We start from the raw sequence: 57,671 nt of genomic DNA, 5'->3' as shown, positions 1-57,671 counted from the left end.
GTGGTCGGGTTCAGCCCGGCCGCCGTCACGGACGCGGCCTGGGTGAACCCGGCCGGCACCGTCCCGGTGACCGTCGAGTTGGTCGACAGCACGAGCACCAGGCCGTCACCGGGCCGCACCGACTCCGGCACGGGGACCGTCGCCTGGGTCACCACCCGAGCGGCGGTGCCGGCGCTGCCGCGCAGGCCGATGCCCTCGGCTGCCGGCGGCGGGGCGGCCGCGACCGGCACCGTGGAGGTGACGCTCGCGGTCGCGCCGTCGTCGTCGGTGACGGTCAGGGTGACCACGAAGTCACCGGCTGCCGTGTACGAGTGCTCCGGCTTCGGGCCGGTGGCGGTCTGCCGGTCACCGAAGTCCCACGCGTACGACACGACCGTGCCGTCGGCGTCGGTGGAGGCGGTCCCGTCGAAGGAGCAGACCAGCTCGGCGCACGAGGAGGTGATCACCGCCTCGGGTGCCGCGTTGGCCGGCGGGGCCGTCCCGTCGCCGCCGGTCGTCCCGTCGCCGCCGGTCGTGCCGTCCCCGCCCGTCGTGCCGTCCCCGCCGGTCGGCTCGTCACCGCCGGTCGGCGCGTCGGCCGGGGCCAGGAGCAGGGTGGCCACCGTCGCCTGGGCGCTGCCCGCGGGCACCGTGGCGGTCAGCCCACCCACCGGCCCGGCCGGCATCGCCGCACCCGAGTCGGCCAGCAGCGTGGCGACGTCACCCCGGCCGGCGCCCGGACGGCTGTCCCGCACCGTCACCCCGGCCGGCGCGGTCCAGCTGCGCGCGGCTCCCTGCTTGTCCGACCAGACCGACACCACCCAGCTGCGGGCCGCGGCGTCGACCGACGGCGTGGTGTGCGCGGTGCCGCCCAGGTCGACCCGGCCGGTCACCGAGACCACCGGGTCGGTGGCGGACGTGCCCGAGTAGGCCGACAGCTGCAGCGTGGCCTTGGCGTAGGCGCTCAGCCGCACCGTCACCCGGCTGCTCGCGTCGGCGGCCGTGGCCACCTTGGAGTAGACGCGGGTGGTCAGCTGCCCGGCGGCCTGGGTGTCCTCGAGCGTCCAGCCCGCCGGGGTGGTGGCCGCCACGGCCGCGTTCTGCGACAGCACGAGCACCAGCGCGTCCCCGGCCTGCACCTCGCTCGGCACGGTGACCACCGGCAGGGTGGTCGCCGACGTGGTCGCCCGCGTGGCGCTGCCGCGGAAGGCGATCCCGGTGGCGTCGGCCGGCGGGGCGACGACCGTCACGTCGAGCGTGTACTGCGCCGTCGCGCCGTCGTCGTCGGTGACCGTCAGCCGCACCGTCCGGGCGCCGGCCGCCGCGTAGACCCGGCTCGCGATGGCGCCGGTGGCGACGGTGCCGTCCCCGAAGTCCCAGGAGTAGGAGGCCACGCGCCCGTCGGGGTCGGTGGAGCCCCGGCCGTCGAGGGTGCAGACGAGGTCCAGGCAGGACGCCGCGGCGGTGGCCACCGGCGCCTGGTTGGGCGGTGCACCGAGGAACACCGCCCGGGCCCGCCAGTCGCGGCCGTCCCGCGCCGGGCCGCTGACCAGGGTCGCGGTGCCGCTGGGCGCGCCGCCGACGAAGGCCGTGCGGCGCAGGTCACCGGTGCGGACGTTGGCGACGTAGAGCACGTCCCCGGAGAGGATCAGCCCGCCGGTGTCGGCGAACCCGGAGGCGGCCGCGACGTACTCGGCCTCGGACACCACGCCGCTGTCGACGGAGAAGTACCGGTAGAACAGCTGCGTCGACCCCGAGCGGGTGTAGTAGAGCCGCCCGTCGCGGTAGGCCATCGCCGTCACGGTGGACAGCTGGCTGTGGAAGGTCGGCACGACCCCGCGGTAGGAGACGTACGTGCCGTCGGGCCGGCGCGTGTTGATCGTGCTCCAGTAGGGGTCGTTGTACGGGTCGACCTGCGTGGCCGGGCCGAACGTCTTCCCGTCGGAGCTGCGCTTGAACAGGACGTACCTGCCGGCGCTGTCGGGGTAGCCGTAGTAGACCGTCGAGCCGACGCGGAAGGCCCCCCGCGCCCTGCTCCAGGCGGTGCCCGAGGTCAGGCTGACCGTGTCCGGCCCCGCCGTGGTGCCGTCGAAGGACCGGCTGCGGACGTCGTCGACGTTCACCCCGGGCGAGCTGCTGGTCCGACCCGCCAGGACGACCCCCGACGGGAGCTCCCCGGTCTCCTCGGCGGGCAGCACCGAGCCGCCGGCGAGGGGGAAGAAGCCCAGCCGTGGGCGCTTGTGGGTGTAGTTGCCGAAGTACTCGGTGTCCATGCCCACGTAGAGGCCGGACGGCGTCGCCAGCAGCGCCTCGACGCCGAAGCCCCGCGGGTTGCGGCCGGGGTTCCAGGCCAGCGGCAGGCCGGTCCGCGGGTCGAGGGCGGCGATGCCCGGCCGCGGCACCGCGCCGGGCCCGGCGGCGTCGACGCCTCGCGGGTTGTTCAGCCACCGCTGGTGGCCCCCGACGTAGACGGCCGCGTCCGTGACGGCGACCGAGAGCAGCGTGTCCCCGCCGGTGTAGGCCACCCAGGCCGGCCGCACGTCGTCCCCGCTGGCGGCCGTCTCCCACCGGGTGGCGGTGTCGCACAGGGTGTTGGGGGTGGACCCGCCGCCGGTGTTGACGACGGTGAAGAACGAGCCGTCGGGGGAGAACTGGACGTCCCGCACGTAGGAGTCGAACTTGTCCGGGACGCAGATCGGCTCGAAGACGCGGGTCCGCCAGGCGGGGTCGACCTCGGCGCCGCCCGGCTGGAGCAGGATCGACACCACCTGGTCGCGCAGGAGGCCGTCTGCGCGCTTGAAGTTGCCGAGGGCGACCAGCCGGGACCCGTCGGGCGAGATGTCGAGGGCCTTCACGCCGACCGAGCCGCGGGCCGTGCCCGTGGGCCACGAGTGGTTGATGGTGACGTCGACGCCCAGGTACTCGTCGAGGGCGCCGGTGGTGGCGTCCAGCGTCGCCAGCCCCCCGTGGGGGGTGGTGTCCATGGTGTTGAAGAAGCCGCCGACGAACAGCCGGCCCCCCGAGAGCGCGAGCGCGTTGACCGCGCCGTTGCCGGCGGGCGCACGGAACGCGGTCGGCTGCCCGGTGGCCAGGGAGACCTGCGCGACGTTGCGGGCCTTCTGCCCGTTGACGGTGCGGAACGAGCCACCCAGGTAGACCGTGCCGTCCGCCCCGGCGGCGAGGGCGCGGACCACGCCGTCCACCTGGGGGGCGAAGGACCGGTCGAGGACCCCGGTGGCCGCGTGGAAGGCGAACACGTACGGCTGCGCCCACTCCGCACCACCCACGGCGTCCCGCACCCGGGTGAACGACCCCGCGACCACGATGCGGTCGCCCACCTGCTCGAAGTCGAGCACGGTGTTGTCGAGCACCTGCGGTGTGGTGGTCGACGGCACCGCCGCCACCACGGCCCCCTGCGACTGCGCCGCCGATGCCGTGCCCGTGCCCTGCACGAGGGAGGCGAGCACGGCGCTGACCACGACCGCGCACGCCAGCCTCAAGAACCTGACCATGTCCCCCGTACGTCCCTCCGCGAGGAGGGGCTCCCCCGTGTCGTCGAGCCCCCAGTTCGACGCGAGAGTCACAGAGAGTGGTCGTCGCGGTCCATGCTCGCGTGTCGTAACCGCTCGATCGGGTGGGAGCCGACGCCGTGGCCGCCCGACCGTCACGGTGTGTCACCGCGGAGCCGCGGGGTCCTCCCGGCACGGGCGGGATCGCCGCCCCCGGAACCCCGGGCGTCAGGCCGGGCAGCCGCCGGCCGCCACCTCGCGCCAGGCCGCGAGGGAGGCCGCGTCCCGCATGCGCCAGTCACCGTTCGGGCCGCTGCCCTGCCAGTAGAGCCAGACGTCGATGCGGGGGTGGCGGGCGATCCAGGCGGCGTCCCGACGGATGGCCGCCGCCCTCGCCCGCTCCAGCTCCGGCCGTGTCGTCTCCCCCGGCCGGACGGCGTACTGCCCGTACTCGACGATCAGCAGGGGGAGGTCGGTCGGCGCCATCTGCTCGTACCAGTGCAGGAACGACGGGTCGGCGGTCATGGGTTCGGGCCGGATGCCGTACCAGTCCAGGCCGACGAAGTCCGCGGCGTCGGCCCCGGGCCACCAGGACGCCGGGTCCCCGACGTAGTGGTCGGGCTGCGCCGGGTCCCACCAGTACGCCATGTACACCGGTCCCCAGCGGATGGTGGGGTTGGCCGCCTTGACGACGGAGTACAGGTGGCGGTGCAGCGCCACGAAGTCGGCGGCCGCCATGTCGTTCTCGGGCTCGTGGACGGCGGTGGCGTGCACGCCGGTCCCGGGCACGCTGCGCGCCCAGGCGGCGACCCGGTCGTCGTAGCGACCCTCCGCCGCGCCGCGGACGTCACCCCCCGGTGGCTTCCAGGAGACGAAGGACCGCACGCCCGCCGCCCGGTCCCCGGCGGCGGCCGAGGTGGCGAAGGACGCGGGCAACTGCCCGTCGAAGCTGCGGCGCACGGTCAGCGGGCCCATCAGCCGACCGGCGTCCCGGAACGCGCGCTGCGGGTCGCCTCCCTCGGGCGGCGCGACGTAGGCGCCGACGGCCAGGCAGTCCTCGGCGGGGGCGGGCCGCTGGGCGCTCACTGCACTCCCACCCGGCAGGAGGGCGAGGAGGAGCGCCACCAGCAGCGACAGCCGACGGCGTCCCGCGCTGCCCAGAGCCGCCACCCCCTCCGTGCCCGCCCGGCTCGTCCGTCGTCCGGGCCGCAGCAGGCTAGCCGCCGCCGGGCCGGAGCCGGCCGGCCGCGACCGGTCCCGCCCCGTACGGGTGAGGGCGAGGCCAGGAGCAGGTGGGACCCGCGGCCGCCGTCCGTAGGGTCGGCCGGCACCCGACACCGTCGGGTGGAGATCCCGGGGGAACGCATGGACCTGCAGTTCACGCTCATCGTGGCCGGCTTGCTGATCGGCGTCGTCGTCGGCATGACGGGGATGGGGGGCGGCGCGCTGATGACGCCGGTGCTCGTCCTCTTCTTCAACGTGCCGCCCGTGGCGGCGGTGTCCAGCGACCTCGTCGTGTCCGCCGTCATGAAGCCGGTGGGGGCCGGCGTCCACCTGAGGCGGGGCACCGTGGACCTGCGGCTGGTGGGCCTGCTCTGCCTCGGCTCGGTGCCGGCGGCGTTCTGCGGGGTCCTGGTCATCCGGGCGCTCGGGTCGTCGGCGGCCGTCCAGGACGGGACGAAGACAGCGCTCGGGATCGCCCTCCTCCTGGCCGCGATCGGGCTCATCGTGCGCGCCTACCAGGCGCTGGTGGCGCGCGGCCGGCGCGCCGCCGAGCGGGCGACCCGGCGGGCCGGGGAGGTGGTCGCCCCGCCGACGGAACCGCTCGCGGGCCCGCTGCGGCTGCGCCCGGTCCCCACCGTGCTGGTGGGCGTGGTCGGTGGCCTGGTGGTGGGCATGACGTCGGTGGGGTCCGGCTCGCTGATCATCATCGCCCTGCTGGTGCTCTACCCCCGCCTGTCCGCGGCCGGCCTGGTCGGCACGGACCTGGTGCAGGCCGTGCCGCTGGTGGCGTCCGCGGCGCTGGGTCACCTCTTGTTCGGCGACTTCCGCCTGGACCTCACCGCCTCGCTCCTGGTGGGCTGCCTGCCGGGGGTGTACCTGGGCGCGCGGCTGTCCTCCCGGGCTCCGGGCGGCCTGGTCCGCCGGGCGCTGGCCCTGGTCCTGCTCGCCTCGGGGCTCAAGCTGCTCGAGCTCCCGGACCTGGCGATGGTGGGCACGCTCGGGACGGTGGTGGTGATCGGCCCGCTGCTGTGGATGCTCGCCCGGAACCGGCACGGCCTGCCCGCCCGCGCCCGCATCCTGGCCCAGGCCCGGGAGCGGCGGCGCGCGGACTCCTCGGGCGCGGTGGGTGTCCCCTCCCGGTCGACACCGGTGACGGCGGCACCCCGCGGCTGACCTGGGGCTTCCCGCCCCCGGCGACAGGGGCTACGGTTCCGGGCGGCCGGCGCGGACCGTCGCCCCGGACCCCCCGGGGCCCGCACGGCCACCGCTGCGTCCCGGTCGTGCCACCCGGCACGCCCGGGAGCCGGTGACCAGCACCGTCCGGTGGTGGCCGTCCGGCCGGGGTACCGCACCCTCGACGCGCTCTGGGCTCCTTCCCGGCCTCGGCCCGACCCGTACCCGGGCAGCGGTCCTGGATGAAGGAGTCCTCCTCGATGCCTCCGGCGCGTCCCCGCCCGCCCGCCGCCGTCCCCCGGCTCCTCCGGGCCCATCCCCGACGGCGGGTGCTGTCCGCGGGAACGGCGCTCGCCACGACCCTGGGCGTGCTGCTGTGCGGTGCCCCGTCCGCCTCCGCCGCGACCCCCATCCACCTCGGCGCGGTGGGCCAGGTGGCAGAACTGTCCCGCCAGATCGGCGCCCCGCTGGCCGTGCACTCCTACTCCTGGTTCCACAAGCCCGTGCCCGAGGGGCGGATGATCAGCGTCCGCGCCGAGGCTCCCTGGCGCGAGGTGGCCGCGGCCGGCCCCGGGTCGCCGCTGCACGCCGACATGGTCCGCTGGGCGCGGACGCTCCGGGACCGGCCGGGGCCGGTCCTGGTCGCCTACCACCACGAGCCCGAGGCCCGCGCCAGCAGCGGCTACGGAGACGCCGACCAGTTCGTCGCCGCGTTCCGCCGCGTCGTCGACGTCTTCCGGGCGGAGGGGGTCACCAACGTCCGGTTCACCTGGCAGATGACGGCCTCCGCGTTCACCGCCCCGCCGGGGGACCGGCGCTCCGCCGCGGCCTGGTACCCGGGCGACGCCTGGGTCGACGACGTGGGCGCCGACGCCTACAACTGGGCCGAGTGCGGCGAGGGCCGCGGGCGCTGGGTCGAGCTGAGCACGCTGATCGACCCGGTGCTGGCGTTCGCGCGGGCGCACGGCAAGCAGGCCTCGTTGCCCGAGTTCGGCGCCGACCCCGACCCCCGGCGCGGGCAGTGGCTGGCCAACGCGCACGCGTACCTGGTGGCCAACAGGGACGTGGTGTCGGCCGCCTTCTACTTCAACCGCGGTCCGACCAACCCCGCCAACCAGGACTGCTCCTGGACGCTGACCCAGCGCGCCGAGTTTGACGCCTACGGCGCCATGGCCCGCGACCTGACCCACTTCACCGCCTGACACCCCTCCCCCCGCGGGCCCCCGACCGGCCGGTCGGGGGCCCGCGCCGTCCCGCGCGCGGCCTCGCGTCGGGACGGCTCCGTCCTCCCCCGTCCGGGTGGCGCCACCTGCCCGCAGGGTGCCCCTGCCCGGTCCGTGGGTGCTGCACTCACCCCTGCCGGGCCCGCTCGAGCGCGGGCCTGCGCACGAGCCGCCGCGCCGCGAGATGACGGCGGCGGCCACGAGCGAGGGGGAACGGGACCTGATGCCGAGCGAGAACGCCGCCGGTGCGATGCACCTGAGCGACTACGCGGTGATGCTGCGCCGACAGTGGGCGGTCGTGGCGGCCCTCACCGTCCTCGGGGCCCTGCTCGCCGGTGGCTACCTCCTCGTCGCCCCGCGCTCGTACACGTCGCACACCAACGTCCTGGTCACCGCGACCACGCCCGGCGCCGACACGTCGAGCCGCCAGTCGGGGATCAACCTGGACACCGAGGCCCAGCTGGTGATCGCGACACAGACCGTCACCACCGCCGCCGACCTGCTCGACCTGCCGGCCGAGGAGGTGGCCGACCTCGCCGACCGGGTGACCGTCACCGTCCCGCCGAACACCGAGATCCTCACCATCTCGTTCGTGGCCCCCACCGCCCAGGGAGCCCAGGAGGGTGCCGAGGCCTTCGCCCGCGCCTACCTGGAGACCCGGCGGTCCGCCGCGGCGGAGGGCCAGGAGACGGACGTCCAGGCGCTGCAGGCGCGGATCGACGCCCTGACCGCCGAGCTGCAGGAGGTCGTGTCGGCCGGCGCGGCGCTGCCGGCCGACAGCCCGCAGCGGGCACGCACCGACGAGCGCGTCGCCGCCCTGAACACGCAGCTGGCCGACCTGGGCAGCCAGCAGCGCCAGGTGCGGGCCACCCCGATCACCCCCGGCCGGGTGATCACCCAGGCGGCGCTGCCGCTGTCGCCGAGCAGCCCCGACCTGCCGCTGACCGTCGTCGCCGGCACGCTCCTCGGCCTGCTGTCCGGCCTCGGCATCGGCGCGCTGCGCCACCGCGCCGACGACCGGATCCGCACGGCCGAGGACCTGCGGCGGCGCACCGGCGTCCCGACCGCCGCGGTGCTCCCCGGGGAGCTGCGCGAGGCCGAGGTGGTGCTGGCGCCCCCGGTGGGCGCCGACGGCCGGGCCTACGTCCGGCTGCGCAACCTGGTGACCGCCGGCCTGGAGCGCTCTGCCCGCCGGGTGGTCCTGGTCGCCGGCGTGCGCGGGGGCGGCGCCACCGTCGCGGCCAACCTCGCGGCCTCCCTCGCCCGGGGCGGCGAGGACGTCGTCCTGGTCTGCGCCGACGTCCACGGCACCACGGCCGGCGACCTGCTCGGCGACTCCCCGTCGACCGGCCTGGTCGACGTGCTGGCCGGGCGGCAGGAGCTCGACGCCGTGCTGCGGCCGCTGCCCGGGCTGCCCGCGGTGCGGGTGCTCGGCCCCGGCGGCGACCCCCACCGCGTGGAGCCCCTGCTGCAGGCCCGCCGACTGCGCGTCCTGGTCGACCGCCTCCTGGGGACGGCGTCGGTCGTCGTCATCGCGGCGCCGGCCACGACGCAGAGCCTCGAGGCCCAGACCCTGGCTCCGGTCGCCGAGGCCGCCCTCCTGGTCGTCGAGCCGGAGGTCACCGTCACGCGCGAGGTGACCGATGCGCTCGACTGTCTCGAGGCCGTGCACCGGCCGGTCCTGGGCGCCGTGCTCACCGGGCGCGCCGCCCGCGGCGGGGCTCGCCGGGCGCGGCAGGCCGCAGCTCCGGAGCGCGGCGCCCGGGCGGACGGGCGCGTGCCCGCCGGGGCCGGCCGGGCCGCGGCCCCCGCACGGCCGGGCCCGCGCGACTCCGCCCTGCGATGAGCCCCGCCGCACTGGCGGAGGCCGCGGCCGCGGGGGGGACCGCGGCCCTCGTCCCCGGGTCGGCACCGCGACGCCGCCGACCCGGCTGGCCGCTGTCCGCGCTGCTGCTGCTCTACCCGCTGTGGTGGGCCCTGGGGCTGGGCACGCTGATCGTCTTCGTGCTCGCCGTCCCGATGGCCGTGCACCTGTGGCGGCGGCGGCCGGTGCTCGTCCCCCCGGGCTTCGGCCTGTGGCTGCTGTTCCTGCTGTGGGTCGCCACGAGCACGGTGATGCTGGGCGTCAACCCGCCGGGGACCCTGCCCGGGGCGGCCTACGAGCGGGTCGTCTCGGTCGCGTTCAACCTCGCGGGCTACCTGGTGGTCGCCGTCGCGCTGCTGTACGCCGGCAACCTGACCGAGGAGGAGCACCCCCGCGCCCGGCTGGTCCGCGAGCTCGGGTTCCTCTTCGCGGTCGTGGTCGCCGGCGGCCTGCTCGGCACCTTCGCCCCGACCTTCGAGTTCACCTCGCCGGTGGAGTGGGTCCTGCCGCGGGCCGCGGCGGAGAACCCCTTCGTCCAGAACCTCGTGCACCCCACCGCCGCCCAGCTGCAGCAGGTGCTCGGCTACGTGTCCGGCCGCCCGGCCGCGCCCTTCGGCTACACCAACATCTGGGGCTACGTCTTCACCCTGCTGCTCGGCTTCTTCGCGGTCAGCTGGCTGGCCCGCCCCGGCGTCCGCCGGCTCGCCGGGCTGGCCGTCCTGGCCCTGGGGGTCGTGCCGGTCGTGTACTCCCTCAACCGGGGCGTGTGGATCGGGCTCGGCGTGACCGTGCTGGTCACCGTCGCCTGGCTAGCGCGCAACGGCCACCTGGCCGGTCTCGTCGCACTCCTCGTGGGGCTGGCGGTGGCGGCCGTCCTGGTGGTCGCCTCGCCACTGACCGGCGTGGTGGCCGGGCGGCTGGACAACCCGCACAGCGACGGGATCCGGGCGTTCACCATCGAGCGGACCCTCGAGGTGACCGAGCACTCCCCGGTGCTGGGGTTCGGCTCCACCCGGCGGGCGCTGGGGAGCAGCAACTCCATCGCCGTCGGCCGGAACGCGGAGTGCGGCAACTGCGGGAACGCCACGCTGGGCAGCACCGGCCAGCTGTGGCTGCTGCTCATCGCGCAGGGCGTCGTGGGGGCGGCGCTGTACGTCGGCTTCCACCTGCGGGTCCTGTGGGCGTTCCGCCGCGACCGCAGCGCCGTCGGGTGGGCCGCGACGCTGGCGGTCGTGCTGCCGCTGCTCTACATGTTCCTGTACAACGCGCTGGTCGTGCCGTTGCTGGTCACCTTCCTCGGCATCGCCCTGCTGTGGCGCAACGACCAGGTCCGCCGGGCCGCCGGCACACCTGCACCGCAGGCCGCGGGCGCCGCGCGGACGGAGGGCGGTCGGTGACCGACGACCGGGTCGCCCTGCTGGGCGACGTCGCCGCCACCCTGTGGCCGGCGCCGCACGAGGTCTCCGTGGAGCGGGCGGCCCGCGGTCGGCCGACCCTCGGCGAGGAGTTCCTGCTGCTGCCCAGTCGCAGCCGCCCGCGCCTGCTGGCCCCCGTCGGACGGCGGGCGGCGGCCGCGGCGGTCCGCCAGCACGGGCAGGGCGGACCCGCGCGGGTCCGGCTGGCCGCGTCCGCGCTGGCCCTCGGCCTCCGGGTCGGCCTGGCGCCGCTGGTGGCCCGCGACCGCCTGCTCGTCCGGACGCCCGCCTCCGCGTCCGCCGGGGAGTCGCTGCCGGCGTACCTGGGCGAGGTCCTGGGCTGCGACCTGACCGTCGGCATGGCGATCACCCCGCCGCGGGCCAACCGCAAGCCGGTGCTGCAGTTGCTCGACCCCGACGGGCGGACCCTGGCCTACGCCAAGCTGGCGGTCGACGACCTCACCGACGCGCTGGTGCGCACGGAGGCGGCCGCCCTCGACGAGCTGGCCGGCGCCGACACCCGGGTCGTCCACGTGCCCGGCGTACTCCACCTCGGCACCTGGCGGGGACGGTCCCTGCTGGTCCAGTCGGCCCTGCCGGTGGAGTCCGGCCGCCGCCCGCTCACCGCCGCACGGCTGGTCGAGGCCGTGGGCGAGGTCGCCGCGATCGGCCGTCGGGACGGCGTCCCGCTGGCCCGTTCGGCCTTCCGGCAGGAGCTCACCGCCCGGCTGCACCGGCTGCCGCCGGGCGGAGCGGCGGCGCGCCTGGCCGAGGTGGTGCGGCGGCTGGACGGCGGAACGGGTGACGTGCGGCTGTCGGTCGGCGCCGCGCACGGCGACTGGACGCCGTGGAACACCGCCGCCGTGGCGGACCGGCTGCTGGTGTGGGACTGGGAGCGGTTCCGGCACGGGATCCCGGTCGGCTTCGACCTGCTCCACCACGGCCTGCAGACCGACCTGGTCCCGCGCGGCGGCGACCCGGCGACCTCGGCCCGGCGGATGATCGCGGAGGCCGCCGGGCGGCTGCGACCGCTCGGGGTGCCGGCGCGTGCCGCGCTGGTCACCGCGCTGCTGTACGGCGTCGACCTCGCCGTGCGCTACCTGACCGACCGCCAGCAGGAGGCCGGTGCACGACTCGGGGACGTCGGCGCGTGGCTGGTGCCCGCGCTGAGCGACGGCGTCTCGCTTCTGGAGGGGGAATACGCATGACCAACCCGTTGCGACGCTCGGTCACCGCCCAGCGCACGGCTCGGGCGGTCGCCCGGACCGCCGGCCGGCTGACCAGCAGCGCCCGCATGACGCCGGGCTTCCTCATCATCGGGGGGCAGCGGTGCGGGACCACGTCGATGTACCGCACCCTGCGCCAGCACCCGGCCGTCCTGCCCCCGGTGCTGCACAAGGGCGTGCACTACTTCGACACCGCGTACTCCCGGGGCATGGGCTGGTACCGCGGCCACTTCCCGCTGGAGGCGACCGCCGCCCGGGTCGCGCGGCGGACGGGGATCCGGCCGGTCACCTTCGAGTCCAGCCCCTACTACATGTTCCACCCGCTGGCCGCTGAGCGGATCGCGCGCGACCTGCCGGGGGTGAAGGTCGTCGTGTTGCTGCGCGACCCGGTGGAGCGGGCCTACTCCGCCCATGCCCACGAGCTGGCGCGCGGCTTCGAGACCGAGGACTTCGCGACGGCGCTGGCGCTGGAGGAGTCGCGGCTGGCCGGCGAGGCGGAGCGGATCGCGGCCGACCCGGACTACACCAGCCACAGCCACCAGCACCACGGCTACCTGCAGCGCGGCCACTACGCCGAGCACCTGGAGCGGCTCGAGGCGGTCTTCGGCCGCGAGCGGATGCACGTGGTGGACAGCCACCGGTTCTTCACCGAGCCGGAGGGGGTCTACGACGGTGTGCTGCAGTTCCTGGGCCTGCCGCACGCCGGCTACCCCGTCTTCGAGCGGCACAACGCCCGGCCGCGCTCGCCCATGCCCGAGGACCTGCGGGCCCGGCTGGAGGAGCACTTCGCCGCGCACGACGAGCGGCTCGCGGCCTGGCTGGGCGGGCCGGTCAGCTGGGGTGGGCGTGACCTCTCCGCTCGCTGAGGCGCCGCCGGCGCAGGGGTCCCCGGCCTCCGGGGCGGTACCCGCCGAGCGCCACGGGCTGGCCGGCCTCGCCCGCCGGAGCCTGCTCAGCCTGGCCGGCTCCGCCGTGTCGGCGGTGGCCGGTGTGCTGCTGGTGGTGGCGGTCACCCGTGTCCTCCCGAAGGACGTCGCGGGGACGTTCTTCACGCTGACGTCGCTGTTCCTCCTCGCCGAGGTCGTCGCCCGCCTCGGCACCGGTACCGGCCTCGTGTGGGCGGTGTCCCGGGCCCGGGCGCTCGGGGCACCGGAGCGGGTCCCGGACCTGCTGCGGGTGGCCCTGACCCCGGTCGTGGCGCTCAGCGTGGTCCTGGCCCTCGGGTTGTCCCTGGCCGCGGAGCCGCTGGCCCGCCTGCTCGGCACGGGGTCCCCCGGCTCGGCCGTCGACGCGGTCCGCGTGCTGGCCCTGCTGCTGCCGCTGACGACGGTCTCGGACACCCTGGTCGCCGGCACCCGCGGCTACGGCACGATCCTGCCCACCGTGGCCCTCGACCGGGTGGGCCGGCCGACGCTGCAGCTGGCCGCCGTCACGGTCGCGGCGGCGGCCGGCGGCTCGGTGGCGGCCCTGACGACCGCCTGGGCGGCCCCCTGGGTGGTGTCGGCCGTGTTCGCCGGCTGGTGGTTGGCGCGGCTGCACCGGCGCACCGCTCCGGCCGCGCTCCCGGCCGGGGCCCGGCCGTGGCGGGAGTTCTGGTCCTTCACCGCGCCCCGGGCCCTCACCAGCGTGGTCCAGCTCGCCCTGCAGCGGCTGGACATCGTGCTGCTGAGCGTGCTGGCGGGGCCCGCGGAGGCGGCCGTCTACACGGCCGCCACGCGGTTCCTGGTGGCCGGCCAGTTCGCCAACCAGGCGATCGCCGGCGTCGTGGAGCCCCGCCTGGGCCGGCTGCTCACCCTCGGCGACCGGGCGTCGGCCGCCGCCGTGTACCGGACGGCGACGGGCTGGCTGGTGCTGCTGTGCTGGCCGCTCTACCTGCTGGTCGCCGCCCACGCCGACGGTTTCCTCGACCTGTTCGGCAGCGGCTACGACGCCGGGGTGTCCGTGATCGTGGTGCTCGCCGGCACGATGCTGGTGGCCTCGGCCGTCGGCACCGTCGACGTGGTGCTGCTCATGGCCGGCCGCACCCGCTGGAACCTGGGCAACTCGCTGACCGCGCTGGTCGTCAACGTCGTGGTCGACGTGCTGCTCATCCCGCCCCTGGGGCTACTCGGGGCCGCCATCGGCTGGGCGGCGGCCATCCTGGTCAACAACCTGCTCCCGCTGGCGCAGGTGTGGCACGGCCTGCGGCTGCACCCGTTCGGCGCCGGCACCGGAGTCGCGGTGGCCCTGTCCACCGCCTGCTTCGGGCTGCTCCCGCTGCTCGCCCGCGCGGCCCCCGGCGGCGGAGCGACCACGGCCGCGGCCACGGCCCTGGGCGTCGTGCTCTTCGCCGCCGGCTGCTGGCGGTGGCGCGCCGTGCTCGCCCTCGACGCCCTGCGCGGGCAGCGGCCCGCCCGCCGCGGCCTGCCCACCCCGACCCCGTGCGACCCAGGAAGGTGACTCCCGTGGACCACCCGTCCCCCGCTCCCCGTCCCGCCTCCGGCGGCCTGCTGGTGACCGGTCTGCCGCGCAGCGGCACGAGCTGGGTCGGCAAGATGCTCGAGGCCTCCGGCGAGGTGGTGTACGTCAACGAGCCGCTGAACCCGCGCCACCCGCCCGGGCACTCCCCGGGCGTCCTCGACGCCCCGGTGACCCACCGCTTCGAGTACATCAGCGCCGAGGACGACGACCCGTGGCGCCGGGCGTTCACCGACACGCTCGCGCTGCGCTACCGGCTGGGAGCCGAGCTGCGCCGCAACCGGTCGGCCTACGACCTGGCGCGGGCGGCCAAGTACGGCACCTCCTTCACGCTCGGGCGGCTGCGCGGCCGGCGGGCGATGCTCGACGATCCGTTCGCCGTCTTCTCCACCGGCTGGCTGGTCGAGGAGATGGGGTGCCAGGCCGTCGTGCTGGTGCGCGACCCGGTGGCCTTCGTCGGCAGCTGGCGGGCCCTGGGCTGGCGGATCCACTTCCACGAGCTGCTCGAGCAGCCCCGGCTGGTGCGCGACCACCTGGCTCCCTACGTCGACCGGATGCGGGCGCTGGTCGGCTCACCGGACTGGCTGGCCCGCAGCGCGCTGCTGTGGGAGGCCACCTACGACGTCGTCGACCGGGCCTTCGCCGACCTGCCGGGTGTGCGGTTGGTCAGCTACGAGTCCCTGGTGGCGGACCCGGCAGCGGGGTTCGCCGACCTGTACGGGTCGCTCGGCCTGACCTGGTCCGACCGGGCCGCCGGCCGGGTGCGGGCGGCCACCACGGAGAAGGCCGGTGCGGCCGACGGGGCGATGCGCTGGTCGCTGCGCGGGGGGCTGTCCCGCACCGCCTACCGGCCGATGGGCGCGACGACGGCGCTGTCGACCTACCGGCAGCGGCTGTCGGAGGCCGAGGTGGCCCGGGTGCGGGAGCTCACCGCCCCCGTGGCGGCCCGGATTGCGGCGCGGGTCGAGCCGGCCTCGACGCGCGCGGCCGGGTGAGCGTCGTGCACCCTCACCCGTTGGGGGTGACGCAGGGTCACCGAGCGGCTCCGAGCTGGGATCCTCGGGAGGTGACCGTCGCTCCTGCGCACGACTCCGCCCGACCTCCCGGGCGGGCCGTCGCGGCGCCGTCCGTGGCACCCGCCGCCGACGGCCGGCCGCGCGTGCTGTTCCTCGGCGGCCTGGGCCGCAGCGGCACCACCGTCCTGGAGCGCGCCCTGGGCGAGCTCCCCGGTACCTGCGCGGTCGGGGAGCTGGTGCACCTCTGGCAGCGCGGGGTCCTCGAGGACGAGACGTGCGGCTGCGGGGAGCCGTTCGGTCACTGTCCCTTCTGGACCGAGGTCGGGGCCCGCGCGTTCGGCGGCTGGACCCCCGAGCTGGCCGAGCGGATGCTGCACCTGCGGACCCGGGTCGACCGGATCCGCTTCGTGCCGCAGCTGGTCGCCCCCTGGTCGCTGGGCCGCCGCCGCGCCGAGCTCGACGAGTACGTGACCGCCTTCGTCCGGCTGTACCGGGCGATCGCCGCGACGACCGGCGGCGCCGTCGTCATCGACTCCAGCAAGCACTCCTCCCTGGCCCTCTGCCTGCGCACGTCGCCGGACGTCGACCTGCGCGTCCTGCACGTCGTCCGCGACAGCCGGGGGGTGGCCTACTCCTGGACCAAGGACGTGCGCCGCCCCGAGGCGACGACCGGCGAGGACCGGATGACCCGCTACTCCCCCGCCCGGTCGGCGGTGCTCTGGGCCGGCCACAACCTCTGCCTGGCACTGCTGGGCTGGCTCGGCACCGCCCGTCGCCTGTTGCGCTACGAGGACTTCGTGGCCGAGCCCCGCACGGTGCTCGGCCGGATCGCCGGCTTCGCCGGGCTCGACCTGGCCGACGGCGGCCTGGACTTCGTGACCGACGGCGGAGTGCAGCTCGGGTCCTCGCACACCGTCTCGGGCAACCCGGTCCGGTTCTCCACCGGCCCGCTGCGGCTGCGCCGGGACGACGTGTGGCGCGAGCGGCTGCCCCGGCGCCGCCGCCTGCTGGTGTCGCTGCTGACGCTGCCGCTGCTCGCCCGCTACGGATACCTCCGCCGCCCGAAGGAGCAGGCCCGGTCATGACCCCGCCCGTCCCCCTCCCCCGGCCCACCGTCGGTGTGGTGGTGCCGACCCACGACCGCCCCGAGTTGCTGCGGCAGACCCTGCGGGCCGTGCTCGCGCAGGACGTCGAGGCCGGCCTCGACGTGGTCGTCGTCCACGACCGCGCGACCCCCGACCGGTCGCTGGAGGAGCTGGGCAGCGGGGACCGCCGGGTGCGGGTGGTGGCCAACGACCGCACGCCGGGGCTGGCCGGCGCGCGCAACACCGGCGTCCTCGCGCTGGACACCGAGTGGGTGGCCTTCTGCGACGACGACGACGTCTGGACCCCCGGCAAGCTGCGGGCCCAGCTCGACCGGGCCGCTCGGCACCCCGAGGCCGACGTCGTCACCACGGCGATCTGCGTCGTCTACGACGACACCGTCGAGGTCCCCCGCCTGGCCGGCACGGACCGGGTGCGGCACGCGGACCTGCTCCGCAGCCGCATGGCGATGCTGCACAGCTCGACCCTCCTGCTGCGCCGGTCGGCGCTGCTGGGCCGTCTCGGACTGGTCGACGAGGGGATCCCCGGCAGCCAGAACGAGGACTGGGACCTGTTGCTGCGCGCCGCGGAGCTGGCCCCCATCGAGCACGTCGACGAGCCCCTGGTGCGGGTGCGGTGGGGCCGGACGTCGTTCTTCTCCCGCCGGTGGGAGACCCTGGTGGCGTCCCTGGAGTACATGCTCCAGCGCCACCCCGGCATCGCCGGCGACGACCGCGGCGCCGCCCGGGTGTTCGGCCAGCTGGCGTTCGGTAGCGCCGCCCTCGGCCGGCGCGGCGCGGCGAGCCGCTGGGCCGGCCGGGCGGTGCGCCGCCGCTGGTGCGAGCCGCGCGCCTTCATCGCGCTGGCCGTCGCCGCCCACCTCGTCGGACCCGAGCGGGTCCTGTCCACGCTCAACCGGCGCGGCCGGGGCATCTGACCCTCGGGTGCCCGTGGGTGCCCGCTGCGTCCCGGTGCCGGTTCCTCGGCGGAGCCCGGCCCGCGGTGGGACGCGCGCCGCTCGGCGTCAGGCGGCCAGGCGGTAGTCCGCCGGCGTCACGAGCCGGCGGGTGCGCGCCGCGGCCGCGCTGACCAGCGCCGCTGCGTCCAGGTCCGCGACCTCGCGGTGCACGGCCAGTCCTCGGGCGGCCAGCTCGCGGGCGATCTCCACCTGGTGGTCGTCGGTGTGCTCGCCGAACGACCGACGGCGGGGCAGCAGCAGCGGGCAGCGCCCGGTCTCCAGCGCGGTGAGCGCCGAGCCGACGCCGGCGTGGGTGACCACGAGGTCCGCCTCCCGCTGCGCCGCCCGCAGCTCGCTGGGCGGCAGGAGCGCCCGGCCGGGGACACCGGCGACGGCCAGGTCCTCCGCCGAGGCCTGCCAGAGGACCTCGGCGTCCGGGGCGCACACGTCCGCCAGCCGTGCCTTCACCGCGCGCAGGGCCCGCGCGAAGCTGTAGCCGGCCTGGGTGCCGAGGGTGACGACGACGCGGCGCAACCCGCCGGCGGGGACGCCGACGGGGTCGGCCGGCTCGAAGCCGTCGAACACCGAGCCGTGGAAGGCCCAGGCGCCGTCGGCCCAGCTGCGGTGCGAGGCGTACACGCGCGTGCCCGGGACCAGCGCGCACAGGCGCCCGCTCAGGCTGGGGCCGGAGATCCGCGCCGCGCTCTCGACGTAGTGCATCGGCACCCGGGCGTGGTGGGCGGCCAGCGCGAAGGGGACGGCGATCGCCGCGCCGGTCGAGACCACCATGTCCACCGACTGCTCGCGCAGGAGCCGGGCCGCGGCCGGCAGGAGGCGGACGGCGGACCGCCAGTCCTTGGGTGCCACGGGGGGCAGCCAGGTGACGTGCTCGTCGGCCAGCAGGTCGCGGGACTGGGCGGACTCGGCCGTCACCCAGAGTCCGTCGCCGACCCGCGGTACGAGCCGGTCACGCAGGCGGATCAGTTCCTCCAGGTGCCCTCCCGTGGAGGCGACGAACAGCACCGTCCCGGCGGCGTCCCCACCCTGTGCCATGACTCCTCCGTCACCACGCTCCGTGTCCGGCGGTCGCCAGGTGCGGCGCACGTGCCGGCGAGGATCTCTTCGTTCACCTGGACTGTCGCGGACCGTGGTGCTCGCGCGACATCGCTGAGCGTCATCACTCACCCCATCGAGGGGGAGCTCGTCACCCGTCCCGGCCCGTGCGTCGCGCGCGGGGTCGGCCGGGGGACGGTCAGTAGGCCCCGGACTTGCTGAGGACGGCGCGCGCGGTCTTGGCGAGGATCAGCAGGTCCATCGCCAGCGACCAGTTCTCGACGTAGCGCAGGTCCAGGCGCACCGACTCCTCCCAGGACAGGTCGGAACGGCCGGAGATCTGCCACAGACCGGTGAGACCGGGCTTGACCAGCAGCCGGCGGCTCACCGAGGTGTCGTACCGGGCGACCTCGCCGGGCAGCGGCGGCCGCGGGCCCACCAGCGACATCGAGCCGCCGAGGACGTTGAACAGCTGCGGCAGCTCGTCCAGCGACAGCCGGCGCAGCACCCGGCCGACCGGGGTGACCCGCGGGTCCACGCGCATCTTGAACAGCAGGCCGTCGGAGATGTTGTGCGCCAGCAGGGCACCGACCTGGCGGTCGGCGTCGACGACCATGCTGCGGAACTTCAGCATCGTGAAGGCCCGCCCGTTCACGCCCACCCGCTCCTGGCGGTAGAGCACCGGGCCGGGGCTGGTGAGCTTGACGGCGGCGGCGATGCCCAGCAGGACAGGGGCGATCAGCAGCACCATCAGCGCGGCCACCACCTTGTCCATGCCGCCCTTGACGACGCGCTGCCAGCCCTGGAAGCGCGGCTGCTCCACCGACAGCAGCGGCAGCCCCTCGAACGGGCGGATGTGCAGCCGCGGGCCGGCGACCTCGACGAGGCCGGGCGCCACGAGCAGCTCGATGCCGGTGCCCTCCAGCTGCCAGGACAGCGAGCGCAGGTACTGCGCGGCGGTCTCGCTGGCCGAGGTGACCGCGATCGTGTCGGCGCCGAGGCGGCCGGCCAGGGTCAGGACGTCGTCCAGCCCACCGACGGGGACGCCGGCGGCGCCGGCCACCCGGTCGCGGTCGTCGGGGGTGACACAGGCGGCGACGACCTCGAGGCCGGCGAACGGCTCGCGCCGCAGCCGGTCGACCAGCTCGAGCGCGGCGGTACCGCGGCCCACGACGACGACCCGCTTGGTGCAGCGGCCCTGGACGCGTAGGCCGCGCAGCGCGCGGCGGGCGGCGAACCGGCCCAGCAGCGTGCCCAGGGTCAGCGCGGGGACGGCCCCGACGACCAGGGCCCGGCTGAGGTCCAGCTCGGCGGCGTAGGAGGCGAAGCCGGCGACGGCGAGCAGCAGGAAGCCGGCCCTGCCGACGGCGCGGTACTCGTCGCTGCCGGTGCCGAAGACCCGCTCGGCGTGCGCGCCGGTGGCGTGCAGCAGGACCGGCCAGACGACGACCAGGCCGACGCTCGCCCAGAACAGCGAGGTGGTCGGCGAGGCACCCGGGTGGGTGCCGAGCACGCACACCCCGGCCACCGCGGCGGCCACGGCCTCGAAGGCGGTGAGGGCTCGCGAGTACCGGCCGGCCCAGGGCGTCCGGCCGGCCTGAAGCCGGGGCCGGCGCGCGGTGGACGGCGGTGCGGCGACAGCGCGGGACGCCGTCCCGAGACGGACGGCAGAGTGGTCGAGCAGCACGGTTCCCCCCGGACACGCGTGACAACGTGTAGTCGGTGTCACTCGTGCTGGGGCGATGACCCGCCTGTCACCAGGCAGTTCGCCCAGGCGGAGCGCCCGACGTCGAAACGACGATCACGGCGGGTCACGAGCGGGGTCAATGCGCGGGGGACGCGTTCACCCGTTGGGGACGGCGGCTCACCCGGCCGGGGCCGCGGTCAGGTGCGGGGGTGGACCACGTTCTGCGCCGCCTCGAGGCCCCGCGTGAGGAGCTCCTCGGTCGCGTCGGCGGCCTCGGCGAGCAGGAGGTCGAGCTCCTTGCGCTCGGTGGCGGAGAAGTCCTTAAGCACGAAGTCGGCCGCGTCCTGGCGGCCGGGCGGGCGGCCGATGCCGACGCGCACCCGCAGGTAGTCCGTGGTGCCGGTGGCCCGGGAGATCGACCGCAGGCCGTTGTGGCCGCCCTCGCCACCGCCGCGCTTGAGCCGCACGCTCGCGAAGGGGATGTCGAGCTCGTCGTGCAGCACCACGAGGTCGGTGGGCGCGATCGAGTGGTAGTCCAGCAGGCCGCGGACCGGGCCGCCGGACTCGTTCATGTAGGACGTCGGCCGGGCCAGCACGACTCGGCGGCCGGCCAGGCGTCCCTCGCCGATGAGCGTCCGCGCCCGCTTCCCCTTGCCGGGGGACAGCTTCACCCCGGCGCGGGCGGCCAGCTCGTCGAGCACCATCGCGCCGACGTTGTGCCGGTTGCCGGCGTAGGACGGACCGGGGTTGCCCAGCCCGACGATGAGGAAGGGCCCCTCGGACGGAGACGCGCCGGGGGCGCCGGCGGTGCCGGCGCCCCCGGAGGTCACGGAACCGGTGCTCAGGGCTGGACGCCGGTGTTCTCGCCGGCGTCGGCCGGGACGGCGCCCTCGATCTCGGAGGTGGCCTCCTCGACGGGCGCCGCAGACTCCTCGCGCTCGATGCCGGCCTCGGCCTCGGCCTCGGCGAGCTCGGCCTCGAGGGCCTCGGCCGTGGGCGCGGCCATGACGTGGACGACCAGCGCCTCGGGGTCGGTGAGCAGGGTCGCGCCACGCGGGAGGGAGAGCTGGGCGGCGGTCACGCCGTGGCCGGCCTCGCGGCCGGTGATGTCGACCTCGATCGTCTCGGGGAGGTGCGTGGCCTCGGCCTGGATCGAGACGGTGTTCAGCTCGATGCTGACCAGGGTCTCGGCGGCGGCGTCGCCGACCACGTGCACCGGCACGTCGACGTGGACCTGCTCGCCACGGCGCACGATCAGCAGGTCGACGTGCTCGTGGACGCGGGTCAGCGGGTCGCGCTGCACGGACTTGGTGAGCGCCAGCTGCTCCTTGCCGTCGAGGACGACGGTGAGCAGGACGTTGCTGCCGCCGTTGCGCAGCGCCGCAGCGAACTCGCGCGCCGGCAGGGACAGGTGCACGACGTCCTGGCCGTGCCCGTAGAGGACGGCGGGGACGCGGCCGGCCCGGCGGGTGCGGCGGGCGCTGCCCTTGCCGAACTCGGTACGGGCCTCGGCGACGAGGCGGAAGTCAGCCACGGTGGTGTGCTCCTCAGGGGGTGGATCCGGATCGGGTGGCCGGCACACGGCGCGGCACGCCCGCGGAGGGGCTCTACCCCTGTCAGGAGCGTGGCACGTCGATCACGGAGCACGGACGGACCGTCTCCCTCGCCGGGCAACCAGCCCAGGGTACCGCAGTCCCGACGACTGCCCCCAAGGGATGAGGACGGGTGATGCTGCGGCGGGCGGTCGCCCAGGATCGGGACACCGCTCCCGAACGGAAGACACATGAACCCAGCCAGCGACCACGACACCGCCCGCGCCTTGGCCACCTCGGCCGGCGACGTGCTGCTCGGCGTCCGAGCCGGCCACTTCCCCGACCCGACCGCGCTCAAGGACGCCGGGGACGCCGGATCCCACCAGTTCCTGCTCGACCGGCTGGCCGAGCTGCGGCCGGGCGACGCAGTGCTGTCGGAGGAGGGCACCGACGACACCGCGCGGCTGTCCGCCGACCGGGTGTGGATCGTCGACCCGTTGGACGGCACCCGGGAGTTCTCCGAGCCCGGCCGCGTCGACTGGGCCGTGCACGTGGCGCTGTGGGAGCGGGGTGAGCTGACGGCCGGAGCCGTCGCACTGCCCGCCGAGGGGCTCACGCTGGGCACCGTCGCGCCGCCGCCGGTGCCCGGGCGCGTCGAGGGCCCGCTGCGACTGGCGGTCAGCCGCAGCCGCCCCCCGGCGCTGGTGCAGGACCTCGCTGCGGCGTCCGGGGCCGAGCTGGTGCCCATGGGCTCGGCGGGCGTCAAGGCGATGGCCGTGCTGCGCGGCCTGGCGGACGCCTACGTGCACGGCGGCGGCCAGTACGAGTGGGACTCCGCGGCACCGGTCGCCGTCGCCCGCGCCGCCGGGCTGCACACGAGCCGGCTGGACGGCTCGCCGCTGACCTACAACCAGGCCGACCCCTACCTGCCCGACCTGCTGATCTGCCGGCCCGAGCTGGCCGAGCGGCTGCTCGACGCCCTCGCGGGGCTGGTGCCGGCGCGGACCGACGGGAGGACCCACGCATGACGACGTCGCTCTACGAGCTCAGCCACCTCGACGCGCTCGAGGCCGAGGCCGTGCACGTGTTCCGGGAGGTCGCCGCGGAGTTCGAGCGCCCGGTGCTGCTCTTCTCCGGCGGCAAGGACTCGATCGTGATGCTGCACCTCGCCGAGAAGGCGTTCTGGCCGGGCCGCATCCCGTTCCCGGTCATGCACGTCGACACCGGGCACAACTTCCCCGAGGTCATCGAGTACCGCGACCGGCGGGTCACCGAGACGGGCGTGCAGCTGCTCGTGGCCTCGGTGCAGGAGTCGATCGACCAGGGACGGGTGCGTGAGCAGAAGGGCCCCCGGGCCAGCCGCAACCCGCTGCAGACGGTGACCCTGCTCGACGCCATCGAGCAGCACGGCTTCGACGCCGCCTTCGGCGGGGCCCGCCGCGACGAGGAGAAGGCCCGCGCCAAGGAGCGGGTGTTCTCCTTCCGCGACGAGTTCGGCCAGTGGGACCCGAAGAACCAGCGCCCCGAGCTGTGGGCGCTGTACAACGGCCGGCACCACCGCGGCGAGCACATCCGGGTCTTCCCGCTGTCCAACTGGACCGAGCTCGACATCTGGCAGTACATCGGCCGCGAGGGCATCGAGCTGCCGTCGATCTACTTCGTCCACCGCCGACGTCTCGTGCTGCGCGACGGCATGCTGCTGTGGCCGAACGAGCACGTGCCGCTGCTCGAGGGCGAGGAGACGTTCGAGGCCACGGTGCGCTACCGCACCGTCGGCGACGTCACCTGCACCGGCGCGGTGGAGTCCGCCGCACGCACGGTCGACGACATCGTCGAGGAGGTCGCCGCCACCCGGATCACCGAGCGCGGTGCCACCCGCGCCGACGACCGGGCCAGTGAGGCCGCGATGGAGGACCGGAAGCGGGAGGGGTACTTCTGATGGAGATGCTGCGGTTCGCCACCGCCGGTTCGGTGGACGACGGCAAGAGCACGCTGATCGGCCGGCTGCTGCACGACACCAAGTCGATCTTCAGCGACCAGCTGGAGGCAGTGGAGCGCACCAGCGCCCAGCGCGGCAACGAGTACCTCGACCTGGCGCTGCTCACCGACGGCCTGCGCGCCGAGCGGGAGCAGGGCATCACCATCGACGTCGCCTACCGCTACTTCGCGACGCCCAAGCGGAAGTTCATCGTCGCCGACACCCCGGGACACATCCAGTACACCCGGAACATGGTCACCGGCGCCTCGACCGCGAACGCCGCGCTGATCCTCGTCGACGCGCGCAAGGGTCTGGTCGAGCAGAGTCGCCGGCACGCCTTCCTCGCGTCGCTGCTGCGGGTCCCGCACCTGGTCCTGTGCGTCAACAAGATGGACCTCGTCGACTACGACGAGGGAGTGTTCGAGGCGATCGCCACCGAGTTCCGGCACTTCGCGGCCAAGCTCGACGTCGGCGACCTCACCGCCATCCCGGTGTCGGCGCTGGCCGGCGACAACGTCGTGACCCGCTCGGCCAACACGCCCTGGTACGAGGGGGGCTCGCTGCTGCACCACCTCGAGGAGCTGCACATCGCCTCCGACCGGAACCTCATCGACGCGCGGTTCCCGGTGCAGTACGTCATCCGGCCGAACACCTCGGCGCACCACGACTACCGCGGCTACGCTGGGCAGGTCGCCGGCGGCGTGCTCAAGCCGGGGGACGACGTCGTCGTCCTGCCGTCGGGGCTGCCGTCCCGGATCGCCGCCATCGAGACCAGGGACGGCGAGGTCGCCGAGGCGTTCCCGCCCATGTCGGTCACCGTCCGGCTCGAGGACGACATCGACGTCTCTCGCGGCGACATGATCTGCCGGCCCCACAACCAGCCCGCCGTCTCCCAGGACGTCGAGGCGATGGTCGCCTGGCTGCACGAGGACGCCATGCGACCGGGCGGCAAGTACGCGATCAAGCACACCACGCGCACGGCGCGGGCCATGGTCAAGGACCTGCGCTACCGGCTGGACGTGAACACCCTGCACCGCGACGAGGACGCCAGGACCCTGGCGCTCAACGAGATCGGCCGGCTGCGGCTGCGGGTCACCGCACCGCTGTTCACCGACCCCTACCGGGTCAACCGGACCACGGGCAGCTTCATCCTCGTCGACGAGTCCACGAACGCCACCGTCGGCGCCGGGATGGTCCTCTAGCAGCCTCCTGCTGCCACGGCCCCGTCCCGGGGCCGCCCCGAGCCCTGACGGCCCCTTGCAGGGTCCCGCCGCGAGCCTGCGAGTGGCGGGGGGCAAGGGGGTCCTCAGAGGGGAGGACGGGTCCTCCGACCTGCAGAGGGCCGCCCTGGCCCCACTGCTCAGGGACTCGGGGCGGGAGCCTGGAGGGGGCCGGCGAGCACCGCGTCGAGCACCAGGCGGGCGCAGGCGTCGACGTCCTTGCCCGTGGTGTCGATGGTGACCTCGGCGTCGGTGGGCGCCTCGTACGGATCGCTGATCCCGGTGAACGCCGGGATCTCGCCGGCGCGCGCCTTGGCGTAGAGGCCCTTGCGGTCGCGTGCCTCGCACTCGGCCAGGGGGGTGGCCACGTGCACCAGCACGAAGCCGCCCCGGCCCGCCTGGGCCTCGACCTCGTGCCGTACGTCGGCGCGGACGGCGGCGTACGGGGCGATCGGCGCGCATACGGCGATGCCACCGTGCTTGGCGATCTGCGCGGCCACCCAGCCGATCCGCCGCACGTTGGTGTCGCGGTCGGCCTGGGAGAAGCCCAGGCCGGCCGACAGGTGGTGTCGGACCTCGTCCCCGTCGAGGAGCGTCACGCTGCGGCCGGCCTCCAGCAGGAGCTCCACCACGCGCGCGGCGATCGTCGACTTGCCCGCGCCCGAGAGCCCGGTGAAGAACAGGACGCCGCCGCCGGTGCGGGCCGGTTCGGGATCGACGCGGCTGCCGAGCAGCGTCGCGCCGTACGCCTCGGCCAGCTCGGCCCAGCCGACCTCCGGCTGCGCTGCGGTCACCGGCACGGGCACTATCTCGACCGCCCGGCCGGTGGCGCGGACCCGGGCCCACGCGGCGGCGGTGGTGGAGATCGTCGCCGTGTCCGCGGGCGCCCCCGCCACGGGCAGCAGCGCGAGGACCTGCGCGGGCAGCTCCGCGACGTCCGTCGGAGGTCGTCCGACCCAGGCGGTGGGGACGGCCCACCCCCGCTCCGCGAGCCGCTGCGCCACGGTCCCCGGCGACTGCCAGCGGGGGATCTCGACCACGGTGGGGCCACGCTCGCCCGGCCGGCCCACGAGCACTCCCTGTGCGTCCTCCCAGTCCCCGGACTGCGGGAGCTCGGGCACCGTCGGGCTCAGTCCGAAGTGGTAGCGGGCCACCGCGGCGACCTGGACGTCGGTGAGTCTGGAGCGAGCGGACACGCCCGCCATCCTGACAGGGCTCCGGGCGGGGGCGGCGCCGTCCACGCGGAGCCGGCACCTCGCGCCCGGCCGCTCACCCGCCGGGGTGAGCGCGCGTTGACCCGTCCCGGAGCGGCACGCAGGCTTCCGTCGTCGCCCGACGTCCACGGCGACACGGAACAGGGAGGCACGTCCATGGTGGTGGGGGCGCTGGCCGGGCACGCCGCCGCGGCCTACGTCCGGCGGACGTGGGCGCCGGGGATCGTCGTCGCCGCGCCCGGCCGGACGGCGGTCACGCTGCTCCTGGTCACCGAGTGGCTCGACGAGCTCAGCGTCCACCTGTCGTGGCCGGAGTGCGCCGCTGATGCGCACCGGGAGCTCCGGGAGGCCCACCACCTCGCCGACGCCGCCGGGAGGACGTGTCCCGTGGTGGCCTCGACGGTGCAACCGCTGGCCGGCCGCATGAACGAGGTCACGTTCTTCGACACCAGCGGGGTCTCGGGCCCCCAGACGCTCGCCCTGCGCCTGCGTTCCCGGCTCGCCGAGCCGGTCCTCCTGCCCTTCGGCGGCTGACGCTCAGCTCGCGCCGCCGAAGAGGCTCGTCACCGAGCCGTCCTCGAAGACCTCCTTGATCGCCCGTGCCAGCAGCGGGGCGATGGACAGGACGGTGAGCTTGTCGAACTGGCGGGCCGGCTCGATGGGCAGCGTGTTGGTCACGATGACCTCGCTGATGCGGCTGTTCTTCAGCCGGTCGACCGCCGGGCCGGAGAGGACGCCGTGGGTGGCGCAGACGATGACGTCGGCGGCGCCGGCGTCGAACAGCGTCTCGGCGGCCTTCACGATCGTGCCGCCGGTGTCGATCATGTCGTCGACCAGGACGCACGCCCGGCCCTCCACCGCGCCGACGACGCGGTTGGCGACGACCTCGTTGGGCTTCATCGGGTCGCGGGTCTTGTGGATGAAGGCCAGCGGGACGCCACCGAGCTTGTCGCTCCACCGCTCGGAGACGCGCACCCGCCCGGAGTCCGGCGACACGACGGTGATGTCCCGGTCGCCCCAGCGCTCCTTGACGTGGTCGACGAGCAGGTCGAGCGCGAAGAGGTGGTCGACCGGGCCGTCGAAGAAGCCCTGGATCTGCGCGGTGTGCAGGTCGACGGTCATCAGCCGGTCGGCGCCGGCGGTCTTGAACATGTCGGCGACCAGGCGGGCGGAGATGGGCTCGCGGCCGCGGTGCTTCTTGTCCTGCCGGGCGTAGGGGAAGAACGGGGCCACGACGGTGATCCGCTTGGCCGATGCACGCTTGGCGGCGTCGACCATGAGCAGCTGCTCCATGAGCCAGGTGTTGATGGGCGCGGTGTGGCTCTGGACGATGAACGCGTCGCAGCCGCGGACCGACTCCTCGAAGCGGACGAAGAGCTCACCGTTGGCGAACTCGTAGGACGCGGTGGGGGTCGGCGTCACGCCGAGGTGCCCGGCGATCTCCTCGGTCAGCTCGGGGTAGGCCCGGCCGGAGAAGAGCATCAGGCTCTTGCTGGTGGTCTGCCGGATCGCGCTCATCGGCTCGTCTACCCCTGCTCGTCGCGTTGGTCGGGCGACCGGCGGGCTCTACTCGGACGCCTCTGCGCGAGTGTCGGCCGCCGCCTCGGCCCCTGCATCCCCGGCCGCCTCCGCGGCCTTCGCGGCAGCCGTCCCGGGACGGCGCCGCCGTACCCAGCCTGCCACATTCCGCTGGCGTGCCCGCGCGACGCCCATCGCCCCCGGGGGGACGTCGTTGGTGATCACCGAGCCGGCCGCGGTGTAGGCGCCGTCCCCCACGGTGACCGGCGCCACGAGCATGGTGTCCGAGCCGATGCGCACGTGGTCGCCGACCCGCGTGTGGTGCTTCTCGACGCCGTCGTAGTTCACGAACACCGTCGCCGCGCCGATGTTGGCGCCCCGCCCGATCGTGGCGTCGCCGACGTAGGAGAGGTGCGGCACCTTGGAGTCCTCGCCGACCTGCACGTTCTTGGTCTCGACGAAGGCGCCGACCTTCGCGCCGGCGGCCAGCCGGGTGCCCGGCCGCAGATAGCTGAACGGGCCGACGGTGGCGCCGGGGCCGACGACCGCGCCGAGGACGTGCGAGCGCACCACGCTGGCGCCCTCCTCCACGGTGGTGTCGACCAGGGTGGTGTCCGGTCCGACCACGGCGCCGGTCGCGACCGACGTCGTCCCCCGGAGGTGGACGCCGGGCTCGAGCAGCGCGTCCGCCGCGACGGTGACGGTGACGTCGACCCAGGTGGTGGCCGGGTCCACGACGGTGACGCCGGCGCGCATCAGGTCGTCGAGCACGCGGTCGTTGAGGGTGCGGCGGCGGGCGGCGAGCTCGCGGCGGTCGTTGCAGCCGAGCACGTCGACCGGGTCCTCGGCCGGGGCGCCGCCGACCCGGGCGCCCTCGGCGACCAGCAGGCCGAGGACGTCGGTGAGGTACTGCTCGCCCTGGTCGTTGTCCTCGCCCAGGGAACCCAGCGCCCGGCGCAGCGCGGCGGCCTCGCCGACGTAGACGCCGGCGTTGATCTCGCGGATGGCGCGCTGCTCGGGGGTGGCGTCGCGCTGCTCGACGATGGCCGTCACCGCGCCGTCGGCGTCCCGCACGATCCGGCCCAGGCCGGTGGGGTCGTCGACCTCGGCGGTCAGCACGGTGAGCACGTTGCCCGCGGCACGGTGCGCGTCGACCAGCGCCGTCACCGTCTCGGGGCGCAGCAGCGGGGCGTCGCCGTTGACCAGCAGCACGGGGCCCTCGAGGTCGGGGACGGCGGCCAGCGCCACCACCGCGGCGTGACCGGACCCACGCTGCTCCTCCTGCACCACCGGCCGGGCGTCGGGGGCGACCTGAGCCAGGTGCTCCTCCACGGCCTCCCGGCCGGCACCGACCACCACGAGGGTGTGCCGCGGGGCCAGCGGCGCGGTCGCGGCCAGGACGTGGCCGAGCATGCTGCGCCCGCCGAGGGCGTGCAGCACCTTGGGCGTCGACGACCTCATCCGGGTGCCCTGCCCGGCGGCGAGGACGACGACGGCGGCGATCCCGCCCTCGGGGGCGGCACCGGACGGCTGCGGAACGGACACGGATCTCCTCGGCCTCGACGTCGACGCCTGCTGGGGGACTCGGACTCGAACCGAGACTTCCCGGCTCCAAAGGCCGGCGGGCTGCCGATTACCCCATCCCCCATCGCGGGCGGCGTGGACGCCGGACCGGCGCCCGACGAGAGCCTAGGCGTCCACCCCGGCCGGGCCCCGACCCCCGCGCCAGGGCTCGACCGACGGGGCTCCCCACGGTGACGTAGCTCACGGCCCCGCAAGGGTACGACGGCCTCGCCGGACCGCACCCGCGACCTGGGGGCCGCCCGTCCCTCCCGCCGGCACGACGGATCTCCGAGGCGGCCAGCGGGCCGAGGGGCCGGAGCGGAGCGCTCAGCCGACCAGCCGCGCGCCCGGCACCGGTCCGTGCACCGCCCGGACGGTGCGGTAGACCCCCTCCCCCGCCAGCGCGGCGGCCAGCCGGACGGCGGAGTCCTCGTCCTCGGCGAGCGCGGCCACCGTCGGGCCCGACCCGCTGACCAGCGCCCCGGCGGCCCCGGCCGAGGTCGCCGCGCGCAGCGCCCGCCGCAGGTCCGGCCGCAGCGAGAGGGCGGAGGGCTGCAGGTCGTTGCTGAGCGCGGCGGCCAGCGCGGGGACCGGCCCGCTGCGCAGCGCCGCGATCACCGGGTCGGGCGAGGGCAGCTCCCCGCCGTCGGGCACCCGGCCTGCGGCCCGCAGCCGGTCCAGCTCGGCGTAGACCGCCGGCGTGGACAGCCCCTCCCCGGCGATGCCGAGCACCCAGTCCCAGCGGCGGCGGGCCAGCACCGGCGACAGCTGCTCCCCCCGGCCGGAGCCCAGGGCCACCCCGCCGAGCAGGCTGAACGGGACGTCGCTGCCCAGGCGCGCGGCCAGCGCGGTCAGCTCACCGCGGGTGGCGCGGGTACCCCACAGCGCGTCGAGGGCGACCAGCGCCGCGGCGGCGTCCGCGCTGCCCCCGGCCAGCCCCGCGGCGGCCGGGATGGACTTGTCGATGCGGATGGCGGCGTCGGCGGGCACCCCGGCGTGCTCGGCCAGCAGCTCGGCGGCCCGCCAGACGAGGTTGCGGCGGTCGGTCGGGACGGCGTCGGCACCGCTGCCCGCCGTCCCCTCGCCGGTGACGGTGAGGGAGAGCCCGTCGCCGGGCCGCACGGTCACCGTGTCGAACAGCGAGACGGCCAGGTAGACCGTACGCAGCTCGTGGAAGCCGTCGGAGCGCAGCGGCCCGACCGCGAGGTGCAGGTTGACCTTGGCGGGGGCACGGGCGACGACGGCGCCGTCGCCCGCCAGCCGGCCGGGCCCGCCGGGTGAGGACCAGCTCATGCCGGGGCCTCCGTCGCGGCCAGCCGGGCGAAGTCCTCGACGGACAGCTGCTCGCCGCGGGTGGTCGGGTCGATGCCGGCGGCGCGCAGCCGGGCCTCGGCGGCCGCCGGGCTGCCGGCCCAGCGGGCGAGCGCCGCCCGCAGTCCCTTCCGGCGGGTGGCGAAGGCGGCGTCGACGACGGCGAAGGTGGCCCCGCGGTCCCCGGGCGGCGGTGGACGGCGGTCCAGGGCGACCAGGCCGGAGTCGACGTTGGGCTCGGGCCAGAAGACCCGCCGTCCGACGTTGCCGGCCCGCCGCACGTCGCTGTACCAGGCTGCCTTCACCGACGGCACGCCGTAGGCCGCCGAGCCGGGGGCCGCGGCGAGACGCTCGGCCACCTCGGCCTGGACGAGGACGAGCGCGCGCCGCAGTGTCGGCAGCAGCTCCAGCAGGTGCAGCAGGACGGGCACCGCCACGTTGTACGGCAGGTTGGCCACCAGCGCCGTCGGGGCGGGCCCCGGGACCTCGCGGATGCGCAGCGCGTCGGCCTCGACGACGGTGAGCCGGTCGGCCGACTCCGGGGCGCGCTCGGCCACGGTGCGCGGCAGCAGCGCGGCCAGCCGCGGGTCGATCTCGACGGCGGTGACGTGCGCGACGACGGGCAGCAGCCCGAGGGTCAGCGAGCCGAGCCCCGGGCCGACCTCGAGGACGACGTCCTCGGGGGTGAGCTCGGCGGTGCGCACGATCCGCCGGATGGTGTTGGCGTCGTGCAGGAAGTTCTGCCCGAGGGTCTTGGTCGGACGCAGGTCGAGCTGCTGGGCCAGGTCGCGGATGGCGGCCGGGCCCAGCAGCCCGCAGGGAGGCTCGGGTGGGGTGCTCAGCTCAGCAGGGTCCGATCAGTTGAGGAGGCGCGAGCCGCAGTGCGGCCACTGGCCGGCGCCGGAGCGCTGGTAGAGCAGCTGCGCACGGTAGGTCTGCTCGTCGGCCGAGGCGGCGGCCGGGTCGCCGCTGCCGCCCACAGCGTTCCACGTCGCCTGCGAGAACTGGTACATCCCCCGGTACTTGCCGGTGCCGCTGACCGCGTCGGGACGACCGCCGGACTCGCACGCCGCCAGGGCAGCCCAGTTCAGCCCGTCGGCGCTGGGCGTGTTGCCGGCGGAGGCCGGGCGCTCCTTGGTGCCGACGGTGACCAGCTCGTCGACCGGCTCCCGGGTGACCGTGGTGGCCAGCTGCTCGCGGCCGGTCTCGACGCCGTCGGTGACGGTGACCCGGTAGGTGGTCACCTGCTCCCCCGGGACGCCCTCCTGCGTGACCGTCTCGTCGCCCTCGAAGGCGTCGGGGTCCTGGGTCTCGACGGTCCGGTGGTCGATCGGCGCGGGGACGGCGACCTCGCTGACCTGAACGCGGAAGACCTGCAGCCGCATGTGGGCCAGGAGCGCCTGGTCGGGGTACATGCTGGTGCGGTCGGTGGCGCCGAGCGTGATGCCCTGCTCGGCGAGCAGGTCACCGGCGGTGGCCGCGGTGGTGGTGACGACGCGCTCCTGGCCGTCGGCGACGAGGGTCACGGGCTTGGGCGTGGTGATCGACAGCTCCATGCCGTCGAGCGGGAGGCGCTCGCTGCGGCTGGCGGAGACGACCAGGTCCTCGGCGCGGTAGCCGAGCTGGGCCAGCGCCTCGTCGACCGACAGGGCGGTCACGTAGACCTCGCTCTGCACGCCGTCCACGGTGAGGGTGAGCGGACGGGCGCGGTTGAGCACCACGGTGTCGCCGTCCGCGACGGCCGCGGCGGCGTCCGGCAGGAGGACGTCGTGCGACTGCGTCTGCAGCCCCTCCTCCTCGAGCACGTCACCGACGGTGCCGGCGTAGGTGCGGACCTCGCGGGCCTGCCCGTCGACGGTCAGCGTCACGGACTTCTGCGCGGCGACGTAGGCCGCGGAGCCCCCCACGAGTCCGAGCAGGACGAGGGCGAAGAGGACGGACTTCAGCGATCGGGGCACGACTCTTCCAGGGCTCAGGAGACCCGGGTAGAGGCGCGCGCGGGCACCACGCCGGCTGGCGGGTACCGAGCGCGTCCCGGCTCGGACGGCAGACGACCGGGAGCCGGAGCTCCCGGTCGTGGTGCCCTCCGGGACGGTCCCCACCCCGGCTGGTCACGACACGATAACGAGCACGATGCGTTTCACGACGGTGCGCGAGGAGTGAACCAGCGAGGCGATGTGTCGACTCGTGGACGCGCCGACACGGACAGTGACGGACGCGCCGGGTGGGACACGTGTGACGGATGCGTGGCATGAGGCCAGCGGAGTGATCAAGACCACAGCATGATCACGTGCTCGCGGACGGCACGTGGCCGCGGTGCCATCGGGACCGCTCCGCGAGGCGGTGCGAGGAGTGGGGGCCGGAGGCTCCCGCGATCGAGCGCCGGGCAGGGCTCAACGCCGGTCGGGGACGGCACCTGGCCGCGGTGTCGGCCGGTAGGCCGACAGATCACGCGGTGTCGGCCGGTAGGCCGACAGATCACACGGTCAGCGCACGGTCGTCGACCCGGACCGGCTTGAGCCAGGTCACCAGGAAGACGGCGAGGGCCAGGCCCGCGGCCAGCCCGGCGAAGCCCCCGGCGACGAGGGCCACGGGCAGCAGGTCGAAGCCATTGGTCACGCGGTCACCGAGGTCGATGCCCGCAGTCAGCAGCAGGGCCCCCAGCGGCAGCAGCGCCATCACGCTGACCGCCGCGGCGACCAGGTGCGCCGTCCAGGTGCGCAGCGCCTCGTCGACCGGCACGTCGGCGCCCTCGGCAGGCAACGGGCGCACCCACGCCCGCAGCAGCGCCACCTCGGCGAGCACCCAGGCGAGCAGCGGGACGACGACGGCGACCCAGCCGACGCTGTCGGGCAGCTCGTCCCGCCGCCACATGAGGACGGCGGCGGCCAGCTCGGCGACGACGACCGCGCGCATCGACCAGAGCAGCACCATCGAGATCAGCTCGGACTGGCGCGGGCGGCGGGGCGGGGAGCCGACCCGCCAGCGCGGCCGGGGGCGGGTCGCCTCGGCGAGCACGACGCCCAGCAGCAGCCCCAGGACGAGAGCCGGGAGCCACAGGAAGACCGACGCCTCGGCGAACAGCGCGATGCTGACGCCGATGCCGACCAGCCCGAGCAGGAAGCCGAGCCGGCGCACGCGGCGTCCGTGCTGGGCCTGACGGGCCACGGTGGCGAGCCCCTCCGGCGTGGGCGTGGTGAACCCGACCGCCGCGGCGGCGACGGCCCGGCGACCGGCCGCCAGGGCCCAGGCGCGCGCGAGCAGGACACCGGGCACCAGCACGGCGATGAAGAGCACGACGGCGATGAGGCGGCCCACGGGGCCAGTGTCCCCCCGATGTGCGGCACGTGACGTGTCGCCGTCATGACACGGCGACCCCGGCTGTCGCCGTCGGCCCCGCCGCAGGGTCCCGCGGCGAGCGCCAGCGAGACGTGGGGTGAGGAACTGGATGGGCCGGCCCCGCTACAGGGGCCTGCGCCGAGCTCGCGAGGCGTGGGGGGCAGCGGGGTCCTTCACCAGCTGCCGAAGACGCGCTCGGCGGTGGCGGTCAGGTGGGCGCAGAGTTCCTCGAGCTCGACGCCGGTGACCTCGGCCAGCGCTCGCACCGTGTGCGGCACCAGCCGGGAGGCATTGGGCCGGCCGCGGAACGGCATGGGGGTGAGGAACGGCGAGTCGGTCTCCACCAGCAGCTGCTCGACCGGCGTGAGCGCGGCGGCCTCCCGCAGGTAGCCGGCGTTGCCGAAGGTCAGCGTGCCCGCGAACGACAGCACGAAGCCCCGCTCGACGCAGGCCCGGGCGAAGGACGCGTCGCCGGAGAAGCAGTGGAAGACCGTGTGCTCGGGGGCACCCTCGTCCTCGAGCACCTGGAGGATCTCCTCGTGCGCGTCGCGGTCGTGGATGACCAGCGCGACCCCGCGGTCCTTGGCGATCCGGATGTGCGCCCGGAAGGAGGCCTCCTGCGCCGCCCAGCCGTCCGGCCCGGTGCGGTAGCGGTCCAGGCCGGTCTCCCCCACTGCCCGCACCCGGGGCAGCGCCGCCAACCGGTCGATCTCCGCCAACGCGTCGTCGGTCGCCGCTCCTGCGCCCGCCTCGTTGGGGTGCAGTGCGACGGCGGCGAGCACGTTCGGGTGCCGGGCGGCGAGCTCGGCCGACCAGCGGGAGGAGTCGACGTCCACGCCGACCTGCACCAGCCGCGGGACGCCGACGGCCGCGGCCTCCGCGATCTCGGCGTCGACGTCCTGGGGGGCCGGCGGCCGCCCGTCCTCCGGGCGGAACCCGTTCAGGACGATGTCGAGGTGGGTGTGGCTGTCGACCGCCGGAGCCGGCAGCGGCTCCGGGGACGGCGGCGCCTCGCCCCGCCGGTTCGCACGGGACGCGGCCGACCGGCTCACTTCGTACCTTCCTCCAGCCGGGCCAGCTCCTCCTCGACGATCGACTCGTCGAGCTTCCGGAACACCGGGGTGGGCGGCGACAGCGGCGTCCCCGGTGGCAGCGGCCGGGAGGCCCAGACCGCCTGCCCCTCGTCGTAGTCGCCGGTGATGATCGGGTACGGCGAGCCGTCGTCGAGGTCGGTGACCTCCTCGACCCGCGGCGCCGGCGACCACACCCCGGTGCCGCCGAGCAGCTCGTGCACCTTCTGCGCGGAGTGCGGGAGGAACGGGGTGAGCAGCGCGTTGCAGTCGCTGACCGCCTGGAGCGCGGTGTGCAGCACGGTGTCCCGGCGGGCCGGGTCCTCCTTGAGCTTCCACGGCGCCTGGTCGGACAGGTACTTGTTCGCCTCGCCGACCACCCGCATCGCCTCCGTGGCCGCGGCCTTCTGCCGGTTGCGCGAGAGCAGCTCCCCGACCGGCCCGAAGGCGCCCTTGGTGCTGTCGAGCAGCGCGCGGTCGGCGGCGGTGAGCTCGCCCGGCGTCGGGACGGCGCCGACGTTCTTCGCCGCCATCGACACCGTGCGGTTGACCAGGTTCCCCCAGCCCGCGACCAGCTCGTCGTTGTTGCGGCGCAGGAACTCCGCCCAGGTGAAGTCGGTGTCCTGGGTCTCCGGCCCGGCCGCGGCGATGAAGTAGCGCAGCGCGTCGGCGTCGTAGCGGGCCAGGAAGTCGCGCACGTAGATGACCACCTGGCGGGACGACGAGAACTTGCGCCCCTCCATGGTCAGGAACTCGCTGGAGACCACCTCGGTCGGCAGGTTGAGCCGGCCCAGCGACCCCGGCGTCCCGCCCTTGTCGCCCTCGCCGTCGTAGCCGAGCAGCTGGGCGGGCCAGATCTCGGCGTGGAAGACGATGTTGTCCTTGCCCATGAAGTAGTAGGCGTCGGAGTCCGGCGTCTGCCACCACTGCCGCCACGCGTCGTCGTCCCCGGAGCGGCGGGCCCACTCGATGGACGCCGACAGGTACCCCACGACGGCGTCGAACCACACGTAGATGCGCTTGTCGGAGCGGTCCCGCCAGCCCTCGAGCGGCACCGGGACACCCCAGTCGATGTCGCGGGTGTAGCTGCGCGGCTTGAGGTCGGTGAGCAGGTTCTTGGCGAAGTTCAGGACGTTGGGCCGCCAGCCGCGCCGCGAGTCCAGCCAGTCGCCGAGGGAGCGCGTGAAGGCCGGCAGGTCGAGGAAGTAGTGCTCCTCCTCGACGAACTTCGGCGTCTCGCCGTTGATCCGGCTCTTCGGGTTGATCAGGTCGACCGGGTCCAGCTGGTTCCCGCAGTTGTCGCACTGGTCGCCGCGCGCGCCGTCGTAGCCGCAGATCGGGCAGGTGCCCTCGATGTAGCGGTCGGGCAGGGTGCGTCCGGTCGACGGGCTGATCGCGCCGAGCGTCCTCCTCGGGAAGACGTAGCCGTTCTTCAGCAGGCCGAGGAAGATCTCCTGGCTGATGCGGGCGTGGTTGACCGTCGTCGTCCGCGTGAACAGGTCGTAGGACAGCCCCAGCGACTGCAGGTCGCCGACGATGATCCGGTTGTTGCGGTCGGCGATCTCCCGCGGGGTCACGCCCTCGGCGTCGGCGGCGACGGTGATCGGCGTCCCGTGCTCGTCGGTGCCGCTGACCATCAGGACCCGGTCGCCCACCATGCGGTGGTAGCGGCTGAAGACGTCCGAGGGGACGCCGAAGCCGGAGACGTGGCCGATGTGCCGCGGGCCGTTGGCGTAGGGCCAGGCCACGGCGGTCAGGATGTGCCGATCACTCACGGCACGAGCCTATGCGGCGGCGTCCACCCGGTTCAGGGCTGACTGGTGCCCGCGGTGGCCGGGGCGTCGGGAGCCACGGCCGGCACCGGCGTGCTGAGCGCGACGGCGACCAGGGCCAGACCGATGACGGCGAGGGTGACTACCCGGGTCCGCGGGCCGGCGGCCGCCGGCTCGGGACGGGCGGCCGGGACGTGCGGGCCCTCCGCGACCCAGGCCACGACCGAGGGCGCGCCGGCGAGCAGCAGCTTGCCGACCGGGAGGCCGAGGGTCAGCAGCGCCAGCGCGGGTAGCGGCAGGCCCACCGGCAGCGTGTCGAACAGCGGCGTGAGCAGGGCGAGCGCCGTCAGCGCCCCGACGAGCGCGACCTCGGTGGTGGCCACGGCCGTGTAGACCCGCCGTCCGGACCGGTCGAGCAGCAGCACCCCACCACCGGCGCACAGCACCACCCACCCGGCGAGGAGCAGCAGCACGACCACCACGACCGGCCCCGGCGGTCGCAGCGGGGACAGCAGCAGGCCGTCCAGCCCGGTCAGCCCGGCCGCCAGCAGCGCGACCGCCTCCGTCACGCCGACCGCCGCGGCCGCCAGCACGGTGGCCGGCGGCCGGCGCCGGTCGAGGGACGACGGCGCGCGCGGGGTCTCGCGGGCGTCGAGGACGGTGGTCGCCACGGGTGTGCTCTCCCTGGCCGGGGACGTCGGTCACCGGTCGGGTCGGCGCCCGGAGCGGGCGGCTGGAGGGCCTGGACGGGCGGCCTCACCCCTCGGGGTGGTCAGGCCTGCCCGGCGGGCCGTCGTTCCCCGCTGGCCATCCGGCTCCGGCTGCGGCCGTAGACGAAGTACATCCCGATGCCGAGCGCCATCCAGACGAAGAAGCGCAGCCAGGTGTCCGCGGGCAGGTTGGCCATGAGCCACAGGGAGGCCAGCGCCGAGACGATCGGCAGGACCGGCACCCACGGCACCCGGAAGGTGCGGTGCAGGTCCGGGCGGGTGCGCCGCAGCACCCAGACGCCGATCGAGACGAGGAAGAAGGCGAACAGCGTGCCGATGTTCACCAGTTCGGCGAGCGCGGTGAGCGGGACGAACCCGGCCAGCAGCGCGACCACGACACCGGTGGCGATCGTGATGCGGTACGGGGTGCCGTACCGGGGGTGGACCTTCGCCAGGGCCGGCGGGAGCAGGTGGTCCCGGCTCATCGCGAACAGCACCCGGGACTGACCGAGCATCAGGATCATGACCACCGAGGTGAGCCCGGCCAGCGCGCCCAGCGAGATGAGGCTCGAGAAGACGGGCCACCCGTTGGCCGAGAAGGCACCCGCCAGCGGGGCGGTCGCGCTCAGCTCGGTGTAGTTCTGCATCCCCACGACCACCAGCGAGACCGCGACGTACAGCGCGGTGCAGATGGCCAGCGAGCCGAGGATCCCGCGCGGCATGTCCCGCTTGGGGTTGCGGGTCTCCTCCGCCGCGGTGGCCACGATGTCGAAACCGATGAACGCGAAGAACACGATCGCGGCGCCGGCCAGCACGCCGCCCCAGCCGTACGTGCCGGGGCTGAACCCGGTGAGCACCGAGATCAGCGGCGTGTGGAGCCAGCTGTCCTCCCCCGCGGCCGCGGGCTGGGCCGGCGGGACGAACGGCGTGTAGTTCTCGGCCTTGGTCAGGAAGAAACCGACCACGATCACCAGCAGGACGACGACCAGCTTGATCGCCACGATGATGGCGGTGACGCGGGAGGAGAGCTTGATCCCGAGGATCAGGACGCCGGTCATCAAGAGGGCGACGAAGATCGCCGGGATGTTGATCGTCGCCGTCTCACCCGCGATCGACGACGGCAGGGGCGTGCCGATGTCGTCGAGCAGCTGGTTGAGGTAGCCCGACCAGCCGACGGAGACCGTCGCGGCACCCAGGGCCAGTTCGAGGACGAGGTCCCAGCCGATGATCCACGCGACGAACTCGCCGAAGGTGGCGTAGGAGAACGTGTACGCCGACCCGGCGACCGGCACGGTGGAGGCGAACTCGGCGTAGCAGATGGCGGCCAGCCCACACACCACGCCGGCGATGACGAACGAGATCGCCACGGCGGGGCCGGCCTGGTCCCGGGCCACGATGCCCGTGAGCACGAAGATGCCGGTGCCGATGATCACGCCGACGCCGAAGACCGTGAGGTCCAGTCCTGACAGGTTCTTCTTGAGCCGGTGCTCCGGCTCGTCGGTGTCCCGGATGGAGTCCTCGACGGACTTCACCCGACGGGTGTTGACGGCCACGACGCCACCCCTCTCAGCGGATCCGGACCCCGCGAGCGTGGCACGGGTACCGCCGTCCCGCATGCCTACGCTGTGCCGTCGACCCGCTCGGAGAGGAGTCCGGATGCCCGGCACGGAGGTCCCCCGCGGGTTGCCCCGGGAGCTGCCGACGGAGCCCCCGTCGACCCGTCCGCGACCCGCGGGCCCGCCGCGCACGACGCCGTCCCGCCCGGACGGCGTCGGCCCGGTCGTCGACTGCGCCGTCTACGTCGACGGACGCCGGGAGCCCCCGGTCGAGCCGCACGAGGCACTGCGGGTGGCCGTGGACAAGGGTGGCTTCGTCTGGCTCGGCCTCTACGCGCCGACCGAGGAGGAGCTCGGTGAGATCGCCGGGCACTACCGGCTGCACCCGCTGGCCGTGGAGGACGCCGTCTACGCCCACCAGCGGCCGAAGCTGGAGCGCTACGACGACGTCCTGTTCATGGTGCTGACCACCGCGCGGTACGTGGAGCACGACCAGCTGACGGCGACCAGCGAGGTCGTCGACACCGGCGAGGTCATGGTCTTCGTCGGGCCGCACTACGTGATCACCGTGCGACACGGTGAGCACGGCGGCCTGGCCGACCTGCGCCGCGGCCTGGAGTCGCAGCCGGACCTGCTGTGCCTGGGGCCCGCATCGGTGCTCTACGCCGTCGCCGACAGCGTGGTCGACGCCTTCGTCGGCGTCGCCACCGCGGTCGAGGAGGACGTCGAGGAGCTCGAGGCCTCGGTGTTCAGTCCGGAGCGCACCGACGACATCGGCCGGCTCTACCAGCTCAAGCGGGAGCTGCTGTCGCTTCGCCGGGCGGTCTCCCCGCTCGAGGTGCCGCTGGAGAAGCTGGCCGAGAGGCAGTTCGACGTCGTCCCGGCGGCGATGCGGTCCTACTTCCGCGACGTCGAGGACCACGCCATCCGGGTGCGCGACCAGGTCGGCGCCCTCGACGAGCTGCTGACCTCGATCCTGCAGGCGTCGCTGGCCCGGACGCAGATGGCCGACAACGAGGACATGCGCAAGATCAGCGCCTGGGCCGGGATCGTCGCCGTCCCCACCGCGATCGCCGGGATCTACGGGATGAACTTCGAGCACATGCCCGAGCTGCGGTGGCGCTACGGCTACCCACTGGTGCTGCTGGTGATCATCGGCACCTGCCTGCTGCTCTACCGCGGCTTCAAGCGCAACGGCTGGCTGTAGGGCTGGGGCGTTTCCGTAGGCATAGGAGGCTTTACATACATTCCAGCCGGACCAGCCGTATGCATTGCCTCCTATGCCCTGGGTGGGACGCCGCTCCGGTCATCCACAGGTCCGCCTCGCACGGCACCGCCATCCGCCGAAGAGCACGAGGCTGCGCCCGTGGACTGGCGCGCGGTGATCAGGGCAACGCTGGCCGAGCGGGGTGGTCTGGCGACCCGGCAGCAACTGCTGGAGCGCCTCCCGCGGGAGGTCCTCGACAGCCACGTCGGCCGGAGCAACCTCGTCCGTGTCTTCCCCCACGTGTACCGACTGCGCGACTCCGCCGTCGATGACGCGACGGCCCTCCGAGCCGCTGTCCTCCACGCCGGCCCGGTGGCGGCGCTGAGCCACACCACCGCGCTCGCCCTCTGGGGCGTGCGACCACTCGAACGGCCCCTGCACATGACAGTGGACCAACGCATCAAGCGTGCCGGCGCCCCGGGTCTCGTCGTCCATCGGCGGCTCCGCTTCGACCCGGAGTCGAGCCAGTGCGTCGAGCGAGGCGGGTTCCGGGTCACCACGCTGCCGCGGTCGGTCATCGACTCCTGGCCGCTGCTCCCGACGGCGGAACGGCGTCCTCTTGCACTCGACCTCGTCCGTCGAGGGCTGACGACGGCGGGACTGCTGCGCGAGGCACTGCTCGAGCGCCCCAACGTCGCGGGGCGCCGGAGCCTGCACCAGACCATCGAGCTCATCGCCGACGGCTGCCAGAGCGAACTCGAGGCCCACGGTGTGCTGAACGTGTTCCGCCACCGCTCGCTACCGCCCAGCGTCGGGCAGTACCGGCTCCAGCTACCCACCGGGCGGATCTGGCTGGACCGGTGCTGGCCCGAGGCCAAGCTGGCGGTCGAGCTCGACGGGGCGCAGCACCACACGTCCCCTGAGGACAGACGCAAGGATCTCGCCCGTGACCGCGCTCTGGCCGCAGCCGGCTGGGTCGTGCTGCGCTTCACCTACGCGGACGTGCTGCGCGATCCCGCGAGCGTTCGCGCGCGGGTGCTCGAGGTCTACCGGACCCGCATGGCCCAGCTCGCCGGCTGACGCGCCGCCCGGACCAGGCATAGGAGGCAATGCATACGTCTGGACCAGCCCGGACGTATGCATTGCCTCCTATGCCCAACGCAACCCGCTGGGTCAGTCGGACTTGGTGGCGACGACGGCGTCGTAGACCGTGCGACGGGGCAGCCCGGTGCGGACGACGACGGCGCGGATGGCGTCCTTGCGGGTGGCGCCCGCGGCCTCCTCCTCGGCCACGAGAGCGGCCAACTCCTCGGCTGAGAGCGACGCCGGGGCCGCGGGTGCGCCACCGACGACCACGGTGATCTCCCCGCGCACGCCGTCGGCCGCCCACGAGGCCAGCTCGGCGAGGACCCCCCGGCGGACCTCCTCGTGCGTCTTGGTCAGCTCCCGGCAGACGGCTGCGGGGCGGGAGTCCCCGAAGGCGGCCGCCGCGTCGGTGAGCGCGTCGGCCAGCCGGTGCGGCGACTCGAAGAAGACCATCGTGCGGCGCTCGTCGGCCAGGCCGGCCAGCCGCGACCGCCGCTCCCCCGCCTTGCGCGGCAGGAAGCCCTCGAAGCAGAACCGGTCGACCGGCAGGCCCGACACCGCCAGCGCCGTCGTCACCGCCGACGGCCCGGGCACCGAGGTCACCTCGACCCCGGCCTCGATCGCGGCGCGGACCAGCGTGTATCCGGGGTCGGAGACCGACGGCATCCCGGCGTCGGTGAGCAGCAGGACGGTGCGCCCCTCGGCCAGGGCGGCCAGCAGGCCGGGCAGCCGGGAGCGCTCGACGGACTCGTGGAAGGTCACCACCCGGCCCGACAGCTGCACCTCGAGGTCGGCGGCCAGGCGGTGCAGGCGGCGGGTGTCCTCGACGGCGAGCACGTCCGCGGTCGCCATCGCGGTGCGCAACCGCGGGCCGACGTCCCCGGGCTGTCCCAGCGGCGCCCCACCGAGCACGAGCCGTCCGACCATGCCACGAGCCTGTCACGACGATTGCCGTGGGCCCGCCGGCAGGGGCTCGGCACGAACTCGCGAGCGCCGGGGGGCAGGCGGGTCCTTTCACTACCCTGGCCGCATGGCGGTGCTGGCTCCCGAGCGCACGGACCGGGAGCCCGGCGACCTCCCGTCGACCCGGGTGCGCCGCCGTCCGCTCCCCCGCCCGCGCCGCGACACGACCCCGCCGCTGCCGTCGGACCGCGTCCTCGCGTGGGTGCTCACCGCGCTGCTGGGCCTGTTCGCCCTCGGGATCCGGCTGTGGGACATCGGCTACCCGGCCGACCTGCTCTTCGACGAGGCGTACTACCCGCCGGAGGCGCGCGAGCTGCTCGAGTGGGGGCACGAGTACAACCGCGGCTACACGTTCATCGTCCACCCGCCGCTGGGCAAGTGGCTCATCGCCGGCGGCATCGGGCTGTTCGGCTACGACTCCTTCGGCTGGCGGTTCCCCTCCGCGGTCGCCGGGAGCATCGCCGTCGTCGTCCTCACCCGGCTGACCCGGCGGCTCACCGGCTCGACGCTGCTCGGCCTGGTCGCCGGCCTGCTGCTGGCGCTCGACGGCCTGGCCTTCACGCTGTCGCGGATCGGCCTGCTCGACGTCTTCCTGCAGGTCTTCGTCGTCTCGGCGGTGGCCTGCCTGGTGGTCGACCGCGACACGGTGCGGGCGCGCGTCCGGGCGCACCCCGCGACGCCCCACGGCTTCCGGCTCGGCCCGCGCGGGTGGCGGCTGGCCGCCGGGTTCCTGTTCGGGTGCGCCTGCGCGGTCAAGTGGAGCGGGGTGTACTTCCTGGCCGCCTTCGCGGTGCTGAGCCTGTTCTGGGACCGCGCCGCCTGGCGCGAGGCCGGCGTCCCCCGCCCGACCCGCACCGCCGCGCGCCGCGGGCTGCCGGGGGCGCTGTGGGCGCTGGCCGCCGTCCCGGTGCTGACCTACCTCGCCAGCTTCACCGGCTGGTTCCTCGGCGAGACCTCGCAGGGCAAGGCGTGGGCGCAGCAGCACCCGGAGACGGCGTTCCCGTGGGTCCCCGACGCGCTGCGCTCGCTGTGGCACCAGCACGCCGAGTGGCTGGCCTTCCACAACGGCCTGTCCACCCCGCACCCCTGGGAGTCCGGGCCGTGGAGCTGGCTGGTCAACGGCCGCCCGATCCTGCTGTGGAACCCGCAGGGCCTCACCGACGCGGCCGGCGACCCGGTCATCCGCTACATCCTCATGCTCGGGACGCCGACGCTCTGGTTCGCCTTCGCGCCGGCGCTGGTGTGGCTCGCCTGGCGGCTGGTCGCCCGCCGGGACCCCGCCGCGCTGACCGTCGCCGTCGCGATCGCCGCGGGCTGGGGCCCCTGGTTCCTCAACCCCGAGCGCACGATGTTCGTCTTCTACACGGCCCCCGTGCTGCCGTTCTTCGTCCTGGCCGTAGTCCTGGCGCTGCAGGACGTGCTGGGCCGCCCCGGCGCCTCGCCACTGCGCCGGCAGGTCGGCCTGGGCGTCGTCGCGCTCTACGTCGGCGTGGTGGCGGCGACCTTCGTGTTCTTCCTGCCCGTGCTCACCGGGGAGCCGCTGTCGCGCGCGGAGTGGCTCGACCGGATGTGGTTCCCGTCATGGTTCTGACCGCGGCGTACTGAGCGGGCCGGTCCCCGCGGCGGTCGTGTACGTCGCGCTCAGCGTCAGGTCGGCGTCGGGCATGACCAGTTCGCGCCCGCGGGGCGAGCCGTCGCCCCAGCCGGCGAAGGTGGACCGGCCGTCACTGGCCACGTCCGGCGCGATCACCGACACCCGGGCACCGGCCGTCAGTCCGGCACTGGTGCGGGCGACCCCGTTCACCGTGATCGGGCTCGGCACGGACGAGGTGACGACCAGGGTGTGCAGCCGCGGCCGGGCGACGAAGGTGGCCCGGCTCCGGACGCCGGCAGCGTCCTCGGCGATCGCCGTGACCTCCATCCGGGTGTCGTCGCCGTGGTCCTCGAACGCGCGCTCGAAGGTCGGCCCGGAGAAGGACTCCCCGGGGTGGTCGTGGCAGTAGCCGCCGCTGCAGTGCACCAGGACCACGCTCCAGGTGACGTCGAGCGGGCCGTCCTCCGCGTCCGTGGCCGTCGCTGTCGCCCGCACGGGGTCCCCGACGGCGAACCGGTCCTCCGCCGGCGGCGCGGTCAGCTCGAGGACGGGGATGCCCTCGGCCGGCACCACCGTCAGCTCGGTCGTCCCCTGTGCGCCCAGCGGGTCGGTCACCGTCAGGGTGGCCGTGACCGCCGCGGTGCCGGGCTCCGCGTACGGATGCTCCACCACCGAGCCCTCGCCGGTGCTGCCGTCGCCGAAGTCCCAGGCGTAGGTCAGCGGATCGGCGTCCGGGTCGCCGGAACCGGCGCCGTCGAAGACCACGGTCCGCGTCGCCGGGTCCCCCGTGACGGCCGCGCGCGCCGACGGCGCCCGGTTGCCCGGCGTGTGGACCAGCTGGAGGACCCGGTTGCCGCGGATGTCGACGTACACGACGTCGCCGTTCGGTGCGGACGCGAACGCGACGGGACCACCGACGTCGGATCCGAACCCGTCGGCCTCCGGCGGCCGGACGAGCCGGCCCCGTCCGTCGTACCGCAGGGTGTAGAGACGCCCGGCCGAGTAGTCGCCGAAGAAGTACGCCCCCTGGTACTCGGGCGGGTACGTCGAGCCGGTGTAGACCACGCCCCCGGACACGCTGGTGCCCTGCGGGCCGTGCGGGTAGCTCCAGAGCGGGGCGGTGTTCGGCACCCCGGCACAGGCGTCGAGGTCGGCGTACCCCGGCGTCGGGAGGTCCCCCTCCCAGCAGGGCCAGCCGTAGTTCCCGCCGGGGAGCGCCACGTCGATCTCCTCCCACGTGTTCCAGCCGACGTCGCCCACGACGGGCCCACCGGTCGCGGGGTCGAGGCTGAACCGGAAGGGACTGCGGAAGCCGCTGGCGTACACCCGGCTCGTCCAGGAGGTCGGCGTCGCCGGGTCGTAGTAGGGGTTGGTCGGGACGCCGGCGCCGTCCGGCGTGACATGCAGCAGCTTCCCGTAGCCCTCCTCGAGGTCGAGGGCCCGGAACGCCTGGGGATCGACCAGCCGGAAGTCGGCCGAGTCGCCGGTCGAGACCCACAGCGTCCCGTCCAGGGCGGCCACGACGTCGGTCATGGCGTGGACGTCGGAGCCGGCCGGGATGTCCCAGAGGACGCGCTCCGCGTCGATCCCCGTGGGGTCGGGCGAGCCGACCACGGTCCAGGCGCTCAGGCGCGTCGTCCAGGCGCCCTCGACGTCCAGCGTGCGGACGGTGTAGACGGTCCGGGACTCGTCGTAGTCCGCCGCGACGGCGACACCGGTGAGACCGAGGTCTCCCACCGTCACGACCGGGAGGTCGGCCAGGGTCGTCACCCGCCCGTCGGCCGCCACCCACGCCACCCGGCCGTTCTTGCCGGTCGTGAACCAGCTGCCGTCGGGGGCGAAGGCGATGTCGGTGGGCAGCCTCGCCCTGTCCGCTGGGCAGCTCGCGCAGCGCGAAGCCCGGGGGGAGCGCCGGATCCGCCCGCGCCGCCCCGGGTGGGAACAGCCCGGCCGCCGCCGCGGTCAGCGCGACGAGCAGGCACAGGGTCCGGGGCTGCTCCAGCAACCACCACGACGCCGGACGGCGCACCCGGTCCCTGCTCGGCATGACCATGGCCGCGCACCGTCACGGGCGAGCAGCGGGTCGGCAAGCAGGCGCCACGGAGCAGCCGCCGCACTCCCGGTGCAGCCACGCGTGGCGCCTGCGCAGCGTCGCCACGACCTCACCGCCCCGGTCGGCTCGACCGGATGTGGTTCCCGTCATGGTCCTGACCCCGGAGTGGCCCGCAAGATGGTTGCGTATTACAACTGGATGACGTGAGTGCCTCCATCCGGGCGGGCATGCCACGGCAGCCCAAGGCCGTGTACGCCGTCGCCTTCGCCTGCGTCGTCAGCTTCATGGGGATCGCCTGGTCGACCCGATCCTCCCCGCCCTGTCGGCCCAGCTGGACGCCACGCCCAGCCAGGTGACCCTGCTGTTCACCAGCTATCTGCTGGTCACCGCGGTCGCCATGCTCGGCACCGGCTGGGTGTCCAGCCGGATCGGCGCCAAGCGCACCCTCGTGGCCGGGCTCGCGCTGATCGTCGTGTTCGCCGGGCTGGCCGGGCTGTCGGGCTCGATCGACGGCATCGTCGGCTTCCGCGCCGGCTGGGGCCTGGGCAACGCGCTGTTCATCGCGACCTCGCTCGCCGTGATCGTCGCGTCGGCGTCCGGCGGCTTCGCCGGGGCGATCGTGCTCTACGAGGCCGCCCTGGGTCTGGGCATCGCGGCCGGCCCGCTGCTCGGCGGCCTACTGGGCGACATCAGCTGGCGCGGCCCGTTCTTCGGCGTCTCGGCGCTCATGGCGATCGCGCTCGTCGCGACCGTCGTCCTCCTCGACCCCACCCCGGCGCCCGCGAGGCCCACCCCGCTGGGCGCGCCGCTCGAGGCTCTGCGCCACCGCGGCCTGCTCACCATGAGCACCACCGCCCTGCTCTACAACTGGGGCTTCTTCACGATGCTCGGCTACGCGCCGTTCCCGATGGAGCTCTCCGAGCTGCAGCTGGGTTTCGTCTTCTTCGGCTGGGGCCTGCTGGTGGCGTTCTTCTCCGTCGTCGCCGCGCCCCGCCTGCAGACGCGCTTCGGCACCGCCCGGTCGCTGTCGGCGGCGCTGGCCCTCTTCGCCCTCGACCTGCTCGTGATCGGCGTCTTCGTCGACACCCGGTGGGTGCTCGTCACGGCGGTGGTCGTCGCCGGGGTGTTCATCGGCGTCAACAACACCCTCGCCACCCAGGCCGTCATGCTCGTCTCCCCCGTGGAGCGGCCGGTCGCCTCGGCGGCCTACGGCTTCGTGCGCTTCCTCGGCGGCGGCCTGGCGCCCTTCGTCGCCGGCGAGCTCGCCGAGCACTGGAACCAGCACCTGCCCTTCGTCGTCGGTGCGGGAGCCGTCCTCGCCGCCGTCGCGGTGCTCGCCACCGGCCGGTCGATGCTGGCCGCGGCGGACGCCGAGTTGCGCGGCGAGCCGGACGTCGCCGGTGAGGTCGCCGACGAGTTCGGTGGCGCCCCCGACGCGGTCGACAGCGGGCTGCGCGCCCGCGCCTGACCCGCTCCTCCGTACGGTGACGCCGGACACCTGCGACTCCGAGGGGACGGCGATGGGCGGGACAGACCGGGTGCGCACCGTGGTCGACGGCGACGTCTGGCGGATCACCCTCGACTCCCCGGGCACCGGCAACGCCGTCGACCCGGCGATGGCCGCGGCGCTCGGCGAGGCGCTCCGCACCCGACCGCCGCAGACCCGGGCGGTGCTGCTGCTGGCCGAGGGCGAGCGCTTCTGCGTCGGCGGCGACGTCCGCGGCTTCGCGGCAGCCGACGACCCGGGCACCTCGGTCGGCCGGTTGGCCACCGACTGGCACGAGGTGGTGCGGGCGTTCCTCAGCACGCCCGTGCCGGTGGTCGCCGGCGTGCACGGCGCGGTCGCCGGGGCAGGGGTCGGGCTGATCGGCGCCTGCGACGTCGTCGTCTGCGCCCGCTCGACCCGGATCCGGCCCGCCTACGCCGCCATCGGCTTCTCCCCCGACGGCGGCACCTCGTGGACCCTGGCACACGCCCTCGGCCCGACCCGTGCCCTGGACCTCGCGCTGACCAACGGCACGCTCGACGCCGCGGAGGCGCACGCCTGCGGCCTGGTCGCCCGCGTGGTGGCCGACGACGAGCTCCGCGCGGCCGCCACCGAGCTCGCGCACACGCTGGCAGCCGGGCCGGTGCGGGCGTTGGTGCGCACCCGGACGCTCATCCGCGGTGCCGCCGTCCGCACGCTGGACGAGCACCTGGACGAGGAGGCGCGGCTGATCGCCGAGTCGGCGGACGACCCGGAGGGGCGGGCGGGCGTGCGCGCGTTCGTCGAGAAGCGCCGGCCGGACTTCCGCGCCGCCCGCTGAGCGGTCCGGGACGCCCGCTCAGCAGGACGTGGTCAGCGGGGTGCTCACCACGGCCGACCTCCACGCGCCGCGGTAGGCCCAGATCCGGTAGGTGTAGGTCGTGCCGTTCGCCAGGCCCGCGTCACTGGCGGTGGTCGTGCCGAACGGCACGGTGCTGGGGCCGTAGACCGTTCCACCGACGACCCGCTCGCCCATGTAGCCGTCGGCCCAGGAACTGGGGGTCGCGGTCCAGGACAGGGACGCCCCGACCTGCTGGAGGTGGGGACGCAGGACCACCGTCTGGGCGATCCACGCGGTCGTGGAGCCGGTTGTCGTCGAGGTGCGCTGCGGAACGGCACCATGCCCCGTGAACGGCTCGTACGACGCCGTGACGGTCTCGCTGTCGGAGCTGCGCGTCCAGAGCGGATTGGTGCCCTCCGGTGTCGGGGGTTGCCCCGCGCTCCTGGTCAGGAGGTGGACGACCACCGCGCCGGTCGCCGTCGCCGTCAGCGCCGGCGAGGTGGCGGTGTCGCCGGAGCCCGTGGCCCCGGCGGCGACGGGAGGGCTCCCGCTGACCCCGCTGTACGCGACGATGCCGCCCACCAGGTCACCGGTCGTCGTGTCCGTACGGGTGAAGGTCGCGGGCGGCTCGTTGAGCACTGCGACCTTCCAGTAGACGGCCGAGGTGACGACGCCACCGCTCGTGTCCGGCAGCGAGAAGCGGGTCCAGCCGCTGGGCGCCTGGACGGTCGAGGTGCCGTAGTAGGCAACCTGCGCCACCAGGACGTCGCCCGCCTGGGTCCCGGCCGGGGGGCTGAGGGTCAGCGGCGAGGCGCTGTTCCACGTGTAGGTGTCCCGCAACACGATGGACGCGTACGAGCACGTCTGCTTGACGGTCAGCCCGGACGGTGGCTGCACCTGGTCGGCGGCCAGGGAGTTGGGAGGCGTGCCCGTCCTGGCCGAGAACGCCGAGTGCACCGGCGGGAGCGCCAGCACGGCGACGAGCAGCCCCAGCGCGGCGACCACCCCGGCCAGCCGCGCTCCGGGAACCCGCCGGGCACGCCGGTGCGGCCGGTCCATCGTCATCCCCTCCCGTCCGGTCCCGTGCGCCCGCGGGAACCCCGTCTAGGCATCGGCACCGGTCCGCTGTGGCTTGAGCCCGCCGCGACCCGGCCACCGCACCCCACCCCGGAGGAGGGAGGAGCGCTGCGGCCTCCGGTCAGCGGGCCGCGTGCGCCTCGACGGGGCGCGGCACCGGGATCGGCGGCACGCGGTCGACCGCGCCACCGGTGACCGGCCCCTCCACACCCGCCAGGTGGGCCTGGTCCCGCCCGCCGGCCTTGGCGGCGTACAGCGCGGTGTCCGCCGCGGCGAGGAGTTCCGCGGCGGGCAGGCCGGCCCCGTGCTGGCAGGCGATGCCCAGGCTCGCCGTGATCGGCCTCGGTGCCGCCACCTCCCGCAGGACCGCTCGCAGCCGGCGCGCGACCGCGACGGCCTCGTCCGCCGTGGCGCCGGGCAGGACCAGCGCGAACTCCTCACCGCCGTAGCGCGCGGCGACGTCGCCGGGCCGCACGCAGGACCGCAGCGCTGCGCCCACGCCCCGCAGGACGTCGTCGCCGGCCTGGTGGCCGTAGGTGTCGTTGAGCTGCTTGAAGTGGTCGAGGTCGACGATCAGCACCGACACCGGCGCACCGCTGCCGGCGGCGACCGCCAGCTCCCGGTCGAACGCGGCGTCGAAGGCACGCCGGTTGGCCACCCCGGTGAGGCCGTCGGTGAGCGCGCTGGCCTGCAGGTGCTCCAGCAGCGCGACGCGGGCGAACGCCGTGGCAGCGTGCGCCACCGCCTGTTCGGTGACGCCCACCCGGCGCCGCTCGATGCGCGAGCCGCTGCGCGCGTCGTCCTCGAAGGTCAGGACACCGCTGCCGGAGCCGTCGAGGCCGAACGGGACGGCGACGACCCGACGGGCGCCCTCGAGCACCTCGTCCACCCACCGGTCGGGGCCCTTCATGGCCGCCAGGACCGTGCTGCCCCGGTCGACCGCCGCCGCGAGCAGCGACCCCGGTGGAGGTGCGCCGACCGCCCGCAGGGGCTCGGCGTCCTGGTCCCGGCGCTTGCGGACGGCCAGGTCGACCGCCGGCACGGCGCTGCCCTCGGGCACGTGGCAGTACACCGCGGCGAGGGGGGAGTCGGCGGCGTCGACGGTGAAGTCGAGCAGCGCCTCGGCCACCTTGGCGCCGGTGTCCGCCTCGTGGAGGGCGCCCGCCAGCCGACGCAGCGCCTCCTCGTCGTAGCGACGGCGACGCAGCTCGCGCTCGTTGACCGCGCCCAGGCCCGAGGTCATCATCGCGGTCACCCAGACGGCGACCAGGAAGACCCCGTAGGGCAGGGAGTCGAAGCCCTGGAAGACGCCGTGTGCGGGCAGCAGGGCCGTGTCGACCGCCTTGAGGACCGACATCACCACGAGCGAGTGCCACAGGGCGAGCTTCAGACCGGTGCGGAACGAGCCGAGCAGCGTGACGCAGATGACGTGCAGGACGATCACGTACACCACCGGTCCGGAGATGCCCCCGGCGACGTAGAGCGCCCACCCCAGGTGCACCGCGTCGAGGATCACCGGCACCGTGATCGCCGCCACCGCCCAGCGGCGGCCGAACGCCGACAGCTTGTGCAGCGCGAGCCCCACGGCCAGCAGCACGACCCCGGGCACGACGAGAGCCGCCACCGCGGGGGTGTCGACCGTCCGCGTGACCACCCACGCCGCGACGGGCAGGAGGACGACGACGCCGATGCGGACGGCGAGCAGCCACCGGAGGCGGTCGGCCAGGGGCAGGTTGTCCAGGGAACCCTGTGGGGAAGCAGCCGTCTGGCTCATGCGGGTGCCGTCCTCGGCAGCTCGGGGAAGTCTCGGAAGTCGTTCAGTTCCTGGTGGACCCGGGCCAGCGCCAGCTTCGGGTCCCGCCGGTCGAGCCGGCCCTGCACGGCCAGGAACCCCGCGGCCACGGCGACGAGCGCGAGGGGGAACTGACCGTCCTCGACGACGGCGAGCGCCGTCTCCCCCACCGCGGCGGCCACCTCGGCGACCGTCGTGGGGGTCCCCTGCAGCGGCGGGGCCTGGACGACATCGCCGCCCCCACGCGGCGGGTCCCCACCAGGGTGGCTTCCCGCGGGTGCCGGGGTCGGGCTCGGGGTCTCGGACGGGAGGACCGACTCCGGCAGGGGCGTCGGGACGGCGCTCGGGGTCGCGGTCGGGGTCGGCGTCTCGGTCGGTTCGGGTTCCGGCGTGGGCTCGGGAGCCGGTGCGGGCGCCGGGACCGGGGGCGGCTCAGGAATCGGCGTCGGCTCCGGGGTCGGTTCGGGGACCGGCTCGAAGTCGAGCGCCCAGACGAAGGTGGCCGCGGCCCGCAGGCCCTGCGCCCGGGGGTCGTCGAGGACCCGGACGCTGACCCGGTAGGTCGTCGCCGCCGAGTCCCCGGGCCGCCAGCCCGTCGGGATCCCCGCGGCGGCCGTACGGGGCAGCTGCGCCAGCGTCCCGCTCCACGCGGGTACGCCGGTGAAGGACGCGCACCGCGCCGGGTCGCCGAGCGCGCCCCGCTCGACGGTGAGGAACAGGTAGGGCGCGAGGGCGTCCTCGGTGACCTCGGCGCTGAGCGTCACCTCACCGGTCGACCGGGCTGACCCGGTCATCCCCAGCGCCACGCAGGCGGTCTCCGTGGCACCCGGGCGCAGGCCGGTGGAGGTGAACAGCGCCGCGCCACCGCGGTCGTCGACCAGGCTGACCGCGCTGGTGCTCGCGGCGGCAGGCTCGACCGGCAGCTCGATCCACCCGGCCGTCAGGTGGGCGAGGAGGGCGGCGCCGACCAGCCAGGCAGCGCCCCTGCTGCCGCGCAGCAGGCGCGGGGACGGAGCGAGCGGTGACGGGCGCACACCCTCCCCCTCCCTCAGCGAGGCCGCGGTCCGGCCGACGGAACCGGTCCGGCTCGCTCATGTCTTCGGCGGCGCCAGGCGGATGTTGAGCAGGAGGCGGCGGTCACCGGACCGGGCCACCGGCGGTCAGCGGCGTCCGGTCCCGCCCGTCAGCAGCCGACCGGCGGGAGGCACGGGAGGCAGCCCGACGCGGCGGACGACGCCGTCCGGGGCCGGGGCGGCCGCGTGCCGATCGGCGCTGGTGCGGCCCCGCGGCCCCCTGACCCGGCCGCGGGACCCGCCGAGGGTGGAGACGGTCGCTGCCGTGAGGAGGACCGCGAGCAGGCCCAGGTGGCCCCACTGACCGGAGAGGCGCCAGTACGCGGGGAGCCCGACGAACGGCACGCGCAACTGCGCCTCACCGATGACGCTCGAGGACGGCACGGGCGTGGTGTCGTTGCTCTGGTTGGCGTCGCCCCGCGTGACGAGGTCCCCGCGCGCGTCGAAGGAGACGAGGCGGTGGAGCACCAGCCGGTCGGCCCCCTCGGGATCCGGGAACAGCAGCACCTGTCCCGGCTGGAGGTCCTGCGGGAGCACCGGACGCGTCAGCACCACGTCGCCCGGCGAGAGGCGCGGCTCCATCGAGCCGGAGACGACCACGTGCCCCTGGAAGCCGACGAGTCGCGGGGCGAGGGCGAGGAACACCAGGCCGGCCACGGCCACCAGCACGGTCGCGACGACCACGCGGTACACGGCGGCCGGCCGGAGGCCCCGCCCCGGGGCCGCGGGTCCGGGCACCCGCGAGCGGAGGACGTCGCCGATCAGCGTTGGCGCGGTCACGTGTTCCTCGCTTCCCAGGTGAACGTGGCGGCGGACTGCTTGCTCTGCGCCCCGTCCTCGTCCTTGAGGACGTAGGTGATCCGGAGGGTCATGTACGTGTTCGGCGCGGTGGCCGGGTTCACGACGATGCCGGTGTCGTGGTCCCTGTGCTGGGCCCTGAGGTGGCCCAGCGTCCGCGAGGTCGCGGTCGAGGGGGCGTCGGCGTGGGTGGCGCTGTCGAGGAACGTCGCCGGACCGGTGGGGGCGAACCCGGTGCAGTCGGCCTTCACCTCGGTGTCCTTGTCGACGTCGGTTCCCCGCTCGACGCTCATCAGCAGGTAGGGGTCGAGCGCGGTCGCACCACCCGCCGGCGTCCCGACGTACATGCGGATGTCGGCCTGCAGGCTGCCCGTGTAGTCGAGCCGGATGCAGCGCGACCGGGACGAGCCGGGCTTGAGGGCACCGTCACTGCTGCTGGTGCTGGTGAACAGGGCCGACCCGCTGTCGCTGTCGGCGAGGACGACGCTGCCGGTCTGCCACGAGTTGTCGGCGTTGCCGGTGCTCGCGGAGAAGGCCGCGTGGGTCGAGCTCCAGGTCAGGGCCAGACTGGTCACGAGACCCACGGGCACCGCCACGGACAGCACGGTGCGACGAGCCCAGGGGGCACGGTGGTGCACGGCGACTCCTCGGACGGCGGTGGGACGCAGCGACCTGCGTCTTCGACACACGGTGGATCGACACCACCGTCGGACCCCTGAGGGGCCTGGCGGAGGCCGTCACCCGATCGGGTGGGAGACCTCGGCCCCGCCCGTGGCCCGGGCGCCGATGGGGAGGACGCCGCCGGTCGCCGTCGAGGAGTGGTGGCCGGACTGCCGCGCCGCGTGCCGGACCCGGTTGCGGCCGGGCCTCGCGGGCAGCCAGGCTGCGGGGAGCCCGACCGGCGACGACACCGCCGCGGGCGTCGACCGGTGACCGGCGACCGACGAGGAGGCGGCCATGGGCCTGCCAGAACGCAACGAGGCCAAGGACTGGGTCGGCTGGACCGTCGTCGACCGCGAGGGGACCGAACTGGGCGCGATCACCGCCGTCCTCGCCGACGAGTCCACCGGCCGACCGGAGTGGGTGTACGTCGAGGTCGAGGGCGCGAGTGCCGTCGTCCCGGCACTGGACGCCGACGGCTCGGGTGGCCGGGTGACGGTCGCGGTGACCCGAGCCCAGGTCACCGCTGCCCCGTCGGTCGGCGGCGCCCGGGAGCTGTCCACGGACCAGGAGGCCGACCTCTACCGGCACTACGGCATCGCGGCGTCGAGCTCGACCCTCCTGCCGGCTGCGGCGGGCGAGACCGACGCGGCCGCAGGGACCGGCGCCCCGGGCGGCACCGCGGCCGCAGCCGACAGCGCCGCGGTGGTGGACACCGCCCCGGCTGCCACCACCCCGGCCGCCACCACCCCGGCAGCGGGCACCGTCCCGGCGCCCGGTTCGGGGTCGACCGGTCGCGGGGCCGTGCTCGCTGCCGGCGCCCTCGCCGCGGTGGCCGGGCTCGGCGTGGTGCGGGCCCGCGCCCGGCGTGCGGAGGTCCGACAGCCGTGGCCGCGGCGGCTGTGGGCCCGTCGCCCGTGGGCACCTCGCCCGCCGTCCCGCGCCGAGGTGGTCGCCGGACAGGTGCTCGCCGTGTCCGCGCGGACGGCGGAGGGTGCCCGGCGCCTCGGCCGCACGGCCGCTCCGCTCGCGCTGGCCGCCGCCGAGTCCGCCCGCCACCGGGCGGTGCGGGCCGGGGAGGAGGTCCGGCACCTCGGCCGCACGGCCGCGCCGCTCGTGGTCGCCGCGGCCGAGTCGGCGCGGCACCGGGCGGTGCTCGGCGCCGAGGAGCTACGCCACCTGGGCACGCTGGCGTCGCAGGCCGCCGTCGCCGCCGTGGCCCGGGCACGCAGCTGACCCGCACGCGGATGCCGGAGAGCCCCGCGCCGGACGGACCGGGCGGGGCTCTCTGGGTGTCGGGGTGGAGCTGAGGGGATTCGAACCCCTGACCCCCTCGATGCGAACGAGGTGCGCTACCGGACTGCGCTACAGCCCCTGACGGAGACGAGCTTACCGTCCGCCTCCGCCGCCGCCACGACCGGGGCGGCCCCGGCCTGGTGACCGACTGGAACGGCCCCGCTGCAGGGCCCCGCCACGAGCCTGCGAGTGGTGGGGAGCAGTGGGGTCCTTCACCCGTTGGCGACCCGGCGCGGCTGGTAGACGTCGATGTCGGCGAACCCGATGTCGTCGTCGTCCAGGCCCACGACAGCGCTGTTCTGCCAGCCGGCCGGGGCCGCGCTCCGGGCGGCCACGACCCGACCCGGGCGCAACGGGTGCACCGGCGCCAGCGGCAGGCTCGGGTGCCGCAGGCCGACGGTGCGGTGCACCTCCGCGGCAGGCTCCTCCTCGACCGGGACCGGCCGGGGCGCCGGCACCGGGCGCGGGGCAGGACGGACGTCCGGCCGGCGGGTGGAGCGGGCGGCGGCCCGAGCGGCGCGGCGGGCGGCCAGCCGCTCCCGGCGCGCGGCGGCCCGCAGCACCATCAGGTAGGCGACGACGGCGAGGTCGAGCACGCCCTGGACGATCCACATCCACGGGGTCCAGACCAGCGCGCCGACCACCGCGAGCAGTGCGAGGGCGAGCAGGCCGGCGAGGATGCGGCGGCGGATGGCGTGGACGTCGACCCGCAGCTCGCCGGAGGTCACCAGCGCGGCGCGGTCGATGGAGACCCGCTCGGTCTCGGCGAACACCGCGGGGTCGACCACCCGGCGCCGCTGCAGCGTGCGGCCGGCGTCGGCCCCCGTGGCACGGCCGGCCGAGGAGTCACCGCGGGTCACCACCATGGGCACCAGCACGACGAACCACAGCACGACCAGAGCGGCCAGCAGCACACCCGAACCCATCCCGAACACCACCCGTCACACGCGTCACCTGCGGGGGGAAGTTACGGCCTGTACTCCTCCGTTCGAGGGAGGCGCGCGGTGTGTCCCGGAGTGTCGTGTGACTGGAGTGTCCTGCTGGGGTCCCGGATCGGCGTGTCGACACGGCGACACCGCGTCGTCCGCCGGTCAGCGTGGTACGCGGGACCGCCACCGTTCGACCACGCCGCCGGGCACGTCCTCGGCCAGCAGGGCGAACGTGTCGTGGTCGCGCCAGTCGCCGTCGATGTCGAGGTACCGGCGCAGCAGGCCCTCGTGACGGAACCCCAGACGCTGCACCAGCCCCCGGCTCGGCCCGTTCTCGGGACGGATGTCGGCCTGCAGCCGGTGCAGCCGCGCGGGCCCGAAGGCGTGGTCGCACACCAGGGCCACGGCCAGCGAGGCCATCCCCCGGCCGGCGACGGCACGGTCGATCCAGTAGCCCAGGTTGCCCGAGCGCAGCGCGCCCCGGACGACGTTGTCGATGGTCACCTGCCCGACGAGCCGGCCCTCCACCCGGACGACGAACGGCAGCGACAGGCCCATCGCGGCGCGGCGCAGCACGGCCCGCCGCATCACCCGGTAGGCCGCGGAGGTGTGCCGCGCCGCCCACGGTCCGGCCGCGGTCGGCTCCCACGGCGCCAGCCACGCCTCGTTGGCCAGCCGGACCCGGCTCCACTCCTCGGCGTCCCGCCGGCGCGGCGGGTGCAGCTCCACCGGGCCCCAGGCCAGGTGCGCCGGCCAGCCGGGGCGCAGCGAGGAGTCGACCACGGCGCCGCTCAGCCGCCCAGCAACAGCGGCATCACGGTGACCAGCCCGCCGGCAGCCACCTCGGTGACGTCCTCGTCGATGACGATCAGGCAGTTCGCCCGCGCCATCCGCGCCAGCATCGCCTCGTCGCCGTCCCCCAGGGGCTCGACGACGTAGCCGCCGTCGGGGTGGCGCATCACCTGACCGTGCAGGTACTGCCGGTAGCCCAGCGGCGAGAGCAGCCGCTCGGCGGCGATCGCCTGCACCGTCCGGCGGAACAGCTGGCGCTTGCCGAGCATCATCCGGATCGCCGGGCGCACGAAGACCTCGAAGGCGACCAGCGCCGCGACCGGCTCGCCGGGCACGCAGATGACCGGGACGGAGTCCGGGCCCAGCCGGCCGAAGGCCTGCACGGGTCCGGGGTGCATCGTCACCGGCGAGAACTGCATGGGGCCCAGCGCGGCGAGCGCCTCCTGCACCGGGTCACCCTCGCTGGCGAAGGTGCCGGCGACGAGCACCAGGTCGCTGCGCAGCAGCTGGCTCTCCAGCACCTCGGACAGCCGGCGCGGCTCGGCCGGGAGGATGCCCCACCGGTAGGCCTCGGCCCCGGCGTCTCGTGCCGCGGCGGCCAGCGCGTAGCTGTTGACGTCGACGACCTGGCCGGGGCCCGGCGGCGTGCTGATGTCGACGAGCTCGCCGCCCGCGGACAGGACGGCGACCCGCGGCCGGGGTCGCACCTGCACCCGGTCGCGGCCCACGGCGGCCAGCAGGCTGATCTGGGCCGGGCCGATCGGGGTGCCGACCTGCACCGCGGTGGTGCCCGGCGCGACGTCGTCCCCCGCCCGGCGCACGTAGGTGCCGGTGAGCGGGCCGGCGTGCACGGCGACGGTGGCCATGCCGCCGTCGGTCCAGACCACCGGGACGACGACGTCCGCGCCGGCCGGCAGCATCGCGCCGGCGGCCACCTTCTGCGCCATCCCGGGGCCGATCGACGCCGGGCCGCTCGGGCCGGCGACGGTCTCCCCCACCACCGACAGGCGCGCCGGCTCCGCCGGCGTGGCGCCCTCGACGTCCAGCGCGCGGGCGGCGTAGCCGTCGAGCGCGGCCTGGTCGAACGCGGGCAGCGCGCGCTGGCTGACCACCTCCTCAGCGCAGAGCAGGCCCTGCGCGTCGAGCACGGCCAGCTCGATCGGGTCCGGTTGCGGTACCGCCGAGAGGATCTCGTCGAGGTGCTGCTCGACGGTGCGCGGCGGTGCCGGCTCGGCGGTGGCGGGGGGCGGCGGCACGGTGCCGCGGTCGATCGCCGTCGTCTCGTGCACGGGGGTGGCGGGCGAGGGCTCCGGCACGTCGCGCACCGGGGTGCCGGAGCGCAGGTCCAGCGCCGTGGTGTCCCGGTACCCCGGGACCGTCCCGCCCCTGCCGTCC

The 57,671-nt window shown here is 75.2% G+C and carries 48 protein-coding genes and 2 tRNA genes (2 of these 50 cut by a window edge); 20 read left to right on the top strand and 30 right to left on the bottom strand.

What is annotated here, in order from left to right:
- Together ACU610_RS24075 and ACU610_RS24070 are read right to left on the bottom strand one after the other, a co-directional pair.
- A protein-coding gene (locus tag ACU610_RS24075; protein WP_446770212.1) for a PKD domain-containing protein crosses the window boundary here: on the bottom strand, window positions 1-3,491 show its 5' portion. The gene continues 436 nt to the left of window position 1, outside the view; the window shows 3,491 of its 3,927 coding nt (coding positions 1-3,491); it begins with the start codon at window positions 3,489-3,491; its stop codon lies beyond the left edge, outside the window.
- Between the two features lie 225 nt (window positions 3,492-3,716).
- Window positions 3,717-4,658, bottom strand: a complete 942-nt coding sequence (locus tag ACU610_RS24070) for a hypothetical protein (RefSeq protein ID WP_446770211.1) — start codon at window positions 4,656-4,658, stop codon at window positions 3,717-3,719.
- Window positions 4,659-4,853: 195 nt separating this feature from the next.
- On the opposite strand from ACU610_RS24070, the gene ACU610_RS24065 reads away from it, so the two are divergent.
- The 10 genes from ACU610_RS24065 to ACU610_RS24020 all read left to right on the top strand — a co-directional run bounded on the left by ACU610_RS24065 (window position 4,854) and on the right by ACU610_RS24020 (window position 17,106).
- On the top strand, window positions 4,854-5,885 hold the full coding sequence (locus ACU610_RS24065; RefSeq protein WP_446770210.1) for a sulfite exporter TauE/SafE family protein: 1,032 nt from the start codon (window positions 4,854-4,856) through the stop codon (window positions 5,883-5,885).
- Between the two features lie 260 nt (window positions 5,886-6,145).
- Complete coding sequence (locus tag ACU610_RS24060; protein ID WP_446770209.1) at window positions 6,146-7,087, top strand: glycosyl hydrolase; 942 nt, start codon at window positions 6,146-6,148, stop codon at window positions 7,085-7,087.
- Between the two features lie 139 nt (window positions 7,088-7,226).
- A complete protein-coding gene (locus ACU610_RS24055) occupies window positions 7,227-8,954 on the top strand; it encodes a Wzz/FepE/Etk N-terminal domain-containing protein (RefSeq protein ID WP_446770208.1) in 1,728 nt (575 codons plus the stop codon).
- Window positions 8,951-10,369: an O-antigen ligase family protein gene (locus ACU610_RS24050; protein ID WP_446770207.1), complete on the top strand. Its 1,419-nt coding sequence runs from the start codon at window positions 8,951-8,953 to the stop codon at window positions 10,367-10,369. Before ACU610_RS24055 ends, ACU610_RS24050 begins: the two co-directional genes overlap by 4 nt.
- Entirely contained in the window at window positions 10,366-11,595 is a 1,230-nt protein-coding gene (locus tag ACU610_RS24045; RefSeq protein WP_446770206.1) for a hypothetical protein, read from the top strand. The genes ACU610_RS24050 and ACU610_RS24045 overlap by 4 nt, the downstream gene beginning before the upstream one ends.
- Window positions 11,592-12,479, top strand: coding sequence for a sulfotransferase domain-containing protein (locus ACU610_RS24040; protein ID WP_446770205.1), 888 nt, complete (start codon window positions 11,592-11,594; stop codon window positions 12,477-12,479). The genes ACU610_RS24045 and ACU610_RS24040 overlap by 4 nt, the downstream gene beginning before the upstream one ends.
- The gene (locus tag ACU610_RS24035) at window positions 12,460-14,052 is read left to right on the top strand and encodes a lipopolysaccharide biosynthesis protein (protein WP_446770204.1); all 1,593 of its coding nucleotides are present in this window, start codon (window positions 12,460-12,462) and stop codon (window positions 14,050-14,052) included. The genes ACU610_RS24040 and ACU610_RS24035 overlap by 20 nt, the downstream gene beginning before the upstream one ends.
- A gap of 5 nt (window positions 14,053-14,057) precedes the next feature.
- Window positions 14,058-15,065 carry a sulfotransferase gene (locus ACU610_RS24030; RefSeq protein WP_446770203.1) on the top strand — a complete coding sequence of 336 codons (1,008 nt, stop codon included), beginning with the start codon at window positions 14,058-14,060 and terminating at the stop codon, window positions 15,063-15,065.
- 71 nt (window positions 15,066-15,136) lie between these two features.
- Window positions 15,137-16,171, top strand: coding sequence for a hypothetical protein (locus tag ACU610_RS24025; RefSeq protein ID WP_446770202.1), 1,035 nt, complete (start codon window positions 15,137-15,139; stop codon window positions 16,169-16,171).
- The gene (locus ACU610_RS24020; RefSeq protein WP_446770201.1) at window positions 16,168-17,106 is read left to right on the top strand and encodes a glycosyltransferase family 2 protein; all 939 of its coding nucleotides are present in this window, start codon (window positions 16,168-16,170) and stop codon (window positions 17,104-17,106) included. The genes ACU610_RS24025 and ACU610_RS24020 overlap by 4 nt, the downstream gene beginning before the upstream one ends.
- Window positions 17,107-17,193: 87 nt before the next feature.
- Here the strand turns inward: ACU610_RS24020 and ACU610_RS24015 are convergent, their stop codons facing one another.
- From ACU610_RS24015 to ACU610_RS24000, 4 genes are all read right to left on the bottom strand, one after another.
- Window positions 17,194-18,180: a glycosyltransferase gene (locus ACU610_RS24015; protein ID WP_446770200.1), complete on the bottom strand. Its 987-nt coding sequence runs from the start codon at window positions 18,178-18,180 to the stop codon at window positions 17,194-17,196.
- Window positions 18,181-18,379: 199 nt separating this feature from the next.
- The gene (locus ACU610_RS24010; protein ID WP_446770199.1) at window positions 18,380-19,867 is read right to left on the bottom strand and encodes a sugar transferase; all 1,488 of its coding nucleotides are present in this window, start codon (window positions 19,865-19,867) and stop codon (window positions 18,380-18,382) included.
- Window positions 19,868-20,064: 197 nt separating this feature from the next.
- Window positions 20,065-20,697, bottom strand: a complete 633-nt coding sequence (pth, locus tag ACU610_RS24005) for an aminoacyl-tRNA hydrolase (RefSeq protein ID WP_446770198.1) — start codon at window positions 20,695-20,697, stop codon at window positions 20,065-20,067.
- Between the two features lie 11 nt (window positions 20,698-20,708).
- Window positions 20,709-21,401 (bottom strand): 50S ribosomal protein L25/general stress protein Ctc, encoded by a 693-nt coding sequence (locus tag ACU610_RS24000; protein WP_446770197.1) that lies wholly within the window; start codon window positions 21,399-21,401, stop codon window positions 20,709-20,711.
- Between the two features lie 249 nt (window positions 21,402-21,650).
- Between ACU610_RS24000 and ACU610_RS23995 the strand changes: the two genes are divergently transcribed.
- Genes ACU610_RS23995 through ACU610_RS23985 form a run of 3 tightly spaced genes read left to right on the top strand, consistent with a single transcriptional unit; the run spans window position 21,651 to window position 24,579 of the window.
- On the top strand, window positions 21,651-22,427 hold the full coding sequence (locus tag ACU610_RS23995; RefSeq protein WP_446770196.1) for a 3'(2'),5'-bisphosphate nucleotidase CysQ: 777 nt from the start codon (window positions 21,651-21,653) through the stop codon (window positions 22,425-22,427).
- Window positions 22,424-23,338, top strand: a complete 915-nt coding sequence (gene cysD, locus ACU610_RS23990; RefSeq protein ID WP_446770195.1) for a sulfate adenylyltransferase subunit CysD — start codon at window positions 22,424-22,426, stop codon at window positions 23,336-23,338. Before ACU610_RS23995 ends, cysD begins: the two co-directional genes overlap by 4 nt.
- Window positions 23,338-24,579, top strand: a complete 1,242-nt coding sequence (locus ACU610_RS23985) for a sulfate adenylyltransferase subunit 1 (RefSeq protein ID WP_446770194.1) — start codon at window positions 23,338-23,340, stop codon at window positions 24,577-24,579. The genes cysD and ACU610_RS23985 overlap by 1 nt, the downstream gene beginning before the upstream one ends.
- 158 nt (window positions 24,580-24,737) lie before the next feature.
- Here ACU610_RS23985 and cysC read toward each other — a convergent pair whose 3' ends face one another.
- Window positions 24,738-25,793, bottom strand: coding sequence for an adenylyl-sulfate kinase (gene cysC / locus ACU610_RS23980; protein WP_446770193.1), 1,056 nt, complete (start codon window positions 25,791-25,793; stop codon window positions 24,738-24,740).
- Window positions 25,794-25,967: 174 nt separating this feature from the next.
- On the opposite strand from cysC, the gene ACU610_RS23975 reads away from it, so the two are divergent.
- On the top strand, window positions 25,968-26,345 hold the full coding sequence (locus tag ACU610_RS23975; protein WP_446770192.1) for a hypothetical protein: 378 nt from the start codon (window positions 25,968-25,970) through the stop codon (window positions 26,343-26,345).
- 3 nt (window positions 26,346-26,348) lie between these two features.
- Here the strand turns inward: ACU610_RS23975 and ACU610_RS23970 are convergent, their stop codons facing one another.
- The 11 genes from ACU610_RS23970 to ACU610_RS23920 all read right to left on the bottom strand — a co-directional run bounded on the left by ACU610_RS23970 (window position 26,349) and on the right by ACU610_RS23920 (window position 38,647).
- A complete protein-coding gene (locus ACU610_RS23970; RefSeq protein WP_446770191.1) occupies window positions 26,349-27,329 on the bottom strand; it encodes a ribose-phosphate diphosphokinase in 981 nt (326 codons plus the stop codon).
- Window positions 27,330-27,377: 48 nt separating this feature from the next.
- Complete coding sequence (gene glmU, locus ACU610_RS23965) at window positions 27,378-28,874, bottom strand: bifunctional UDP-N-acetylglucosamine diphosphorylase/glucosamine-1-phosphate N-acetyltransferase GlmU (protein ID WP_446770190.1); 1,497 nt, start codon at window positions 28,872-28,874, stop codon at window positions 27,378-27,380.
- 30 nt (window positions 28,875-28,904) lie between these two features.
- Window positions 28,905-28,977: transfer RNA gene (locus tag ACU610_RS23960), tRNA-Gln, on the bottom strand.
- A gap of 242 nt (window positions 28,978-29,219) precedes the next feature.
- Window positions 29,220-30,185: a 4-(cytidine 5'-diphospho)-2-C-methyl-D-erythritol kinase gene (locus ACU610_RS23955; protein ID WP_446770189.1), complete on the bottom strand. Its 966-nt coding sequence runs from the start codon at window positions 30,183-30,185 to the stop codon at window positions 29,220-29,222.
- Window positions 30,182-30,907: a 16S rRNA (adenine(1518)-N(6)/adenine(1519)-N(6))-dimethyltransferase RsmA gene (gene rsmA / locus ACU610_RS23950; RefSeq protein ID WP_446770188.1), complete on the bottom strand. Its 726-nt coding sequence runs from the start codon at window positions 30,905-30,907 to the stop codon at window positions 30,182-30,184. Before rsmA ends, ACU610_RS23955 begins: the two co-directional genes overlap by 4 nt.
- A gap of 153 nt (window positions 30,908-31,060) precedes the next feature.
- Window positions 31,061-32,161: a ubiquitin-like domain-containing protein gene (locus ACU610_RS23945; RefSeq protein ID WP_446770187.1), complete on the bottom strand. Its 1,101-nt coding sequence runs from the start codon at window positions 32,159-32,161 to the stop codon at window positions 31,061-31,063.
- A gap of 520 nt (window positions 32,162-32,681) precedes the next feature.
- A complete protein-coding gene (locus ACU610_RS23940; RefSeq protein WP_446770186.1) occupies window positions 32,682-33,521 on the bottom strand; it encodes a hypothetical protein in 840 nt (279 codons plus the stop codon).
- A gap of 194 nt (window positions 33,522-33,715) precedes the next feature.
- Entirely contained in the window at window positions 33,716-34,594 is an 879-nt protein-coding gene (locus tag ACU610_RS23935) for a TatD family hydrolase (RefSeq protein ID WP_446770185.1), read from the bottom strand.
- Window positions 34,591-36,387, bottom strand: a complete 1,797-nt coding sequence (gene metG, locus ACU610_RS23930; protein WP_446770184.1) for a methionine--tRNA ligase — start codon at window positions 36,385-36,387, stop codon at window positions 34,591-34,593. The genes ACU610_RS23935 and metG overlap by 4 nt, the downstream gene beginning before the upstream one ends.
- 32 nt (window positions 36,388-36,419) lie before the next feature.
- A complete protein-coding gene (locus tag ACU610_RS23925; protein WP_446770183.1) occupies window positions 36,420-37,055 on the bottom strand; it encodes a hypothetical protein in 636 nt (211 codons plus the stop codon).
- A gap of 101 nt (window positions 37,056-37,156) precedes the next feature.
- Entirely contained in the window at window positions 37,157-38,647 is a 1,491-nt protein-coding gene (locus ACU610_RS23920) for an amino acid permease (RefSeq protein WP_446770182.1), read from the bottom strand.
- Between the two features lie 103 nt (window positions 38,648-38,750).
- Between ACU610_RS23920 and ACU610_RS23915 the strand changes: the two genes are divergently transcribed.
- Both ACU610_RS23915 and ACU610_RS23910 read left to right on the top strand, forming a co-directional pair.
- Complete coding sequence (locus ACU610_RS23915) at window positions 38,751-39,857, top strand: magnesium and cobalt transport protein CorA (protein WP_446770181.1); 1,107 nt, start codon at window positions 38,751-38,753, stop codon at window positions 39,855-39,857.
- Between the two features lie 159 nt (window positions 39,858-40,016).
- Window positions 40,017-40,937 (top strand): DUF559 domain-containing protein, encoded by a 921-nt coding sequence (locus ACU610_RS23910; RefSeq protein WP_446770180.1) that lies wholly within the window; start codon window positions 40,017-40,019, stop codon window positions 40,935-40,937.
- A gap of 93 nt (window positions 40,938-41,030) precedes the next feature.
- Here ACU610_RS23910 and rsmI read toward each other — a convergent pair whose 3' ends face one another.
- Window positions 41,031-41,870 (bottom strand): 16S rRNA (cytidine(1402)-2'-O)-methyltransferase, encoded by an 840-nt coding sequence (rsmI, locus tag ACU610_RS23905; RefSeq protein ID WP_446770179.1) that lies wholly within the window; start codon window positions 41,868-41,870, stop codon window positions 41,031-41,033.
- 103 nt (window positions 41,871-41,973) lie between these two features.
- Here rsmI and ACU610_RS23900 point away from each other — a divergent pair, with 103 nt between their 5' ends.
- Complete coding sequence (locus ACU610_RS23900) at window positions 41,974-43,497, top strand: dolichyl-phosphate-mannose--protein mannosyltransferase (RefSeq protein WP_446770178.1); 1,524 nt, start codon at window positions 41,974-41,976, stop codon at window positions 43,495-43,497.
- Here the strand turns inward: ACU610_RS23900 and ACU610_RS23895 are convergent.
- On the bottom strand, window positions 43,486-45,297 hold the full coding sequence (locus ACU610_RS23895) for a PQQ-dependent sugar dehydrogenase (RefSeq protein WP_446770177.1): 1,812 nt from the start codon (window positions 45,295-45,297) through the stop codon (window positions 43,486-43,488). The genes ACU610_RS23900 and ACU610_RS23895 overlap by 12 nt on opposite strands.
- Before the next feature lie 608 nt (window positions 45,298-45,905).
- Here ACU610_RS23895 and ACU610_RS23890 point away from each other — a divergent pair.
- Together ACU610_RS23890 and ACU610_RS23885 are read left to right on the top strand one after the other, a co-directional pair.
- Entirely contained in the window at window positions 45,906-47,021 is a 1,116-nt protein-coding gene (locus tag ACU610_RS23890) for an MFS transporter (protein WP_446770176.1), read from the top strand.
- Window positions 47,022-47,073: 52 nt separating this feature from the next.
- Window positions 47,074-47,859: an enoyl-CoA hydratase/isomerase family protein gene (locus tag ACU610_RS23885; protein ID WP_446770175.1), complete on the top strand. Its 786-nt coding sequence runs from the start codon at window positions 47,074-47,076 to the stop codon at window positions 47,857-47,859.
- 18 nt (window positions 47,860-47,877) lie between these two features.
- Here ACU610_RS23885 and ACU610_RS23880 read toward each other — a convergent pair whose 3' ends face one another.
- From ACU610_RS23880 to ACU610_RS23855, 6 genes are all read right to left on the bottom strand, one after another.
- A complete protein-coding gene (locus tag ACU610_RS23880; protein ID WP_446770174.1) occupies window positions 47,878-48,918 on the bottom strand; it encodes a hypothetical protein in 1,041 nt (346 codons plus the stop codon).
- 139 nt (window positions 48,919-49,057) lie between these two features.
- Window positions 49,058-50,710, bottom strand: a complete 1,653-nt coding sequence (locus ACU610_RS23875; protein ID WP_446770173.1) for a diguanylate cyclase — start codon at window positions 50,708-50,710, stop codon at window positions 49,058-49,060.
- A complete protein-coding gene (locus tag ACU610_RS23870) occupies window positions 50,707-51,762 on the bottom strand; it encodes a hypothetical protein (protein WP_446770172.1) in 1,056 nt (351 codons plus the stop codon). Before ACU610_RS23870 ends, ACU610_RS23875 begins: the two co-directional genes overlap by 4 nt.
- A 126-nt stretch (window positions 51,763-51,888) precedes the next feature.
- Window positions 51,889-52,581 carry a signal peptidase I gene (locus ACU610_RS23865; protein WP_446770171.1) on the bottom strand — a complete coding sequence of 231 codons (693 nt, stop codon included), beginning with the start codon at window positions 52,579-52,581 and terminating at the stop codon, window positions 51,889-51,891.
- A complete protein-coding gene (locus ACU610_RS23860) occupies window positions 52,578-53,195 on the bottom strand; it encodes a hypothetical protein (RefSeq protein ID WP_446770170.1) in 618 nt (205 codons plus the stop codon). Before ACU610_RS23860 ends, ACU610_RS23865 begins: the two co-directional genes overlap by 4 nt.
- 141 nt (window positions 53,196-53,336) lie before the next feature.
- Window positions 53,337-53,558: a hypothetical protein gene (locus ACU610_RS23855; protein WP_446770169.1), complete on the bottom strand. Its 222-nt coding sequence runs from the start codon at window positions 53,556-53,558 to the stop codon at window positions 53,337-53,339.
- Here ACU610_RS23855 and ACU610_RS23850 point away from each other — a divergent pair.
- Window positions 53,557-54,495, top strand: a complete 939-nt coding sequence (locus ACU610_RS23850) for a PRC-barrel domain-containing protein (RefSeq protein ID WP_446770168.1) — start codon at window positions 53,557-53,559, stop codon at window positions 54,493-54,495. The genes ACU610_RS23855 and ACU610_RS23850 overlap by 2 nt on opposite strands.
- 65 nt (window positions 54,496-54,560) lie before the next feature.
- On the opposite strand, the gene ACU610_RS23845 is transcribed toward ACU610_RS23850, so the two are convergent.
- The 4 genes from ACU610_RS23845 to glp form a co-directional block, all read right to left on the bottom strand.
- Window positions 54,561-54,634, bottom strand: a tRNA-Ala gene (locus ACU610_RS23845).
- Window positions 54,635-54,767: 133 nt separating this feature from the next.
- Window positions 54,768-55,481 carry a divisome protein SepX/GlpR gene (sepX, locus tag ACU610_RS23840; RefSeq protein ID WP_446770167.1) on the bottom strand — a complete coding sequence of 238 codons (714 nt, stop codon included), beginning with the start codon at window positions 55,479-55,481 and terminating at the stop codon, window positions 54,768-54,770.
- Between the two features lie 165 nt (window positions 55,482-55,646).
- Window positions 55,647-56,267, bottom strand: a complete 621-nt coding sequence (locus ACU610_RS23835) for a GNAT family N-acetyltransferase (RefSeq protein WP_446770166.1) — start codon at window positions 56,265-56,267, stop codon at window positions 55,647-55,649.
- A gap of 8 nt (window positions 56,268-56,275) precedes the next feature.
- Window positions 56,276-57,671 carry the 3' portion of a molybdotransferase-like divisome protein Glp gene (gene glp / locus ACU610_RS23830; RefSeq protein ID WP_446770165.1) on the bottom strand. Its footprint extends 8 nt past the window's final position, so 1,396 of the gene's 1,404 nt are visible here — the last part of the coding sequence; its start codon lies beyond the right edge, outside the window; its stop codon occupies window positions 56,276-56,278.

The sequence above is a fragment of the Geodermatophilus sp. URMC 61 genome (assembly GCF_052931555.1).
Note: the sequence above shows the minus strand (reverse complement) of the source record. Positions and strands in the feature narration are given on the sequence as shown.

Coding starts and splice junctions, on each gene's coding strand:
- ACU610_RS24065 (WP_446770210.1), top strand. CDS start 4,854: ATGGACCTGCAGTTCACGCTCATCGTGGCCGGCTTGCTGATCGGCGTC.
- ACU610_RS24060 (WP_446770209.1), top strand. CDS start 6,146: ATGCCTCCGGCGCGTCCCCGCCCGCCCGCCGCCGTCCCCCGGCTCCTC.
- ACU610_RS24050 (WP_446770207.1), top strand. CDS start 8,951: ATGAGCCCCGCCGCACTGGCGGAGGCCGCGGCCGCGGGGGGGACCGCG.
- ACU610_RS24040 (WP_446770205.1), top strand. CDS start 11,592: ATGACCAACCCGTTGCGACGCTCGGTCACCGCCCAGCGCACGGCTCGG.
- ACU610_RS24020 (WP_446770201.1), top strand. CDS start 16,168: ATGACCCCGCCCGTCCCCCTCCCCCGGCCCACCGTCGGTGTGGTGGTG.
- ACU610_RS24015 (WP_446770200.1), bottom strand. CDS start 18,180: ATGGCACAGGGTGGGGACGCCGCCGGGACGGTGCTGTTCGTCGCCTCC.
- ACU610_RS23995 (WP_446770196.1), top strand. CDS start 21,651: ATGAACCCAGCCAGCGACCACGACACCGCCCGCGCCTTGGCCACCTCG.
- cysD (WP_446770195.1), top strand. CDS start 22,424: ATGACGACGTCGCTCTACGAGCTCAGCCACCTCGACGCGCTCGAGGCC.
- ACU610_RS23985 (WP_446770194.1), top strand. CDS start 23,338: ATGGAGATGCTGCGGTTCGCCACCGCCGGTTCGGTGGACGACGGCAAG.
- ACU610_RS23975 (WP_446770192.1), top strand. CDS start 25,968: ATGGTGGTGGGGGCGCTGGCCGGGCACGCCGCCGCGGCCTACGTCCGG.
- ACU610_RS23970 (WP_446770191.1), bottom strand. CDS start 27,329: ATGAGCGCGATCCGGCAGACCACCAGCAAGAGCCTGATGCTCTTCTCC.
- ACU610_RS23955 (WP_446770189.1), bottom strand. CDS start 30,185: ATGAGCTGGTCCTCACCCGGCGGGCCCGGCCGGCTGGCGGGCGACGGC.
- ACU610_RS23915 (WP_446770181.1), top strand. CDS start 38,751: ATGCCCGGCACGGAGGTCCCCCGCGGGTTGCCCCGGGAGCTGCCGACG.
- rsmI (WP_446770179.1), bottom strand. CDS start 41,870: ATGGTCGGACGGCTCGTGCTCGGTGGGGCGCCGCTGGGACAGCCCGGG.
- ACU610_RS23900 (WP_446770178.1), top strand. CDS start 41,974: ATGGCGGTGCTGGCTCCCGAGCGCACGGACCGGGAGCCCGGCGACCTC.
- ACU610_RS23885 (WP_446770175.1), top strand. CDS start 47,074: ATGGGCGGGACAGACCGGGTGCGCACCGTGGTCGACGGCGACGTCTGG.
- ACU610_RS23880 (WP_446770174.1), bottom strand. CDS start 48,918: ATGGACCGGCCGCACCGGCGTGCCCGGCGGGTTCCCGGAGCGCGGCTG.
- ACU610_RS23875 (WP_446770173.1), bottom strand. CDS start 50,710: ATGAGCCAGACGGCTGCTTCCCCACAGGGTTCCCTGGACAACCTGCCC.
- ACU610_RS23850 (WP_446770168.1), top strand. CDS start 53,557: ATGGGCCTGCCAGAACGCAACGAGGCCAAGGACTGGGTCGGCTGGACC.
- ACU610_RS23855 (WP_446770169.1), bottom strand. CDS start 53,558: ATGGCCGCCTCCTCGTCGGTCGCCGGTCACCGGTCGACGCCCGCGGCG.
- sepX (WP_446770167.1), bottom strand. CDS start 55,481: ATGGGTTCGGGTGTGCTGCTGGCCGCTCTGGTCGTGCTGTGGTTCGTC.